Origin of the sequence: Streptomyces cavernicola (assembly GCF_029968035.1) — a bacterium.
In the GTDB taxonomy this organism is placed as follows: domain Bacteria; phylum Actinomycetota; class Actinomycetes; order Streptomycetales; family Streptomycetaceae; genus Streptomyces; species Streptomyces cavernicola.
On record NZ_JASCIQ010000004.1, the window covers coordinates 113,482 to 170,711 of the forward strand.

Genomic DNA, 57,230 nt, shown 5'->3' on the forward strand with positions numbered 1-57,230 from the left:
TTCTGGTGGACGTACCTCGGTGCGGGCTTCGGCGGTACGTGGATGATGCTGGTCGGCGCGGTCGCGGCGGGCCTCTTCCCGAAGCTGGGCCTGGTGGAGCAGATCATCCACGCCGGCGACACCGTGCTCCCCGGCCTGGGCGTGACGCTGCTCGTGATGTCCGTCGCCCCGCTCGTCACCATCGGCACCCTGAACTTCTACGGCGGCAGCCTGACCCTGCTGTCCTCCATCGACTCGGTGAAGCGCATCCCGCTCACCCTGACGTCGAGAGTCGCGACGCTGCTCGCGCTCGGGGTGGCCTCCACCGCCCTGGCGTTCAGCTCCAGCGACGACTTCCTCACCACGTTCGGGCACTTCCTGATCGTGCTCGGCATGCTGTTCACCCCGTGGACCGCGGTGAACCTGGTCGACTTCTACGTGGTGCGGCGCGGCCACTACTCGATCCGCGAGATCTTCAACCCCCAGGGGATCTACGGCCGTTGGAACTGGCGCGGACTGACCGCGTACGGCGTCGGCTTCGTCGCCATGCTGCCGTTCGCGGTCATCGGCGACCTGCACGGGCCGCTCGCGCACTGGGTGCGCGGCGCGGACGTGACGATGCTCGTCGGCCTCGCCGTGTCGGCCGTCCTGTATCTCGTCCTGTGCCGCTCCCTCGACACGGACGCCGAACGCGCGGCGGTGACGGCCGCCGACGAGGGCCTGGAGCCGGCTCTCCAGGACCACCACAACTGACCGTCCCCGACCGACCGTTCACGACGGTGGTCACTCCCGCCCTTCTCCCGTCACGGGCCCCATCTCCTCGGCCCAACGTCGACTCCAGTCAGCCAGCGGGTTCAGCGCCTCGACAAGATCCTGGCCGAGCTGGGTGAGGTGGTAGCCATCGTCGTGCAGGGCGAGCAGGCGGGCGCCGGACAGCTCCTCGATCCGGGTGCTGAGCACGCTGGAGGACATGCGCTCGCAGCGGCGCTGCAATTCACGGAAACCGGCCGGAGCTTGGCTCAGTTCCCACAGGATCCGCATCGTCCAACGCCGCCCGAGCAGGTCGAGTGCGGCCATCACCGGACGACCCGATTCGGACCCCCGCACCGGCACACCCGGACGTGGCGCTCCGGCTTCCATACCGACTCCTTGCGCTTCGATTATCGAAGCATCATAGTGATTCGAAAAGCGACACTGGAGGTTCCATGCCGAAGGGCTACTGGGTCAGCGCCTACCGCACCATTTCCGACCCCGAGAAGCTGGCCGCCTACGACAAGCTGGCCGGTCCGGCCGTCGAGGCCGGGGGCGGCCGGCTCCTCGCTGCCCTCGGCAATCGAGTCGTGGCGCATGACGCCGGAATCGCCGAGCGCACCATCCTGATCGAGTTCGACAGCTTCGAGCAGGCCGTCGCAGCACACGAGAGCGCCGCCTACCAGGAGGCGCTGGCCGCCCTCTCCGACGGCGTCGAGCGCGACTTCCGCATCGTCGAAGGCACCGACTGACCGAGGTCCGGTCGTGCTGGCGGTGCGTCAGAGGGCGGCGCGCTTCAGCAGGCCCTCGTACGCCTCGGGGTCGTCGTCCGTGATGACGGGCCAGCCGATGCCGTACGCGCCCTCCCCAGCTCACCTCGATGCCGGGGTTGGCGTGGTCGGTGCCGTCGGCCCGGTGACGTGCCGGCTGCCGCGCCGGCGCCCCGACAGCGCGCGGACGCGGCACGCAATCACGAGCAGATCCTGGCCGCGGCCCAGCGACTGTTCTCCGAGCAGGACCCGCGCACCGTGACCATGGGCCAGATCGCGAAGGCAGCCGGCGTCGGGCGGGCCACGCTCTACCGGAGCTTCCCCGATCCGTCAGCCGTCGCCGTGGCCCTGCTCGACGAGCACGAGCGGCGCTTGCAGGCGCAGTTGGTCCACGGGCCGCCCCCGCTCGGGCCGGGCGCACCCCCCGCCGAGCGCCTGGCCGCGTTCTGTCTCGCGACCACCGACCTGCTGGAGCACCACCTCCCGCTGGCCCTCGGCGCGGAGTCGGGACCGGCCCGGTTCACCACCGGCGCGTACGGGTTCTGGCGCGTCCATGTGCTCGCACTGCTGAAGGAAGCGGGCATCGCCGACCCCGACGCGGTCGTGGACCTCCTGCTCGGCCCGCTCGCGCCGGAGGTCTACCAGTTCCAGCGGCACACCCGCGGCCTGAGCCGCGAGCGCATCGCACAAGCCCTGAGCTGGACGGCACGCAGGGTTCTCGACCCGCGGACCTCGGGGTGACCCACGGCGGCCGCTTTGCGTACCGGCAGGGCCAGTTGAGGGTCACGTCGGGGGTGCAGCCGGGTCGACGTCCGTGCCAGCGGGGCCGGTTGAGGGAAGAGCGCGGCCACATCGACCGGCCTCGGTGGGCAGGAGTCGGGGGGGGACCACCCCGTGGCCTGAGGGTGTGTCGGCGCAGATGGCTACTCTGTGAGCGAGTTGGCAGCTGTGCACGCAGGAGGGGGCAGCGCCTCACCAGGCCTGAACAGGCCGGGACGCCGCCACGGGACGTCGCGTCGCCCACGCCGGACACGGCTGCTCACCGAAACCAGCAATCGTGGTGCAGGTCACACCTCTTGGGCGATGAACCGGCCCGCTCAGCGTGGTCCATCCGTACGCAACGGCAGATCGGCAAGCGTGAAGGGCACCATGCGGAAGATCATCCACTTCGTCCACACCTCGCTGGACGGCAACGTCGAAGGACCCAACGGTGAGTTCGACTGGCCGGTCATGGGGCCGGAGCTGTCCGCGTACTCCTTCAGCCTGATGGAGCGGGCCGACACCTTCCTGTACGGCCGCCCGGTTTGGGAGATGATGGCCGGCTACTGGCCGAACGTCGAGTCCATCTCCGACGACCCGCACGACCTCAAGTTCGCCCCGATCTGGCGCGACAGCCCCAAGGTCGTGTTCTCCCGCACGCTGACTGAGCCCGGCCACGGCGCACGCGTCATCAACGGTGAGAACCTGGTCGAGCAGGTCAACGCTCTCAAGGCAGAGCCGGGCAAGGACCTGCTGCTGATGGGAGGCGCCTCCCTGGCCGCCGAGCTGACTGCACACGGCTTGATCGACGAACACCATGTCGTCGTGCATCCGGTCGTTCTCGGCGGCGGCAAGGCGCTCTTCCCTGCGACTGCGAAGCGACGGGACCTCCGGCTCGTCGAATCCCGGACCTTCGACTCCCGGACCGTGCTCCTGCGCCATCAGCCCGCGCCACAGTGATGTGGTCCCAGGCGCATCCGGGCAAGGGGCCATTGGCCGCTTCCCTGTTACGCCTGAGCGGGACGGCCGTCAGGGGAGGTCGGCAAATCGGCGAGCCAGTCCTGTAGTTCGCGGTGGCGGAACTGGTAGGCGGTGCCTGCGACTCGGAGCAAGCCGGCTTCGGTCGCCCAATGCAGGAACCTGCGCAGCCTCCAGGGCAGGGCCTGCGGACCGCGACGGGTGCACAGCAGAAGAGCGAGGTAGCGCACGCCCGTCCCGCCGAGCCCGCACAGCAGCCCCACACCGACCCCGGCAAGCACCCCGAACAAGGGTCCCATCATGCCCCCGAACAGGACGCCGATCGGGACTCCGAACAGGAGGGCGGCGGTGAGTTCGGCGACGACGACGCTGCGCGGCGAGTCCATGATGTCGACCGCGTCCACCCTGCCCCCGGGCCGGATCATGAGCCACACCAGCAACCCGAACATCAGCAGGAACGACAGGCCCACGACGTCGTCGGGCTGGATCTGCAACACGAGCACGTATCCGAGTCCTGTCAGTAGCACAGCTACGACCAGCGACGCTGTTCTCCATCGAGCCCGCGGAGCGCGCAACTGCCTTGGGCCGACCCGTGGACGGTCCGGCCACGGCTGGATCCACACGTGGCCGTTCACCCGCAACAACGCGATGAACAAGGGCAGGACGAACAAGATGAGCACAGGGATGGCGTCAAACCCCCATACGGACCACCGCATCCCCAGGGCGCACACGCCCGAGACCGTCATGGCGACGAGTACGGCCTCGACGATGCGAGGGCGGCGTGCGCCGATCAGGGGCCACAGGTCGTGCGGGACCAGGTCGGTGCCGGAGAGGGGCCGACCGCCGACCGTGCGGCCGGTGGCCGTGTTACTGCTGAGGTAGGTGGCCAATACCCCGAGCCAGGCCCGGACTTGCTCAGGAGCGTAGGTTCTGCCCGACGGGGTGCGGCGACGAGCCGTGGTGGCCAGAACGAACAGCCCGAGCAGGTGATCGCGGACCGCCCGATCGGTGCCCAGGGCGGGGTCGAGCAGATCCTGCGGCTCACACAGATAGGCACCCGTGACCTCGTCACGCTGCTCGTAGACGGTCACGGCCAGGGTCAGTCTCCAAGGAGTGCAGAAGGCCCGCGCCAACGCCGAGGACGGAGCCCGCTCAAGGGCGTACAGGAGCGGCTCCCAGCGCGTCGTGTTCTCCACACGCTCGTGCACGAACCGACGCACCTGGGCCGGGCTGACCTGCGTGATCTCGATCCGGGCCGCATCCTGAGCCCACACCTGGACGGCTTCCAACGCCTCGTACTGCTCGCTGCGGCAGGTCAGCACCACGTTCGCCTTCGCCCGACCCTGCTGAAAACCATTGAGCACGGACAACGCCTGCCGTGCCGGGGACCCGTACCCGGGCGTCTCCTCGGCGGCCAACTCATCCAGCCCGTCGAGGACGGGGAGGATGAGCCCGGCGTCCATCAACGCGGTCGCGGTGGTGCTGGAAATCCCTGAGTAGGTGTCGACCAGGTGCCGGCACACCCACGCCCGTACGGCTTGGGCCGCCGCGTCCGGATCGCGGTTCCCTGTTACGGCTCGGCTCCCGGCCCCGGCGGCAGGAGCAGGCAAGGTGGCCCAAGAGGCCAGCGGCAGCCGTACGGGAACGGGGTCATCGGGCTTGCGGTCCTGCAGCAGGGCGAGGATGAGCTCGACGGCGAGGACGGTCTTGCCCGCCCCTGGCGCTCCGGTGATCACCAGACGCCCCGGCTGCAGCCGCCGGTAGTAGCTCGCCACCTCACTCAGCCGCCCCACCGCGGCAGCGCCCGCGGCGTTGCGTGACATCGCGGGTCTGGATTCGAAGCGCACGTCGATCGTCTTGCTGTCCCCACCGAGCAGCCGTGCCCACGCGTTGCTCTCTGCCTGGCGCACCGCCACAGCGAACTGGCCCGCCATGGCCACCACATCACGCTCCTGATGGCGCAGCGTCCGCCAGGACATCCACCCCGACAGGCAGGCGGACACAAGACTCGGCAAGCCGACTCCTGCCCCGAACGGATCCGCATCGCCCCACTTCACCGGGAGGACCGACATCACCGCCACACCCGTCGCCACCACGCACACCAGCCCCCAGACCCATGCGTGCGCCCGTTGCTTGCCCATGACGAAGAGCATGCAACGGGCGGAGAGCGAAAGCGACGAATTCCGGAGAACGAACACCGAGCAAGGGCAAGGACCTTCACCGACGCGGCACTCAGGAACTGAGCAAACGGATCGGCCGGAAGGGGATCAGCCCCAGCCGGTCGTTCAACCCGGTTCGGCCGTGGTGAGGTGGGTGAGGGCACAGCGCCACTCGCCCCCGCGCCGCACGAACACGTCCGTCGTCCACTCGTCGGCGTCGAACCGCTGGCCGCGGAAGTGAGCCGTGTTCGTCGTACGTCCGGTCACGACGGCCGTGTCCCCGGCATCGCCGTAGACGCGGACGCGAGGCGCTTCGGCGGTCTGCATCGCGGAGTGGGTCAGGTCCCCGGACCGGATGTGGCCGAGGAACTCCTCCCGTGTCCCGACGCCCCGACCGGCGACGATCACCCAGTCGTCCGTCATGAACGCGCCGATCCGGTCAGGGTCGTTGGAGACGATGGCCGCCGCCCACTCCCGCTCCAGCGCGATCAACCGGTCAGGCACATGCTCGCTTTCGCTCATCCCTGCACGCTAGGACGCGCGGCAGACCCGGCTACGGCACCGGGGCGGCATGTCGGTGCGCCCGTCGTGGCTGTCCCGCGCAGGGTGACGCGCAGGGTGTGACGCGCAGGGTGTGACGCGCGCCGGGCCGGTGGCGCAGTCGAAGGTGAGCCGACTGGTCATCGGCGAGTGCATCCGTAGGGCACCCCCCTCCGAACTACGGATGAGCGCCCCCGGCGCGGACGCGGCCGACAGCCCGTCCGCGCCGGTGCGGGTCCCCGAGTGCGGCGCCGATCCGGAGCGCTGCACGGTCGGCGGTGCTCGGAACGTGGCAGTCGCGAGCGCCGACCTTGAGTACGCGTACGGACCCGGCAGTGCGGGAGGCGGGAGAACTGCCGGGGTGAGGCAATGAGCCGACGGACGCGATCGGTAGGCCGTTTGTCAGTGGCGTCCGGCAGCATCTCCCCTGTGAAAACGCCCCGTACGACCCCGCCGCGGCCGCTCGACGTCACCGCGCTCTTTCCCCAACTGGCCCCGCTGGCACGCACGGTGACCCGGCTGCACCCCCGCCCCGCGTCACCGACACCGACGCCGCGCGACAGTTCGGTCGGCGGGCCGCTGCTCTGGCCCGCCGACGAGCCGTGGCCGTACTGCGACCGCCTGCACACCTGGGACGGGATGAACCCGATCCTCTCCCCCGACGACGTGCGGTCGCAGCGTCGCATACGGGCGGCCGTGGACAGCCGCCTGCGCGTCGACCCCAACCTCCCTCCCTCCGCGTACTGCACCCCTGAGGAGCGGGCGGAGCTGGACCGGATCAAGGCCGGCCGTCCGTGGCCCGAGGGTCCCGTCCCGCTGCTGCCCGTGGCCCAGTTGTACGTACGGGACGTTCCTGGCCTGCCCGCGCCCGCAGGGGCGGATCTGCTGCAGGTCCTGTGGTGCCCCTTCGACCACCCGCCGGAGAACTTCATGCCCAGGACCGTGCTGTTCTGGCGGTCCGAAGCCACGATCACCGACGTCCTCGCCGCCCCGCCGGAGCCGCCCGCGGTGCAGTTCGACGACTACGTGCCCGAGCCGTGCCTGCTCGCGCCGGAGCAAGTCACCGAGTACCCCCACTCCTTGGAGCTGAGCATGGAGCTGCGCGGGCAGATCGAGGACTGGAGCAGCTGGCAGGCGGCCGAGCCCGCGGTGGACGACGCCTACGCCTCCTACCCGCAGGAGTTCTACGACACCGCGCTGTCCGTCGCCCCCGGCTGGAAGGTCGGCGGCTGGGCCCCCTGGGGCCTCACCGACCCCGTCCCCCGGTCCTGCCCCGCCTGCGCCACCGAGATGGTCCCGCTGCTGACCATCGCCACCTTCGAATGGGACGACAGCACGCGTAGTTGGATCCCGGACGAAGCCGCGCCCGCCCCGACCCGACCGACCGCGGTCCAGATCGGCCGAGGCTACAAACAGCAGCTCTACGTCTGCCCGGCAGCACCGGAGCACCCCCACACCGAGCTGATGCAGTAGCCGGGCACGTGTCGGCCCCTGGCCGGCGTTTTCGTCCGGGTACGCGTCAGCCGACCCGACGGCCGAGCGCCAGCGTCAGTTCGAGGACCCGTTGGGGCGATGCGAGGTCCGGGAACAGTTCCCGCAGCTGCGACATCCGGTACCGGACGGTCTGGGGGTGGACGAACAGCGCCGCCGCCACGTCGTCCCGCCTGCCCTGGTGCAGCAGCCACTCCCGCAGCGTCTCCTCAAGGCGTCGCGCGGTCGCGGGAGGCAGGGTCCGCAAGGGTGCGAGGGCTCGGGCGCGCAGGTCCGCGTACGCGTCCGCGTCGGCGCTCAGCACCAGCTCGGGCAGGTGGTCCTCGGTGTCGCGGATGTCGGCGGAGAGGGAGCGGGCGCGTACGGCTCGTGCGTACGAGGCGGACGCGCGCGTCCATGGCCGGGCGGGGCCGACCACGGCGGTGCGGTCGGTCAGTTGCCGCAGGAGACGCGGTCGGTCGGCGTCGGGGACGAGGAGGACACCGGTGGCGTCCGGGAGATCGTCGAGGACGAGGGTGCTGGGGTCGAGCGCGCGGTAGGCGGGCCAGGCCTGGGCGGCGGGCAGCAGGACCGCGGTCAGCGTGTCCGGGGGCTGCCACCCGACCCGTTGAGCAGAGGCCTGCACCACGTCCGGGCTCGCGCCGGCGAGGAGGTCGCGGGCCAGGTGTTCCAGGTGGCGTTCGTGGGCTCGGCCCCGGGCGGCGAGTTCGTCGGCGTGGCCCGCGGCGCTGGCGGCGGAGAGCTCGTCGATGTAGGCGAAGGTCAGCTCGGCGAACTTGGCGACCTCGGCGGCGGGCAGACCTGCGGGTACGGCGCCTTCCGCCAGGCATCGCCAGGCCACGCGGGCGCCGACGCGGTAGGCGCTGAGCAGGGCGTCCATCGACCGGCCGTCGCGGACCTCGCCGCGGCCCAGTTCGTAGGCCGCGTCGCCGGCGTCGCCGCCGGTGGCGTTGCCGCTCGCGAGGTCGAGGTAGTGGCCCAGGGCGGTGCGGACGGCTCGGCGGATGGTGCCGCCCATGCGGCCCGAGAGGGCGTTGGCGTAGGGCGGGACCTCGTCGATGATCGCCTGGACGACCTCGTCGGCGGTGGTCCGCAGCGTGGCCCGTAGTGCTGTGACCGTCGTCTCATCCAGGGCCAGTTCGCTGGCCCTCCGGATCGCTTGGCTCACGTTTTTGTCCCCTGTGAACAATTCTGCCGACCAAATTTACGTCCTACGGTCAGGACTTTACGCCTTGAAGCGCAGCAAGCTGGGGCCATGACGAGTACAGCCCTCCGCAGCAGGGCGTGGAAACTGCTGGAGATGGTCACGACGCCGCTGCTGCCGTCGGACTATCTCGACCTGGTCAGCCCGCTGCGTGCGGGCGCCGACCTGCGTGGCCGCATCGAGGCCGTGCGCCCCGAGACGGCCGACGCCGCGACCGTCGTGATCAGGCCGGGCCGGGGCTGGCGCGGCCACACGGCCGGTCAGTACGTACGGATCGGGGTCGATGTCGACGGGGTGCGCCTGTGGCGTGCCTACTCCCTCACCTCGCCCACCGACCGCGAGGACGGCCGCGTCACGATCACCGTGAAGGCGATCCCGGACGGCAAGGTCAGCAACCACCTGGTCCGCAGGGCCGCACCGGGCACGCTGATCCACCTCGACCAGGCGACCGGTGACTTCGTACTGCCGCAGGCCAAGCCCGCCAAGGTGCTCTACCTGACGGCCGGCAGCGGCATCACGCCCGTGATGGGCATGCTGCGCGACAGCGAGTCCGATGCCATCGACGACATCGCCATGGTCCACTGCGCGCCGCAGCCGCAGGACGTGATCTTCCGCGACGAACTGCACGGGCTGGTCGCGGAGGAGAAGCTGCGGCTCACCGAGGTGCACACCGACACGGACGGCATGCTCGACATCGCCCGTCTCGACGCACTCGTGCCCGACTGGGCCGAGCGCGAGACCTGGGCGTGCGGGCCCGCGGGCCTGCTCGACGCCGCCGAGGAGCACTGGACCGCCCACGGGGTGCGGGAGCGTCTGCACACCGAGCGCTTCCGCCCCAGCGTCGTCGCCGCGGGCGACGGCGGCGAGGTCACGTTCAGCACGACCGGCAGGACCGTCGACGCGGACGGCGCCACGCCGCTCCTCGACGTCGGCGAGGAGGCCGGCGTGCTCATGCCCTCCGGGTGCCGCATGGGCATCTGCTTCGGCTGCGTCACGCCCCTGAAGGCGGGCGCCGTCCGCGACCTGCGCACCGGCGAGATCACCGAGGGCGAGCCGGGCGTCCTCATCCAGACCTGTGTGTCCGCCGCGGCGGGCCCCTGCGACATCGAACGGTAGGAACACCTTGACCGCCATCGACCCCACCGCCCACCTGACCGCGGAGCAGATCGAGGAGCTCGGCCGCGAGCTGGACGCGATCCGCGACGAGGTGATCGCCGACCGCGGCGAGAAGGACGCCGCGTACATCCGCAAGGTCATCTCGGCGCAGCGCAAGCTCGAACTGGCCAGCCGGGGCGTGCTGTTGTTCTCGTTCTTCCCGCCCGCGTGGATCCTCGGCACCGCAGGGCTTTCCGTGGCGAAGATCATGGACAACATGGAGATCGGCCACAACGTCCTGCACGGCCAGTGGGACTGGATGCGGGACCCGAAGATCCACTCCACCACCTGGGAGTGGGACCACGCCTCGCCGTCCGACCAGTGGAAGCACTCGCACAACGAGCTGCACCACACGTACACGAACGTGATCGGCAAGGACAACGACCTCGGCTACGGCATCATGCGCGTCGACGAGGACCAGAAGTGGCACCCGTTCCACCTCGGCCAGCCGCTGTGGAACTTCGTCAACGCGTGCTTCTTCGAGTACGGCATCGCGGCGTACGACCTGGAGCTCGGCAGGAACCTGAGCAAGCGCCGCCGCAAGAACCCGGAGTTCCGCGCACGGGCGAAGGCCGTGGGCCGCAAGATCCGCAAGCAGGTGCTCAAGGACTACGTGATCCACCCGCTGCTGTCCGGCCCCTCCTTCATCACCACGCTCGCCGCCACGTTCACCGCGAACGTGGTCCGCAACCTCTGGACCCACTCCGTGATCATGTGCGGGCACTTCCCCGAGGGCGTGCAGGTCTTCGAGCGCCGGTCGATCAAGGGCGAGACGCGCGGCCAGTGGTACCTGCGCCAGATGATGGGCTCGGCGAACATCAGCGGCAGCAAGGCCATGCACTTCATGACCGGCAACCTGTCGCACCAGATCGAGCACCACCTGTTCCCGGACCTGCCGAGCAACCGGTACGCCGAGGTCTCGGTGAAGGTGCGCGCACTGTTCGAGAAGTACGAGCTGGAGTACGTCAGCGGGCCGCTGCCCAAGCAGGTGTTCTCCGCCTGGCGCAAGGTCTTCCGGCTCTCGCTGCCGAACAAGAACCCCAAGGTCAAGACGCCGGACCGCGAGAAGGAACTCGTCGCGGCCTGAGTCCTGGCACTCGGTTCCTTCCGCCGGACCGGGCGGCGCCCGGCTGCGGCGTCGGCCGCTCCGGCTCCAACTGCTGTTCGGCTTCGGCGAGTTCGGTGATCTGGTGGCTGCGCAGGTGTTTCGTGGGCCGCGCCGGAGTGCCAGGATGCCTTGCCTGAGAGTGTTCTCGGCGCGGCCCCGCAAGGTGGGGCCGCATGTGCTGTGGCGCGCTGCGTTACGGCACTGCCGAGGGCGTGGTGACGGTGGGGAGCGTGGGGCGTGTTCGTCGGGCGGGATCGGGAACTGGCCGAATTGCGGAGCGCGTTGAAGGTGCAGCGGCTGATCACACTGACCGGCACCGCCGGGGTCGGCAAGAGCCGACTGGCCCGGCAGGCGGTCGAGCGCGAACAGGCCGCCGGCGGTGACGAGAGCTGCTGGGCCGACCTGTGGCAGCTGGCCGACGAGCGGATGCTCGCGGCCCTGGTCTCGGATGCGTGCGGGTTGTCCGACCACACGCCCCGGATGCCGTTGGACGTCATCGTCCAGTGGATCGGCGAGCGCGAACTGCTGATCGTCCTCGACTCCTGTGAGCATGTGCTGCCCGCCTGCCGGCAGTTGGTGGAGACGCTGCTCGCGAAGTGCCCGCAGCTGACGATCCTGGCCACCAGCCGGGAGGTGTTCCACCTCGAGGACGAGCACGTGATGGTGGTCGAGCCGCTGCCGTGTGCGACGGACGCCGCGGAACTCTTCCTGCAGCGCGCGGAGCAGATGGGCGTGGTGCCGCAGCCCGGTGAGCTGAACCATGTGACCGAGCTGTGCACGTATCTCGACGGGCTGCCGCTGGCCCTGGAGTTGGCGGCCGGGGCGCTGCGGCACAGCAGTATCGAGGATCTTCTGCGCCGTCCGCGGCACGATCTGCAGCGTGAGGAGAGCGATCCGGTACGCGTCCCGTCGCCACGCCGGCACGAGGTGCTGCGTACCGCCCTGGGGTGGAGTCACGAACTGTGCACGCCCAAGGAGCGGCTGCTGTGGGCCCGCCTTTCGATCGTGCTCGGACACGTCGACGCGCCGACGGCGGCCGCGCTGTGCGCCGGCGGCCCGCTGACCGCGGGTGATGTCGAGATCGCGCTGGCGGGCCTGGTGGACAAGTCGGTGGTCACCCGCCGCGGCGAGCGCTATCTGCTGCTCGACACGGTGCGCGAGTACGGGCGCATGTGGCTCACCGAGCTCGGGGAGCTGGACAGCATGGCCACCGCCCACGCCGCCCATTTCCTCGCCCTGGCGCGGCAGGCCGACTCCACGTGGACGAGCGCCGAGCAGACCGGCTGGTACCGCACGATCAAGGACGCCCATCCCGATCTGTGCGCGGCGCTCGACTACTTGCTGGAGCACCGCGTCGACGATGCCCTGGAGCTGGCCACGCTGACCGGCTTCTACTGGACCTGCTGCGGCCATGCCCACACCGCCCAGCAGTATCTGGGCCGCGTGCTGCAGGCCGGGGACAGCGGACATCAGACGCTGATGAGGCAACGGGCCATCTGGGCACTGGGGTTGACGCATCTGCTGCAGGGCAACCACGCCACCGGAAACCATCTGGCCCGTCAGTGTCTGGCCCTGGCGCAGGGCGAACAGGATCCGTCCGGGCTGCTGCGCGCCGCCTATCTGCAGGCCATGAGCGACCTGTTGCGGGGCAACGCCCGTGAGGCCCTCGACATGCTGGACGGCACCCTGCAGACCGCGCACGAGGAGGGCGGCGACACGGAGCCGGCCGGGCACGCGGTGAGGATGTGCCGGATGCTGCGGCTGTTCGCGCTGACCGGTGTGGGTCTGCTGGAGGAGAGCCAGGAAGCGGCCACCGCTCTGCGCGCCCAGTGCGTGGCCATGGGCGAGCACTGGGTCCGCTCGTACACCGACTACCAACTGTGTGATCGCGCTGCGGGACCAGGACGGTGCAGCGGCCCTGGACCACGCCCGCTCGATGCTCACCTCCAAGCAGCAGATCGGCGACACCTTCGGGATCGCCCTGGGCCTCGACATGCTGGCCGCGTCGTACTCGGCCAGCGGCGACGGGCGCTCCGCGGCACTGGCCTCGGGAGCGGGGCAACGGCTGTGGGAGGCGGTCGGCCACCCCCAGCGCGGGGCGCCGGACGTTCAGCCGCTGCGCGAGTTCGGCGAGAGCACCGCACGCCAACTGGTCGGCGCCGGCGCCTACGAGACGTACCACCGCCAAGCCGCCCACGCCGATCCGGGCGCGATGCTGGCCTGGGCTGCGGGTGGTGAGGCTCCGCTGTAGGCGGGCAGGCGGGCGTGCGCGCATAGGTGGGCGGGCTTGTACGCATAGGCGGGCGGGCTTGCGCGCGCTGGCCCGTACCGGCCCCAAAGGAGCCTAAAACCGATAAGCAGATCACTTGTCGTGCGCCCGCCCTCCCTCCCAAAACCCCCTTGGGGGGCGGGACTTGAGGGGGGCGCACGGTAGTGAAACTCCGCGCATGAATTCGACCGGGCGCGCCTCTTGCCGTAAAGGGCTTTCCAAGATCCACCACTGGTAACTTCCGGCATCGTGATCAATTCGTTCAGGAATGCTCCGGGGTACGGGCCCTGCAACGCACCCGGCCCTGGGCACCAGGCCGCCGTCCGCCCCGCCCTGTTGCGCCCCTGCGAACCCGACGGCCGGGCCGCACTGAAAGCGCTGCTCGCCTCCGGATCCGTACGGGAGGTGCATGACCGCATCGACGAGCAACTCGTAGAACTGGCGCGCTGTCTGCGCCCGGGTGACGACCTGTCAGGGGCGCGCCTCGAGGCCGCTGTTGAGGAGCTGACGGACGGCGTCGAACCCGGCCGCCACGGCACGTGGGCCTGGTATCCGTGGTCCGGGCGGCTGGTGCACCTGCTGCCGTGCGAGCAGTTCCGGCGGGTGCGCACGGACCGCAACCGCGACAAGATCACTGCCGTTCAGCAGCAGAGTCTGCTGGAGCGGCGGATCGGGGTGGTCGGCCTGTCCGTGGGCAACAGCGCCGCGCTCACCTGCGCGATGGAAGGCATCGGCGGATCGTTCCGCCTGGCCGACTTCGACACCCTCTCCCTGAGCAACCTCAACCGGCTGCGCGCCGGAGTCCACGATCTGGGCCTGCCCAAGACCGTGCTGTGCGCCCGGCAGATGTACGAGATCGACCCCTACCTCGACATCGAGCTGTGGCACGACGGGCTCACCGACGACACCATCGAGGCGTTCTTCGGCGACCCGGAGCACCCCCTCGACCTGCTCGTCGAGGAGTGCGACACCCCGTGGGTGAAGACCGCCGCCCGCGAGCACGCCCGCCGGCGCCGCGTCCCCGTCCTCATGGACGCCAACGACCGTGGCCTGCTCGACGTCGAGCGCTTCGACCTCGAGCCGGACCGGCCGCTGTTCCACGGCCGTGCGGGAGACCTGAGCGCCCGCGAGGTGCGCGCGTTCCCGCCCTCGGACGCCCTCGCCCACCTGCTGCGCATCTGCGACGAGAGCCGCCTCAGCCCGGCCAGGACCGACGCCCTCCCCCGGATCGGCAGCACCTTGTCCAGCTGGCCCCAACTCGCCAGCGGGGTCATGCTGGGCGGCGCCCTGGTCACGGACACCGCACGCCGGATCCTGCTCGGAGAGCTGGTCGCGTCCGGCCGCTACTACGTGGACCTCGAAGCCCTCATCGCTCCGCGCGACAACCCCGACACCGCCGACACCCCCGACACCCCCGACACCGCCGCCGACGCGGACCGCCCGGCGGATCGCCCCGCGGCTGTCGGCCGCCCCATGGCAGGAGCCACCCGGTGAACCGGCTGCCCGAACTGCACGGCGAACACCTGTGGTTGCGCGAGCTGCGCGTCACCGACCTGGTGCCCTTCGAGCGCATCCAGACCCACCGGCTGCTCACCCGCTACCTCGGCGTCGACCGTATGGACGCCCGTCAGGCCCAGGACGCCTTCGCCCAACACCTCGCCCAGCTCTACACGCATCCGCGACGCAAACACACCATGGCCGTGTGCCCGCCCGGCCAGGACACCATGGTCGGCACCATGGGCCTGCTCATCGAGGAGTACGGCCGCAACGCCATGCTCACCAGCCTGGTGCTGCTGCCCGACGCCCCGGTCCGCGGTCACGGCCACGAAGCAGGACGCCTGTTGATGGCGTACGGGTTCGGCCCGCTGGGGCTGCACCGCATCTGGGCCGGGCATCGCGCCGACCACACCCGCATGGAAGACGTCATGCTCGCCGCCGGCCTCCGACCCGAGGCCACCCTGCGCCAGCTGTTCCACACCCAGGGCCACTGGCACGACGTCACCACCTACGCGGCGCTGGCCCCCGAGTGGACCGCGCAGGCCACCCCCGCCGAACGCGCCATCCTCCACGGCGCCCCGCCGGACTCCGGCACCGGCACCGGCACGACGCCGGCTCCCACGCTCGGCGAGCGCGCCGGCGCCAGGTGAAGGCCTTCGGGACTGCGGCCCGGTGACGACGCGACACCCCAGTGTGGATCCGGGCCTTCGGCAGTGCCCTTGCGAGGGCGCCTCGCCCTTCCGGCAGCGCGCCGCCGCCGCTCAACGCCGCCGCTCAACTGCCCGGCGAGAAAGCCGACTTGGGCCTGCTTCGTAAGGCCACGAGGGTGGCGCAGACCACAGTGGCACCAGCGATCGTCGCGATTACACTCGCAGGCAGCGTCGCGTGCCGGTGGCGGACGGATCGTCAGGCATGGAGGCGTCGTATCGGAAGGTGGCTACGGCCATTCCCACCCCCATTTCACAGAAGATCACCCTTTACCCCGCCGAGGACCGGTTCTCCGGCCCCCGACCTGCCGTCCTCGTCCTGCCCGGCGGCGGCTTCCGGGAACTTCCACCACACGAGGGCGAAGGCTACGCACGCTGGCTGTCCGGCCTCGGCATCCACGCCTTCGTTCTCTCCTACCGGCTGCTGCCGGACCGGTTCCCGGCCCCGCTCGAAGACGCCCGAGCCGCGTTGGCCCACATCCGCGACGGCGACCACGGCCTCGACATCGGCCGGGTCGGCGTCATCGGATCAAGCGCCGGCGGCCAACTCGCCGGCCTGCTCATGACCGGCCAGGTCCTGTCCATCGAGGAAGGCGTCGCCGACCCGCCCCGACCGGACTTCGCGATCCTCGCCTACGCGTTGGCCGACCTCGACCTGCTGCCACCTCCGGTGGTCGAGAACCTGCTCGGCGACCTGCTGCCCATCAAGGACGAGCTGTCCCCGGCCAAGCATGTCGACGCGTCGGTGTGCCCGACCTTCGTATGGGCCACCGCTCAGGACCCGCCGGGCCTGCCCAACGCCCTGGAGTGGACCCGGGCGTTGGCGGCTGCCGCGGTACCGGTGGAGTTGCATGTCTACCCGGCCGGCAGCCACGGCATCGGCCTGGCCGACGGCGTGGAATACGGCGGCGAGCCGCACAAGTTCATCGCGCGCGAGCCGCACACCGCGTCCTGGACGACCGCATGCGCGGCCTGGCTACGGCTGGAGGGCGTTCTCGCCGACTGACCGCGTCACCGCCGGAGGCGGGGCGGTGCTGCGGCCGGCCGGCACCCAGACGTCGGCCGGCCGGGCGCCGGCCCGTCCGGCGCGTGCACGCACGATCGCGAGCCGCCCGTGCTGCAGGCTTCGACACGTGGCACCTCGTTGTTCACCTCCAACGAGAGCGACGCTAGGGGGCGTCTCTCCGATCTTTGCGGATCAGGCCGCGGCGTCTGGTGCGTGCTCTCGGCGTGCGCCCGGATCTCCCTCGTACTGGACGTACTTGGGTGATTCGGGCGTGCGGCGATGGGGGTACCTCCCTGCTTGAGCGCAGCCGAGAGCTTGGGGGAGCGTGCCAGGCGTCGCGGACCCGCAAAGATCGGGGAGACGCCCCCTAGAGCCGAATGTCTCGCAGTCGAGGAAGGTCTGCCCAAACCGCCGCCGTATGACTCGGGTCGAATATCGCGTGGTACCCGCCGGTGTGCCAGAAAAGCACCGGGCCCTCGATCGTTTCCTTGCGCGCCATATCGATGAATGCGGCGACCGCTTTCGCCGTGTACACCGGGTCGACCACGATTCCCTCGAGCCGCGCCATGAGGTCGATGGCCTCCGTGACGCCTACGGCGGGCTTTCCGTAGCCCTCCCCCAAGTAGTCCTCGGTCAGCTCGATGTCTGAGGCAGCAATGCGAACGGTGGGCGCGATAATTTCGGCCGCCTCGTTCGCGAGCCGAAGGTAATTCCCCGGTACGTCGTCATACACCTCCCCCGCGACAACGACGCCGATGATGCGGGTCGACCTCTGGCGGAGCGTTCGCCCCAGTGCGAGTCCCGCATGCGTGCTGCCCGCCGAGCTGGCGTGCACGATCGTACGGAACGCCGCGCCCTGCTCCGCCATCTGCTCTTCCGCTTCGATGTAGGCGCGCGCGAAGCTCGCCGCACCACGGCCGGTCGCCGAACCGATGGGCAGTCGGTGGACCCGCTCGCCGGCCGCCTCCAGCTCGCGGACGACTTCCTCGGTCAGCCGAGCGAGTTCCCCCCAGGAAACGTCGCCGACAAGACGGAGATCGGCCCCGAAAAGGGCATCGAGAAGAAGATTTCCCACGGGCTCTTTCGGCTCGTCGTGGCAGAGCACGAGAGTGCACTTCATTCCGATCGAAGCTGCCGCGGCGGCAGCCGCACGAGTGGCGTTGGAATGGCGCGAGCCTTCGGTCACGATATGCGTGGCGCCCAGCGCGCGTGCGTGCGCGAGCTCCGTCTCCAGCTTGCGCACCTTGTTCCCTGCGAGGCCCACCGAGCCCAGGTCGTCGCGCTTGGACCAGACCTCCACGCCGAGCTCATCGCTCAGCCGAGGCAGGAACTGCACGGGCGAGGTGAAACCCCGCAGGTCGATACACGGCAATTCGATGTGGTGCTGCGCTGTATTCATGCTCGCAGAATCTAGATATCCCACTTCATATGCACAACCACATCAAATTCAACCAAGCAAATGCACAGACAAAGACCTACTCTGCGGTGTAGCGTCCGCCATATGCACAGCCTTGATGCGGTTGACGCCCGGATCCTGCTCGCCCGGGACAGCTCGCCCGAAGCCTCACTGATCGAGATCGGCGCGCGACTGGGGGTTTCGCGGAACACGGTGCACGCACGCCTGAAGAGGCTCCGCGACAGTGGAGCGCTGGACACGCCCAGCGCCTCCCTCTCCCCGGCAGCCGTCGGCCGCCCTCTGCTGGCCTTCGTGTCCCTGTCCGTGTCGCAGCAGCAGATCGACTCGGTCCATACGGCGATCGGCGCCATTCCAGAGGTCGTCGAAGCGCACACCATGACAGGAGACGCGGATCTCATGCTCCGAGTGGTCGCGCGCGACACCGTTGATCTGCACCGGATCACGCAGGCGATTCAATTGGCGCCCGGCGTGCAGCGCAGCAGCACCTCGATCGCGACGACCGAGGTCATCCCCCACCGAATGTCTCTTCTCCTGCATCGACTGGCGACAGACGATGCGTGACAAGCACGGGATGACGTTCCGGTAGCCGCAGGCCGGCGGGAAGTGTCGCGGCTAGCGCTTCAGGCTGCCCCTGCGAGGTCGAGGAGGCACTCCTGAGCCACCCGGCGATCGCGGAAGCAGCCGTCATCGGCCTCCCGCATCCCACACGGCGAGGAGGTCTGTGCCCAGCAACAAGGTCCTCAAGCGTGCACTGCGCCGCCTGTACGACGGTGAGGCGGCGTGCACGGACTGAAGCGTCCGGTGTGCCGGTTCGACCACGGACTGAAGCGTCCGGTGTGCCGGTTCGACCGCCATCGGCCGGCACGCACCGTCGCCGCAACCGCTCAACTCGCCGCAGCTGCACGTCAGTTCAGGCCACACCTGCACCCATGCTCAGCTGATCCGATCGCGCGGCCGTGGGAGGTCGTCCGGCCCCCGCCGGAGGAGAGCCGGGACGTCACGCCTGAGCGCGGACGATGGCCCCCCCATCCACGGCGGTGACCTCGACTCCGGTCAACTCGACGCCGTCGCCCTTGAGGTGAACGGCGTCCGACCCTCGGCCTTCAGCGTGGATGCCGCCGTCGGCGCGCAGGTCACCGAGTTCGCCGTCGATGTCGACCGTGACCAGGTGGTCGCCTCGGGTGGCGATGCGTCCGCCCACTGCGGCCTGTCCGACGCGCCCGCCCGGCTTGATGCTCAGGGCGATCGCCTGCAGTTGGACCTGGACGCCGCGGACCAGGCTGGTTCCGGTGCCGCCGGAGGTGGTCAGGTCGCCGTGGACCTCCAACCGCGGCAGCTCCTTGGTGATCTGGATCCCGATCGCGCCGTCGCCCGTGGTGGCGATGGAGTCGAACGAGGCGTGCCGCAGCGAGCCGTCGTAGAGGTTGAAGCCGCGCGCTCCGGTGCCGTGGGTGGTGATCGGTGCCCGCACGTCCAGTCGGCCGAGGTCGCTGAAGTTGACGAACCCGATGCCGCTGGGCCCGTGCGAAGTCACCGGCGCGGTGGCGGTCCAGGTCTCCACCCGGCCCCAGTTGTCCAGCACCATGTCGTTCTGGCCGTGGGTGGTGACCGGACCCGCGTTGATCACCTCGTCCACCACTGCGCCACAGATGACGAACACTCCTCCGCTGATCAGGTCCGGCGTGCCGGCCGGGATACCGCCGTCGGTGTGGATCTCTCCGGTGCGCAGCATCGACACCCGCACGGTGCCGCCGTCCGCTGCCCCGTTCCAGTCGCCATGTCCCCCGACGAAGACGCCGCTGCCCCGTACCGGGCGGTCGGCGCTGCCCGCGGCCACATCGAGCAATTCCGCGGTGATCTCGACGGCGCTGTCCGGCTGCTGGTTCCACAGCGTGAAGGCGCCTTGCAGGGCGTCCACGCCGAAGCCGTGCGGACGCTCCATGCGCCCGCGTACGTCGGCTGCCTCCACCGCCAGGCCGGCGACCTGGACATGCCCGGAGCGCACCGCGTCGCGGGCCAGGAGCAGCACCTGTCCGCTGGTGCGTACGGCGCGCAGCACCAGGGTGCCGAGATCGGCCACCGAGACGTCGTTGAGGATGGCCGTCTCATGTTCGGGGCTGCGGATCGTGACGTCCTCCAGGACGTTGTCCCGGGTCAGCCGGACCCCCTTGGCGCCGAATTCCAGGGTGCCGCCGCGCAGCCGCACCCCCGGCGCCAGCGTGATCATCGGCATCCCGCGCAGCACGCCGTCGACCTCGATGGCCGGCTCCTGCCGGTCGACCGCCGCCACCAGCTCGGTAGCCGTTGACACCCGAGTCCAGTCGCCCACCACGGCCTCCTCATAAGGCGCTATACGCAGGAATTTGTCCTCTCTCACGAAACATCAGCCACCGAGGCCTCGCGAGCCCGATGTCACCGTCGAGATGCGACGTCGTGACCGACCGCACTTCTGGCGCAGGCCCGAAGCGAAGGGGAGGGCGAAGAAGTCGACCGCACGGGTGTATGCCCCGGAGGGCCGGACGTCCGCCCGCGAGCGCGACCTCACAGCGGGTGCCAGAAGGCCTTACCGCTTCAGGTGATCAGAGCATCGCGGCTCCGGACAGGCCCGGTCCGTACTTTCGCCAGCGGCACCCCCAGGTCGCCGAGCTCCAGCGGGTCGGGGTGGGCTCCCTGGTTCAGCCAGCGTTTGCCGGCCATGGCTTCGCGCGGAGAGGCGATGGCTTCGACGGAGGTCAGGCGGCCTGCGCTGTCGAGATGGAAGACGGCGAAGGATCCGGTGGCTGTGGTGCCGCGCACCACGCCGGCATCGTCCTCACCGCTCATTCCCACGATCTGAATCTTCGTGTCGTACTGGTCGGACCAGAACGAGGGCGCGGACTGCTGCGGGACTGGGCGTCCGCAGACGGCTGCGGCTACCTGGTCAGCCTGCTCGTTGGCGTTGGCCACGCTCTCCACACGGCGCCGTCCGGGCTGTCCCGGGACCGGCCGTACGGTGACATCGCCGATGGCGTGCACGGCGGGGTCCGCGGTACGGCCTGCGGCGTCGACCAGGATGCCGCCCTCGCAGGCGAGGCCCGCGGCCCGGCCCAGGGCGTCGTTGGGAACCGCGCCGATGGCCACGAGCACGGTGTCGCAGGCGAGTACGCGGCCGTCGCCCAGCTCCACGCCGGTGACCCGCCCTGCGGTCCCGCGAAGCCGCTTCACCTGCGCGCCGGTGTACAGCACGACGCCCCTCTCCCGGTGCAGTCGTGCCACGGCTTCCGAGACGAGGGCCGAGGCGGCTCGGGAGAGCAACCGCTCGCTCCCCTCGACGACCTCGACGTCCACTCCGAGGATTCGCGCGGTCGCCGCCGCTTCCAGGCCCAAGTAGCCGCCGCCGATGACCACGAGTCGTTCGCTGCGGGCGAGGTCCTGCCGCAGGGCAGCGGCATCACGCCGGTCCCGCAGGTGGTGCACGCCGCACAGATCCGCGCCGGGCAGGGGCAGTCGTCGGGCGCCCGCTCCGGTGGCCAGGACAAGGTGCTCGAACGGGAGAGCTGTGCCGTCCGCCAGGAGGATCCTGCGGTCGCCGAGCTCCAGGGCGTTGACGCGCGTGCCCGTGAGCAGGGTGATGCCCTGGTCGTCGTAGAACGTCTCGGCGCGCAGGGGCAGTTCGTCGTCGGCACCGCCGGCCAGCCACTTCTTCGTCAGGGGTGGGCGGTGGTACGGGGCGGTGTCCTCCTCCCCGACGAGGGTGACGGGGCGGTCGTATCCGTAGCGGCGGAGCAAGGCGGCGCAGGTGGCACCGGCCTGTCCGGCTCCGACGATCACGACGCCGGCGTGCGTGGGCGTCTTCATCAGTGGTTCACCTCTGTTCGATGCGGTCATCAGCAGGAGTCCGCCTCAGCGGTGGGGAGCAGGACCGGGAAGCGGCGGCCCGTCCGGGAAGCAGGCCCGGCCCCGCCGGGCCGCGCCCGGATCGCCGCAGGGTCACACGGTGACGGCTGTGGGTGCGGCTCGTTCCGGTGCCTCTTCGACGAGCGCCACGACTTGTTCCGTGGTCCGGATGTCCCCGAAGTACGCCGCCACGTTGTTCACCGCGGCGTTGTGCTCGGCGTCGCTCAGAGCGGCGTTGGCGTCGCTGATGAGGATGACGCGGAAGCCGAGTTGCTGTGCGTCGCGTGCGGTGGCGGCGCTGCAGCAGTCGGTCAGGGTTCCGGAGACGAGCACGGTGTCGATGCCCCGTTCGCGCAGGACTTGCAGGGCGTCCGACGACGAAGGGGTGAAGGGGCTGAAGCGGGTCTTGTCCATGACGGTGTCCTCGGCCGTGACGTCGAGGCCACGGTGCAGGGCATGGCCGTGGGAGCCGGGCTGGAACGTGGTGACTTCCCCGTCTCCGAACTCGGCTGCCTGGAATTGCTCGAAGTAGACGGACCAGTCACGGCTCGATCGGGTGGTGAAGCGGAAGTAGACGTTGGTCCCGCCATGGGAACGGACCGCCCGGCTGACGGCGTTGATGTGGGGCACGATGCTTCGGGCTACGGGGACCTCCAGCGGCATGCCCTCCTCCATGAACCCGTTCTGCATGTCGACGACGAGGTGGGCGGTGCTGCAGGGGTCAACCGTGGTGAACGCGTACTCCTGTCCGCCCTTGAGGGCCCTGTAGCGCGCACGGATCGCCGGGTCGATGACGGTGGTGTGCATCCTTGGTTCCTTCCTCAACCCGCAGCTCGGGCCTGGTTCACGGCCAGACGCGCGTCCAGGGGGTCGGCGAAGTAGGTCCGCCCCTTGGTGACGACGGCCATCGTGACGTGCACGGCGAATGCGACGACGAATCCGATGTAGGCCGACAGTCCCCTCAGGACGGGGTCCGTGGCGAAGAGCCAGACCAGCGACGCGACGGTGGTGCCCGTCAGGAGGGCGGTGACGCCGACGGCGTTGTAGCGGCGCAGATGGCTGCTGCGGTACTCGACGGGGCCGGTGACGATCTTCAGGCGGCCGCGGACGACGGTGATGTCGGCGACGACGCAGGCGACCCAGGCCAGCAGGAAGATGCCCGTCCATTCGAGGAACACGCTCAGGTTGCCCAGCACGTCGAACCACATGAGGGCGATCGATGCGGCTGTCACGAAGAGGAGCCAGAGCCGGCGGCCCAGGCGGTGGGCGCCCAGGGCTTCGGATCCCGAGGTGAAGGTGACCGAGCTGATGTGCAGGTTCGTCAGGTTCACGCGGATCTGCGAGACCCAGGCAAGTGCCACTCCGGGGAGCAGTCCGAGCAGACCCACGAAGTAGATGGACGGTGTGAAGCTGCCGGTGATCAGCGTGAAGTACATGCCGAGGGGAATCGCGACGAAGAAGAGCAGCACGTAGGGCAGTACGACGGTGACGGCGGCCTTGCGCCGGAACTGTCCGGCGTGGATGAAGCGGTTGTAGTCGGCGGCCTCGAAGGGGTTGATGCCCACGGTGCCGGCCAGTCCCGCGATGACGGCGACCGTGCCGGCGACCCCGCCGACCGCGCCTTCCGGCATGGCGGTGAACATCCCGGACGGCATGCCGTCGTTCCGGTTCCAGGCGATGCAGATGGCGACGACCAGCAGGAGGAAGTAGACGGGGACCGTCCAGGTGAGGATCTTCGTCATCGCGCTGATGCCGTTCCACGCCATGGGCAGGAAGACGAGACCCACGACGACGTACCAGATCTGGTCCGGCAGGTCCCAGATCAGGTCGATCGAGCTGGCGAGGATCTGCCCCTCTGTGCCGGCGTAGACGACGAAGGTTCCGGCGTAGATCACGGTGGTCAGTACCGAGCCGACCGAGCCCAGGCCGGATCCGCGGGTCAGCAGCTCCGAGGTCAGTCCTTCGCGTGCGGCGGTGCGGGAGACGATCAGCGCGAGCACGATCAGGACGGAGAAGGAGATGATCAGCCCGAGCCAGGTGGCCGCGGCGCCGTTCTGGGTCAGGTAGAGGCCGCCGATCAGCGGAAAGAAGAACGCCGTCACAAAGCCGACCAGGACGCTGAGGATGGCGCCCGCACCGCGCTTCGCCGAATCCGGCACCCGTGAGCGGGCGTAGTCGTTCTCGTCGTGGACGGGGAGTTGGCCGGGGGTGGCCGCCAGGCCTGCCGCGTCGGCCGACGCGCTCGTCGGCGCCCGGCCCTTGCTCGATGTCGTCATCAGCGGTTCACCTCGGAAGCCGGGAGCCGGAGCACCAGAGCGCCACCGGCCAGGAGGAACACGGCACACAGCATCAGGCCGTGCATGGGTGAGGCGGTCAGGTCGCGGAGCCAGCCGAGGAGGTAGGTCGCGAGGAAGCCGCCGAGGTTGGCCATCGAGGTGATCAGAGCGATGCCCGCGGCGGCCGCACGGCCGGTGAGAAAGGCCGGGGGCAGACACCAGAAGACCGGGTAGCAGGCGACGATGCCGACGTTGGCGACGGTGAACATCAGGACGGTGAGGCCGATGTCGTCGCTGACCAGGGTGCTGCCGGCGAGGCCTGCGGCCCCGACGAGCATGGGGACGACCAGGTGCCAGCGGCGTTCGCGGAAGCGGTCGGAGCTCGCTCCCGCGATGAGCATGGCGACCAGCGCGGCGGCGTGCGGGACGGCGGTGAGCCAGCCGATGGTGCCGGTGTCCTTCTCCCCGGCTTCCTTGACGAGGGTGGGGAGCCAGAAGCCGATCGCGTACGTGCCGAGCATGAAGCTCATGTCGATGACGCCGAGCCACCACACGCGGGCGTCGCGCAGGGCGCCGCGAATGTTGTGCTCGCGGTCGGCGCCTTCGGCGTCCCGGTCGAGGTCGTTCCGCACCGACTCCTGCTCGGCTGTGCTCAGCCAGCCCGCCGTGGCGATCCGGTCGGGCAGCAGCAGGAGCACCAGGCCGCCGAGAACGATCGTCGGTACGGCCTCGACGAGGAACAGCCACTGCCAGCCGGACCAGCCGGCCGCCTGGTCCAGCGAGGACAGGATCCAGCCGGACAGCGGGCCGCCGAACATGGCCGCGGCAGGGATACCCATCATGAACAGGCTGATGACGCGGGCCCGCCGGGGACCGGGGAACCAGTGGGTCAGGTACAGAAGTACGCCGGGAACGAAGCCCGCTTCGGCGACGCCGAGCAGGAACCGCACGACGTAGAACTGCACCGGGGTGGTGACGAACATCGTCAGCGCCGAGAGCACACCCCAGCTGATCATGATGCGGGCGATCCACACCCTGGCTCCGACGCGTTCCAGAAGCAGGTTGCTGGGGATCTCGAAGCATATGTACGCGATGAAGAAGGCTCCGGCGCCGAAGCCGAAGACCGCGTTGCTGAAGCCGAGTTCGTCGGCCATCTGCAGTTGGGCGAAGCCGACGTTGATGCGGTCGAGGTAGGCGGCGACGTAGCAGAGGAAGATCAGCGGGACGATCCGCAGGGTGATCTTGGCGTATGCGGACCTGGAGTGTGCGGACTGTACTCCAGGCTTCTCTGCAAGGGACATGAGGGTTCCTCACGGGGGGCGAGTGGGCCGCCGCACGGCCAGGCCGACCTTGGCCAGGGCCTGGCGGTGCCGAGAAGGGACGCAGGCGCGGTGTGAGCCGCACACGGGTCGAGGCAGCCTGGGCCGGGCACGAGGCCATGGCGCGGCGCAGGCAGCCGGGGCGGGGCCCCTGGCCAGGGGGCCCGCGCTCGGGGGGGCGGGCGCTTGGGGCGCGCTAGCTCTGAGACTCCGGGAGGTGGACGACGAGGCCGTCGAGCTCGTCGGTCACGGTGATCTGGCAGCCCAGGCGGGAGGTGGCGACCCGCGCCTCGGCGAACTCGAGCGTCATCTCCTCCTCTTCACCGGCCGGCCCGACGGTCTGCGACCACTCGGCGTCGACGTGGAGGTGGCAGGTGGAGCAGATGCAGTTGCCGCCGCACTCCCCGATGATCGACGGGAGTCCGTTGCGCACGGCGAGCTGCATGAGGCTGGTGCCGGGCTCGGCGTCGAGGGTGTGGGCGGTGCCGTCCTGCTCGACGAAGGTGATCTTGGGCATGTCGGGTACCTCTCGCGGATCGGGTTGCGTGCCGGACAGGGGCACTGAGGGTGCGTCAGGCATTGACCTTGTCCAGGACGCGGGGCGCCTGCTGCGGCGGCACATCCTTGTCGATCCACTGCTTCACCATGCGACGCATCCGGATCGGGGCCCGGTCGATGGCGATGCGGGCCTTGCGCCGGTCGGGGTGGGCCAGTTCGTTGATCTGGATGGCTTCGAGGATGGCCTTGTCCTCCGCGAAGGCGATGCGGAATTCGTCGGAGAGGGCTTTGTTGGTGGCCTCGTCGGCGGGGAAGTTCTTGACGTGCAACCAGTGGTCGATGGAGGTGTGTGCGTCGACCGGGGTGATGAAGTGGCAGGCGAAGATGCGCATGCCCTCGTCGCGGTGGTCCTCGGGGTTCACGTTGCCGGTGTCGAGGGAGCCGAAGTCGATGACGGCGATGCTGGGCGCCAGGTAGTGGTAGTAGTGCCAGCGGTCGACGTTCCCGGTGAAGTTCCCGTATTTGGCGAACAGCGGGATAGCCGGGGCGTCGTTGATCCAGCGCCAGGTCACCAGGTCGTCGCCGCGCAGCTCGGTGCTGACGGGGACGTCCTCGCCGGCCTCGTTGCCGAGCGTGGACAGGTGGACGAAGTTGACGTGGGCCGGGTCGCAGAGGTTGTCGGCGAGGCTGAGGTAGTCGGCCTCGATGCGCAGGGCATCGCCCTCGGCCACGTTCCAGGCTGCCGAGTGGTACTCGGGCAGGTCGAAGACCAGGTCGGGATCGGCGAGTTCGCGGTCCCCCGTCCAGATCCAGACCAGGCCCATGTTCTCGTGCGTCGGATAGGTCGTGACACGGATGTCCGGGACAGGACCGGACTGGCCGGGGACGCGGACGCAACGGCCACCGGATTCGAAGGTCATGCCGTGGTAGCCGCACTCGACGGCGTCGCCCTTGAGCCGTCCCATGGACAGCGGCAACAGACGGTGCGGGCACAGGTCCTCCATGGCCGCGACCTTTCCGCCGGCCGTGCGGTAGAGGACGACGTCACGTTCGAGGATGCGGTGCCGGGAGAGCTCGCCGGTCACGTCGCGCGACCAGGCCAGCGGGTACCAGGTGTTCTTCACGTACTCGGCCATACGAGGGCTCCTGGAAAAGGCGGGGGCGTGGGATCGGCGCCGCCCGCGTCCGGGTGACGGCGCGGGGGCATCGGGGCGGGGCACACAGAGCCCGAAGCCCGGCCCGGGTGTGCTCGGGCCGACGGAAATAATCCGAGCACGTACTAGTGATGGGCGCAAGGGTCTCGACACGCTCGGACTTCCGGAAAGCCTCCCCCTCTTCCAACCACTCCTGAAAATCAAGCAATCCAGACCCTCTCCGACCAGGCATCGGTCACGGAGAAGCAACCCTTGCCGCCGCCGGGCCCCTTGCATTCCCCAATCGTACGTGCTCGGATTATCTCGGCAGGCGGGTTCGGCCGGGCGCCGCCCTCGACGCCACGGCCTGCGCTGCCCGAGCCGCTCCGGCCTGTCCGGCAACTTCTGCACGTGCCCCGTATGACACGCGCCCCGCACCGTCCGACTCCTGGACTCGAAGGCCGGCGGCGCCCCACCCCGAAGGGACACTCATGTTCGACCTTTCGTCCGTCGACCTCCTCGACGCCTTCACCCGCGAACTGCAGCTGTGCAAGGTCCGCGAAGGGGAGCACGTCGTCGTGCTGTCCGAGCCGGACAGCCGGGGCGACTACGTCGCGGCGGCGTTCGGAGCGGCGAAGACCCTCGGCGCCCACGTCGTCTCCGCCACCGTGCCCGGTGGCAGCCCGGCCCCGCTGCCCAGCACCCACACCGGTGCGGGCCCCGGCCTGACCTCCGTCCTCAACGACACCACCGCACAGGACCTTCTGAAGTCGGCCGACCTGGTCCTCGACCTGACCCGCGAAGGGTTCATCCACGCACCCGTGCAGCAGGAGATCCTGAAGACCGGTACCCGCATTCTCTTCGTCTGCGACGCCCCCGACGTCCTCATCCGCAACCTGCCCACGCCAGAGGACAAGGTCCGCGTCCAGGAGGGCGCGGACAAGGTCAGGAACGCCTCGGTCATGCGCGTGACCTCCACCGCCGGCACCGACCTGACCGTGCAACTCGCCGACAGCCACCCGGAGTTCCAGACCGGCTTCGCCGACGACCCGGGCCGCTGGGACCACTGGCCCAGCACCATGGTGCTCTGCTGGCCCGAGATCTCCGACGGGCAGATCGTGCTCGCCGAGGGCGACATCCTGCTCCCGTTCAAGGAGTACGTGCAGCGCCCGGTCACCCTGGAGGTCGCGGGCGGCCACATCCAGAAGGTCACCGGCGGCGCCGAGGCCGAGCTGCTCAACACCTTCTTCGACGACTCCCGGGACCAGTGGGCCCGCAGCCTGTCCCACATGGGCTGGGGCCTGATGCAGACCGCCGACTGGTTCGCCACCGCGATGTACGGCAAGAGCGACCTGATGGGCATGGACGCCCGTGCCTTCGCCGGCAACTTCCTGTGGTCCACGGGCCCGCACCCCCACCTCCAGCGCGACTCCTACGCCCACCTCGACATCGCGATGCGCGGCTGCACCGTCAGCCTCGACGGCACCGACGTCGTCACCGACGGCCGCCTCACCGAGCGCTGACCCGCCTGCACGCCGCATCTCAGGAGGAACCGTGGCTCTCAGCCAGTCCTACGAAGTCACCGTCGTCGGCGGCGGACTGGGCGGCATCACCGCCGCCCTGGCCCTGCGCCACAAAGGCCTGCGCGTCACCGTCCTCGAGCAGGCCCCCGAACTCGGCGAGGTCGGCGCCGGCATCCAGACCGCGCCGAACGCCAGCCGCATCCTGATCCGCCTGGGCCTGCGCCGACAGCTGGAGGCCATCCGCACCGAGCCGCAGGACCAGGTGCGCCGCCGCTGGCAGGACGGCAGCATCATCGGCCTGACCCCGCTCGGCCGCAGGGTCCAGGAGGAGTTCAACGCCCCCTACTGGCACTACCACCGTGCCGACCTGCACCGAACCATCCTGGATGCGTGCACCGACCCGCTCGGCCCCGGCCCGGCCGTCCGCATCCTCACCGACAGCCGTGTCGTCGACCTCGACCGTACGAACCCGGACCGTCCCACGGCCGTCACCCAGGACGGCGCCCGCCACGAGGCCGACGTCCTCATCGGCGCCGACGGCATCCACTCCCAAGTGCGCGACCTCATAGGCGCCGAGGACACCCTCGTCTTCTCCGGCGACATGGCCTTCCGCACCCTCATCCCCGGCGACCTGGTCCGCGCCGACCCGGCCACCCGCTTCCTGTTCGACCGCTTCCAGAGCACCATCTGGTACGGACCCGGACGGCATCTGGTGCACTACCTGATCCGTGGCGGCGAATCGCTGAACATCGTCGGCTGCGTTCCGTGGAGAGATGAGTACGGCGAGAAGACGGCGTTCGCCGGAACCACCGAGATGCTCGTGGACGCCTACGCGGACTGGGACGACCGCGCCCCGGCCATGCTGTCCAAGGCCAAGGGCGAGATCACCTGCTTCCCGCTCTTCCACCGCCGCCGCGACCCGAACTGGATCGACGGACGCGTGGCCCTGCTCGGCGACGCCTGCCACGCCATGCTCCCGTACCAGGCCCAGGGCGCCTCGCAGGCCATGGAGGACGGTGCCGTGCTGGCCGAAGAGCTGGGCGCGGTGACCCGAGGCGGCATCGACGGGGCCCTTCAGCGGTACGTCAACCGCCGCGCCCAGCACGCCGGCATGGTCCAGCAGGCCTCCTTCCGTAACCAGACCTTCTATCGCCACCTCGACGGCCCCGCGCAGCAGGACCGCGACGCCAGGCTCGGCGAGCTCTACGACGGCGAGTCGGACGTCTCCTACGACTGGCTGTGGCGCGGTACACCGCTCGACACCGCCGACGACGAGTCGTTCACCTACCGCCACCACCACTGACCGGCGCCCTGGAGGTCCCGTGCCCACCCCCTACGATTCCGACACCGACCGCGCCTACGAGCGCGCCGGTTTCGGCGCCGCGGTCCGCAGGGGCAGCCACCCCGCCCTGGTCGTGGTGGACCTGACCCGCGGCTTCACCGAGCCGGAGTTCCCCACCGGCGGCGACCTCACCCAGGCCGTCGAGGCGACAGCGGAACTGGTGGACGCCGCCCGCACCGGCGGCGTGCCAGTGGTGTGGACCGCCATCGCCTACACCCCGGCCGAAGCCGCCGGCGAGGCGGTCACCTGGCTCGCCAAAGCCCCCGGCCTGCGTGCCCTGCGCGAGGGCAGCGAGGCCGTCGCGCTCGACCCGCGCCTACCGTACGAAGGGCGGGACCACCGAATCGTGAAGAAGGGCGCCTCCGCGTTCTTCGGCACCCAGCTGGCCCCGCTGCTCACGGGCATCGGCTGCGACACGGCGGTCATCTGCGGCGCGACCACGAGCGGCTGCGTACGCGCCACCGCAGTGGACGCCGTGCAGTACGGATGGCCCGTACTGGTCGCCGCTGACGCCTGCGGCGACCGCGCCTCAGGTCCGCACGAGGCCGCCCTGTTCGACATCCAGGCCAAGTACGGGGATGTCGTCGGCCACGAGGACATGGTGAAGTACCTGACGACGAAGGGAGTCTGAAACCATGTCAGCGCCTTCCGGAGCCATGCCGGCTTCCGCGCGACAGGCCGAGAGGCCGACGCGGTCGCTGTGGCCGCAGCAGCGGTCCCTGACCCAGCCCGCCCTGGCCGAACTGGCCGAGGTTCCGGCGCACAGCCGGTGGGTCCGCAGCGGCGCCGTCCGCCTGCATGTCCTCGACTACGGCGGCCGTGGCATCCCTCTGCTGATCCTGCCGGGCATCACCAGCCCGGCGGTGACCATGGACTTCGTGGCCCGCGAACTGACCGACGTGGTACGCCCGGTCGTCCTTGACATCCGCGGCCGCGGGCTGAGCGACGACGCCGAGGACCACTCCCTCGAGGCACTCGCCGCCGACGCCGAGGCGGTGATCGAGCAGCTTGAACTGGCCGACCCCGTGCTGCTCGGCCACTCCATGGGTGCCCGTATCGCCGCTGCCACCGCGGTGCGCGGCCGGGTCCCGCTGGGCGGCACCCTGCTGGTCGACCCGCCGATGAGCGGTCCCGGCCGCGGACCGTATCCGACCACCCTCGCGGCCTTCACCCGGCAGCTGTTCCAGGCACGACGCGGCACGGACGCCGACGAGGTCGCCGGCTTCTGGCCGACCTGGCCGCACCGCGAGCTCGAGCTACGCGCCCGCTGGCTGGCCAGTTGCAGCCTCGAGGCGATCGAAGGAGCCCACCGCGGTTTCGAGAGCGAGGACTTCTTCGACTGGTGGCCGCGGGTGCCCGCCCCCACGACACTGCTGTACGGGGCGGACAGCCCGGTCGTCACCGCCACAGGCGCCGCCGAGGCGGCCGCCCGGAACCCCGGAGCGCGGACGGTGCGTATCCCGGACGCCGGGCACATGGTTTTCTGGGACAACCCGCGGTCGGCCCTGCAGCTGCTGCGCGAAGCCCTGACCCGAACCATCGACCCGACACCCGGGAACAGCCCGGACTCCTCACACGACAGCGGTGCCATGACCTCCTCCAGCCCCCATCACACTCCCGACATCGCCGCGCCCCAGGAGCTCACGCACGCGCCCGGCTATCTGGCCCGGCGGATGTACCAGGCCTACCTCGCCGCCTGGCTCCGCAACGTCGACGCGACGCTGACCGGCCCTCAGTTCGCCGTACTGCAGATCACCGGCGAGAACCCGGGCTCCGACCAGCGATCCATCGCCGCCCTGGCCGCCCTGGACTCCTCCACCATGGCCGACGTCGCCCGCCGTCTGGAGAACCGCGGCCTGCTCGCCCGCACGCCGTCGCCCGCCGACGCCCGGCGCAAGCTCCTGCACCTCACTGAAGAGGGCCGCGCAACCGTGCACGACGCCAACCGGCGGGCCCGCAAGCTCGACGAGGAGCTGCTGCGACCGATCCCGCCGGAGCAGCGTGCGCAGGTCCTCGAGCACCTGTCGGCGCTGGCCGACCACTGGGAACAGCTCAGCCAGGAGGGCTGACCGCCGCGGGCCCGCCCGCTTCCCCACTCTTTCCCATGCCCGGAAACGCTCCGGCGCCGCGCCCTGCCGATGTGGCGGCTCGCGGCACCGGGCGTCCATCAAGCATGCCCAGAGCCATGGAGGAAAACCGTGAGAGACCACCACATCGGCCTGATCGTTCCCAGCTCGAACCTCACCATGGAGACCGAACTGCCGCGCCTGCTGCGGGCTCGGGAGGCCGCCGAGCCCGCGGACCGCTTCGTCTTCCACAGCAGCCGGATGCGCATGAAGCACGTCACGCCGGAGGAGCTGCGGGCGATGAACGCGCAGACCGAGCGCGCCGCCCTGGAACTGGCCGACGCCCGGCCCGACATCGTGGCCACCGCCTGCCTGGTCGCCATCATGGCGCAGGGCCCCGGCCACCACTGCACCGCCGAGGAGGAGATCACCGCCGTGCTGCACGAGCAGGCGGTGCACGCTCCAGTGGTCTCCAGCGCGGGAGCCCTGCTCGACGGCATCGCGGCGCTGGGCGCGAAGAAGGTGGCCATCGTCACGCCGTACATGAAGCCGCTCACGCGTCTCGTCGCCGAGTACATCGAGGACGCCGGCGTGGAGGTCGTGGACGCGCTCAGCCTGGAGGTGCCCGACAACCTGGCGGTGGCCAGGCTCGACCCTCAGGACCTGCGCGAGCACTACAAGCGGCTGAAGCTCGGCGACGCGGACGCTCTGGTCCTTTCGGCATGCGTGCAGATGCCGTCGTTGCCGGCGATCCAACCGGTCGAGGACGAGCTGGGGCTCCCGGTGCTGTCGGCGGCGACCGCCACGGCCTTCCGCGTACTCACCGAGCTGGGCCTGCCGCCGCTGGTGCCGGGTGCGGGCCGCCTGCTGTCCGGCACGCAGGTCGGCGCGCCAGGCAAATGAGCCGCGCCGACCACGCGGCACCTGGACACCGGGCCGGGCCTCCGGCCCTCATCTCAGCGAAGCCCCCCATCTCAGCGAGAGGACCCCAGACATGGCACAGGAAGTACGCGGCGTCGTCGCACTCGGCGTCGACAAGCCGGTCGCCGTCGAGACGATCGTCATTCCTGAACCCGGCCTGGGCGAGGCCGTGGTGAAGGTGCAGGCCTGCGGCGTATGCCACACCGACCTGCACTACAAGCAGGGCGGGATTTCCGACGCATTCCCCTTCCTGCTCGGCCATGAGGCCGCGGGCATCGTGGAGTCCATCGGAGAGGGCGTCACCGAGGTCGCCCCCGGCGACTTCGTCATCCTCAACTGGCGCGCGGTGTGCGGACGCTGCCGGGCCTGCAGGCGCGGCCGCCCCTGGTACTGCTTCAGCACCCACAACGCCGCCCAGCCGATGACGCTCACCGACGGCACCAAGCTCTCCCCCGCCCTGGGCATCGGCGCGTTCGCCGAGAAGACCCTGGTGGCGGCCGGGCAGTGCACCAAGGTCGACCCAGCCGCTGCCCCGGCCGCCGCCGGCCTGCTGGGCTGCGGCGTGATGGCGGGCCTGGGCTCGGCGATCAACACCGGCAATGTCACCCGCGGCGACTCCGTCGCGGTCATCGGCTGCGGCGGAGTCGGCAACGCGGCGATCGCCGGGGCTCGGCTCGCCGGCGCGGCGAAGGTCATCGCGGTGGACCTGGACGACCGGAAGCTGGAGCAGGCCCGCGCCCTCGGCGCCACGCACACCGTCAACGGCCGCGATACCGACGTGGTCAAGAGCATCCAGGAGCTGACCGGCGGACCCGGCGCGGACGTCGTCATCGATGCAGTCGGCCGCCCCGAGACCTACGAACAGGCCTTCTACGCCCGCGACTTGGCGGGCACGGTCGTTCTGGTCGGCGTGCCCACCCCGGAAATGAAGCTTCAGCTCCCCCTTCTCGATGTGTTCGGCCGCGGCGGCGCGCTCAAGTCCTCCTGGTACGGCGACTGCCTGCCCGAGCGGGACTTCCCTGTGCTCATCGACCTCTACCTGCAGGGACGGCTCGACCTCGACGCGTTCGTCTCCGAGACCATCAGCCTTGACCACGTGGAGGAGGCCTTCGCCAAGATGCACCACGGCCAGGTGCTGCGCTCCGTAGTGATCCTGTGACGGCACCCGGGCATCGGGCCCTGGGGGTGGGCCGGCTCATTCGCTTCCGCGCTCGACGTCCGAACGGGGTCCGCACCCAACTCGTCCGCCGACACAACGCCGCCTGCGAGCCGGTACCGGGTGCGGACACGGCGTGGTTGTGCCCCCTACGGGTGCCGGATCCTCGCGGTCGATGTCAGCCAGTGGCTGCGCCCGGACGCGCACACCAACACGGAGCGGCTGTTCTGTCACCACAGCGGCGAACTCCCCGTCATCCACGGCATGTTGATCCGCCTTCAGGTCCACCTCCCTGCTGTGATCGTCGGCCACCGGCCTGACCGGCGAGGAAGTCACCACGCGCCGGCCGGAGTTCCTGAGGAGGTGCGACCGGGAGCACCCGCTCCGGCTGATGCGGCATCGGCACCCGCGAGGAGAAGCGCCCCGCCCGCTGCCACGCCGGACATCACCCTCACCCCCGTGAGCACCCTCCTCCCGCTCATGGAACGGTCGGCAAGACGCGGCCCAGCAACTGTTCGGTGGCGAGGGGTGGTTGGGGGATTCCGGCCGCTGCAGCGATGCGAGCCACGGCGGGAGGGAGGACGAACGTGGTGGAGAGCGTGCCGGGTTGGGCGAAGACCTCGGAGGGCGTGCCGTCGAGGAGGACGGTGCCCTGGGCGAGTACGACGATGCGGGTGGCGTGGAGGCGGGCGAACTCCACGTCGTGGGTGATGGCGATCACCAGCTTGCCCTCGGCGGTGAGCTCGTCGACGAGCCGGCCGAGGAGTGCGTTGCCGGGTGCGTCCTGGGCGCCGGTCGGTTCGTCGAGCACGAGCACCGGGGTGTCCATGGCGACGACCGAGGCGACCGCGACCCGCTTGCGGGCGGCGAGGCTCAGCTCGGAGGGGTTGCGGTGGCGCAGCTGCTGCAGGTCCAGGCGGGTGAGCGCGTCATCCACCAGCCGTCGAACCCGATCTGCGGGGTGGCCCAGGTTCTTCGCGCCGAAGGCGACCTCCTCTTCGACGGTGCGTTTGAAAAGCTGGTCGTCGGGGTTCTGGAAAGCCAGGCCCACCTGCTGGGCGAGCTGGGCGACCCGGTGTGCGCGGGTGTCCAGATCATCGATCAGGACCTGACCCTCGGTGGGCTTCAGCAGGCCGTTGAGATGCTTGGCCAGGGTGGATTTGCCGGAGCCGTTCTGGCCGAGCAGGCAGACGCATCCCCTGTCCAGCGTGACCTCCAGTCCGTCCAGAGCCCGTACCCCGCCGTCGTAGACGTGGGCGATGCGCTCGGCGCGCACGGTCACGGTGCCCGCAGCGCCGCTCGCGACCGGTTCGTCCTCCTTCGCCGGGGCAGGCGTCAAGTCGCCGATCAGCGGCGACAGTTCGACCGCTGCCTCCACCACGCTCAGGGGTACGGGGACGGTGTCCGCGACCGCGCCGCGGCGGCGCAGTTCCAGGCCGATGCGGACCGGTTCGGGGATGGCGACCGGGGCCTCGCGCTCGGCGGCGTGGCGCAGGACGGACCTGGGGTCGCCGTCGGCGGTGATCCGGCCCTCTTCCATGAGGAGGAGCCGGTCCGCGTGCGGGGCGTAGGAAGCGATGTCCTGCGAACACAGCACGACGGTGAACCCGCGGTCGTGCATACGGGCTATCACCTGGACCACCTCCTCGGCGCCGAGCGGGTCGAGCTGCGAGGTCGGTTCGTCCAGGACCAGGATTTTCGGGCGCATGGCGAGTACGGAGGCGAGCGCGAGGCGCTGGCACTGTCCCCCGGACAGGGCCTGCGGATGCCGGTCGGCGAGGTGCCCGATGCCGACGGTCTCCAGGCACTCGCGGACGCGGCCGCGGATCTCCTCGGCGGGGATGCCCAGGTTCTCCAGGGCGTAGGCGGCTTCGTCGAAGACGGTGGTGTTGGCGCCGGTCAGTTGGTCGTGCGGGGATTCGAAGACGTAGCCGACCGAGGCGGCGAGGTCGCCGATGGTGGCGGTCGACAGGTCATGGCCGTCGATGGCGGCGGTGCCGGCGAAGGGGCCGTCGAAGTGGTGCGGGACGAAGCCGGCGAGAAGGCGGCACAGGGTCGTCTTTCCGGCACCGCTCGGCCCGATCAGGCCGGTGAAGCTGCCTTCTTCGAGGGTGAGTGAGACGTCGCGCAGCACGATCTGGTCCGGCTCGGAGGGGTAGGCGAAGAAGGCGCTGTCGATGCGGACGAGGGCGTCGTTGGTCATGGGTCAGAGCACCTTCAGTCCGAGTGCGGCGAGGAAGAGCAGTCCTGCGGTCCACACGGCCGTCCGGTCGACGGTGCCGTAGCGTTCCAGGGCGAGATGGGTGCGCTCGCCCCGGGCCGAGAAGCCTCGGGCCTCCAGGGCCATGGCGCGGGTGTCGGAGGCGATCAAGGCTCCGGTGATCAGTGGGCCGAGCAGCGAGGCGAACGCCTTGACCCGCTGCCCGAGGCTGCCCTTGACGTCCAGGCCGCGGGCCTGCTGCGAGGCGAGGACGGCCTGCGATCGTCGCTGCATGTCGGGCACGAACTCGATGGCGGCGAGGATCGCGTAGCCGAACCGGGGCGAGACGCCGCGAGCGGCGAGCCCGGCCGTGAGCTGCTTGGGGGTGGTGGTGAGCAGCAGGAGGAAGAAGGTCAGCAACACGGTGGCGAGCCGACCCAGGATGAGGACACCGTGCACGATGCCCTCCAGGCCGAAGGCGACAGGCCCGAGGGAGAGCACGGTGGTGGTGTTGTCCGGGTTGAACAGGCCCTGGAGGACGGCGAGGCTGATGCCGAAGGGCAGCAGGATCGTCCAGGTGGGGCGGATCAGTCGCCGGGCGAGACCGCCGGCGGCGGTCGTCAGCGCGACCAGGGCGACGACGGTCCAGACCATCCAGGCCTCGGGCATCAGGAAGACGGTCGCGGAGAGCGAAGCGGCCCAGCTGAGTTTGGTGACCGCGTTGCGACGGTGCAGGAAGCCGTCGCCGGGGGCGTAGCCAATCACGAAGAGGTCCTGTCAAGAGGAGGCGGGGCTCAGCGCGGCAGGGAGAGGCGGCCGAACGGCGGGCGGAAGCGCATCGGGATCGACTTCGCGGCGTAGAAGGCCAGCAGCGTGGAGGCGGTCTTGTCGAACGGTTCGACCAGGAAACTCGACTGGAAGACACTGGCGACCAGGCTGGAGCCGAAGGCGGCGAAGGCGCCGCGGACCGCGTCCACTCCGGTCCCGGCGACCCCGCCGAACAGGAAGATGCTGATCGGCGCGGTGACCAGCGTGGCGATGAGCATGATCACCAGGCCCGAGACGATCACGCGGGGCACGGACCTGAACATGCCCCAGCGGGCCAGGCAGCCCGCTCCCAGTCCGATGAAGGCGCTGGTGACCGCGTACGGAAGGAGGGTCGGGTTGGCGGTCACTCCGAGCACCAGATTGGTCAGCAGGCCGGTGACCGCGCCGACCAGGGGTCCTGCGATGACGCCGGTGAGCACGGTGCCGATCGTGTCGAGGTAGAGCGGCAGGCGCAGGGTGGTGACCAGGACGCCGCCGACGACGTTGATGCCGACTCCGATGGGGATCAAGGCCCATGCGCGAGTGGTGAGTTGAGCCTTCAGTGCGGGGAAGCGGTGGGCCTGGACACCGAAGCCGGGCGGGGGGTTGTAGTCCGCGGCGTCTTGGCCCGTAGGGCGCACGGTGAGCACGAGCGGTACCTCCGAGGTGGGCGTGAGACGTCAGGCGCTGGGGCGGAGCAGCACGGTTTCGATGAAGTGGGCGCTGAAGTCGCGGGGACCGGCGCCCAGCGCGACCCGGCCGGTGTGCTTCGTACGGGCCGAGATGGCCGGTGGGTAGTCGTAGCTCCGGTCCGACTCCCCGGGTATGAACACGGTTTGGCCGCGGGTCAGGTGGCTCGCGGTTTCCACGATGACGGTGCCGGTCTCCGCGGTGACGAAGGACTCGTCGGACGCGACACCGACCGCGAGCGGGTCGTGCAGTGCAGCGGTGTCCTGGCCGGTGTGGTCCTCGTAGGACTTCAGATACGCGCGCATCAGGCGGGCTGTCAGTCTCTGGCCGGGGCCGGCGGCGTCGAGCCTGCTCAGGTCGTCGCGGTGGAATCGCCAGCGGTTCGTGGCGTCCAGGCCGACCATGGTGTACGGGATACCGCTGGAGACGACGATGTCGGCGGCGTCGGGGTCGGCCCAGACATTGAACTCGGCGACCGGGTTGGTATTGCCCGGCACCCGGGCGGCACCGCCCATGAACACCAAGTGACGTACCCGGTACGCGACTTGGGGGTCCAGCAGCAGCGCCGCGGCCACATTGGTCAGCGGGCCGATGGCCACGACGGTCAGCTCGCCCTCGTACTCCTTCGACAGTCGCACCAGCGCGGCGGCGGCACATTCTGTCTGCTCCGGTGCGGTGGAGTCAGGCAGCACCTCGGTGCCCAGTCCGGTCGGGCCGTGGAAGTCGGCGGAGAACTCGACCCGGCTGATGGGACGACCGGCACCGCGGTGGACGGGGACATCGGCAGCGATGCCGAAGGCGCGGGCCAGGCCGCGGGCGTTGCGGAACGCCTGCTCCGCCGGGACGTTGCCGCCGACCGCCAGGTAGGCCTTCAGGTCCCACAGCCCGGTGCCGAGCAGGTATTGCAGGGCCACGGCGTCGTCGAGGCCGGGGTCGCTGTCGAGGACGATCGGTGCACGAACCATGGTGTGTCTTCTCCTCTGCTGGAGTCCACATGGACGAGGCGCGGGGGCGCAGGCAGGTCAATCGGGGCACGTGCTCAAGAGCACGCACGCCTCCGGCGCGTGCCGTCTCTCGGCGTCGGTGGTGCCTCACTCGTCACCGGGCACCCCGTACGACGGGGCCGCCGTCGGGTCGAGTGCCCGGGTGACGTAGTCGGCGGCCTGGGGAGCCCAGATCTTCCACGCACGTTCGAGGTCGCCCATCGGGCTGTCCGACCAGTCGACGCGCAGGTCGGTGACGGGCCACGGCGCCTTGTCGACGATCACCATCCCGCAGGAGTGCACGGGGCCCTCCTCGCCACCGGCCTCCTCCCCGGCGCTGAGCGCGGCGAGCAGCCGGTCCCCGAGATCCGCGGCCGGGTCGGCGACGAACGCGCGGACCATCTCCTCGGGAACCTCCGGGGTCGTCAGCAGGTTTCCGGCGGCGAGGCAGTCGGTTGCCTCGACTGTGTGGTGGGTGCCGAGGGTGTGTACGCCCGAGTGCGAGGCGACGGCACCCGCCTGGTCGATCACCGTCAGCTGCCGGTACTCCGCGTACGACGCACCTGCGACGACCTCGGCGAGTGCCTCGGTCGCGGTGGCGCCGGCGCTGAGGGCGTCGAGGAGCCGGGGCCCGAGGGCCGGGTCGGTGACGTTCTGGGTGCACGCCGCTCCGACCCCGGCGCGTGCCCAGGCGCATCTCGCGGCCACCGCCGGGCTCGACGAGGTGACCACGGCCCCGAACCGGCCCGTCCGTGCGCATCGTCCGACCAGGGAGAACGTCACGGGATCACCGCCACCACGGTGACTTCCACAACCCATTCCGGGCGGGCGAGGGAGTCCACGACCAGGCCGGTGGAGCACGGGAACACGCCCTTGAGGCGCCTGCCGAGCACCCCGTACACAGCTTCCCGGTGGCGGATGTCGGTCAGATAGACGTGGCAGGTGACGATGTGTTCGAGCGCTGCACCTGCCTCCCGGAGCAGCAGCTCGATGTTGTCCATCGTCTTCTCGGCCTGACCGGCGGGGTCGCCGACGGCGACGCACTCGCGGGTCTCCAGGTCCTGCGCGACCTGGCCGCGCAGATAGACGGTGTCGCCCGCGACGACGGCCTGGCACAGGTCGTTGGAGAGGTTCTGTTCGGGGTAGGTGTCGGCGGTGTTGAACGGCCGGATGCGGACGTGTCCTCCGGCGGTGATCCGGTCGGTTGTCACGGGGTGCTCCCGTCGATGTCGGTGATGTCGGCCGCCGCACACATGAGTTCGGTGGCAGGGGCGAAGTCGTAGTTGTTGTAGACCGCGAGCAGGTGCGAGAACGGCGGGGACTGCGCGAACAGTTGGAAGGTCAACCGGTGGTTGGCGTAGTCGGAGTTGAGAAGGTCACGGCCGAAGGCGAGCAGCTTGCGACGCTCCTCCGCGTCGACATCGCCGATGCGGAAGTACTTGTCGAGATACGGCTTGACTTCCGGGTTCGCGAAGGTGGCGGAGCTGGGGGCCAGGCTGATCTGGCAGCCGGTGAGGTCGCGCAGCGTGTGCATCATCGCGGACAGGTGAGTGCAGGCGAAGACGCGGCCGGTGTACATCGTGGCCTGATGCGGCATCAGAAGTCCGCCGGGGCTGGTCTCTGCCTGCTCCACGGCGGCGACCAGATGAGCGTTGATCGTCTCCCGGTAGCAGGCGAGTTCGGCGATCTTCTCCCGCACGCCCTGGTGCTTCTTCACCCCGGTCTGCCGGGCCCCGGCGTGCGCGAACCCGAGCATCAGATCGGCCAGGCGCAGGTGCCGCAGTACGAACGGGAAGATGCTGTAGCGGTGCAGGGTGGCCCGGATGAACGACGCCGCGCGGGTGTGCCGGTAGAAGAACACGTCCTCCCAGGGGATCAGCACGTCATCGAAGACGATCATCGTGTCGACCTCGTCCACCCGGTTGCTGAGTGGGTAGTCGGCGTCGCTGTGCCGGCCGGCGAAACCGGAGCGGCAGATGTGCTTGACGCCCGGCGCGCTCATGTCGGCCCGGAATCCCACGGCGTACTCGGAGTGGGTCTGGTTGTTCCACTCCGCGATGGTCGGTTTCACGAACGCCTGGTGCGAGTAGGCGGCCGCCGTCTCGAACTTCGCGCCGCGTACGACGATGCCGTTGTCGTTCTCGCCGACGACGCGCAACAGCACGTCGGGGTCCTGCTCCTGGGGCCACTTGGAGCGGTCGCCCTTGGGATCGGTGTTGGCGGAGACGTGGAACGGGTCTTCGAGGGTGGCCTTCCGGACGTAGCGGCGGATGTTCTCGGAGAAGGCGGGGTCGATCTCGTTGAGCACGTCCTGGCCGTCGAAGAGCGCCCACATCTCGCCGACGGTCTCGTCGCCGACCCGGGTGACCACGCCGCGTATGTCGTCCAGGACGGTTTCGACGCTGCGGCGCTTGTGGTGCCAGTCCTCTTTGGTGACCGGGGGTTTGGAGCCGATGGCGCAGCGCTCACCGGTCTCGTCGTCGACGTAGGTCATGGCCTCCTGGGTGCCGGGCTGGTGTGCGAGGTCGTAGATGCGGGCGCGGGCGTCGACGATCGGCTTGAACATCGGGTGGCTGGTGACGTCGTCGACCTTCTCGCCGTCGATCCAGACCTGACGGCCGTCCCGCAGTGATTCCTTGTAGTCCTTGGCGGTTCTGATCACGCGTACCTCCGTACCAAGTGGGGGTGGAGTGTCTTCGGCCCGCGACCGGGCTGGACCACGAGCGGCCGCCTCAGCCCTGGTCGGCGACGACCGGGCCCTTGCGCAGGCGAACCCAGTAGCAGCCGAGAATGGCCAGCAGGCTGACGAGGCTCAGGGTGAGTTGCGAACGGGTGTCGGGGATCCAGGCCATCAGGCCGAGCACAACGAGCATCCATGCGAGGGAGGCGTACGACAGCCAAGGGAAGCCCCACATCTTGAGCTTCAGCGCACCCGGGTCCGTCTGCTCGAGCCTGCGGCGCAGCTTGATCTGCGCGGCGACCAGGATCAGGTAGTAGATGAGCTGGATCGCGCCGGACGAGTTGAGCAGGAAGAGGAAGACCCTGTCCGGGAAGAAGTAGTTGGCGATGACGGCGATGTACCCGACGGAGGTGCCCGCCAGGATCGCCCGCACCGGGATGCCCCGGCGGTTCACCTTGACCAGGGACCGGGGTGCGTCGCCTTGCTCGCTGAGTGCGAAGAGCATCCGCGAGGTGATGTAGAGGCAGGAGTTGAGGGAGCTGAGTACCGCGGTGAGGACGATGGCCTCCATCACCACTCCCGTCGCGGGAATCCCGATGTGGTCCAGGGCGACCGCGAAGGGGCTGGAGATGTGCTTGCCCGCGAAGCTGGTGTCCCAGGGCAGGATCGCGACGATGAGGAGGACCGACACCACGTAGAAGAGGAACACTCGGTGCATGACCTGCTTGGTGGCCTTCTCGGCGTACTTCGCGGGCTTCTTGGACTCGGCGGCCGCGATGGTGGCGATCTCGGCGCCGCCCATGGAGAACAGCACGGTGACGCTGCCGACCACGGCGGCCATCACGCCCATCGGGAAGAAGCCGCCGGACGTGGTCAGGTTGTCCACTCCCGGACTGCGGCCACCGACACCGAGCAGGAAGAGCGCACCGACGCAGATGAAGAAGACGATGGCGAGGATCTTGATCGAGGCGAACCAGAACTCGGTCTCGCCGTAGGCCTTCACGGACAGCAGGTTGATGCCCGTCATGAGCAGGACCAGGCCGAGGCAGAGCAACCAGCCGGGCACAGGCACGTACTTGCTGAGAATGCCGGCCCCCGCGACCGCCTCGATCGCGGCGACGATGACCCAGAAGTACCAGTAGAGCCAACCGACCGAGAATCCCGCCCAGTTGCCGAGGCCCAGGCGTGCGAAGTTGGCGACCGACCCGGACGAGGGCCGGGCGACGGCCATCTCACCGATCGCACGGATCACGAAGATCAGCAGCACCCCCGAGAGGGCGTAACTGAGCACGGCGGCAGGTCCCGTGCTGTTGATGACCGCCCCGCTGCCGACGAAGAGTCCGGCGCCGATGATGCCCCCGAGGGCGATCATCACGATGTGCCGGTTGCCGAGTGAGCGTTTGAGCGCACCCGAGTCGGCACGGGGTTCGACGGGCTCGGGGCCCGGGTGCGGGTCGGGGCTCACCAGAGGTGTGTCCAGGGCGCCGGGGCTGCTGCCGGGCTTGGGGCTGTCCATCGATGAGCACCTGCCTTGTTCTGGGGCCGGTTCATGGGGACTGACATGAGCATCGTGGACACGACAGGAATGTGTAAAATAGAACTATCCGAAGGGAAGGATCAGTTGACCTGATGGCGACGTCTCTGACCCTGCGGCAGCTGGAGTACGTGGTGGCTGTGGCCGAGGCGGGCAGCGTGACCCGGGCAGCCGCCCGGCTGCATGTCTCGCAGTCTGCGGTGTCGATGGCGATCGCCGACCTGGAACACACGCTGGGAGTCCAGCTCCTGGTGCGTCAGCCCCGGGGTGTCACTCCGACCTCTGTCGGCCGACGCGTCCTCTCCGATGCGAGGCGGCTGTTGTCCGGCGTGGGCGACCTGCGGAACGCGGCCCGTGAGGAACACGAGTCCATGTCCGGCCAGTTGGCGGTCGGTTGCTACAGCACGCTGGCCCCCATCGTGCTGCCGCCGGTGATCGCGGCGTTCGCGGAGCGGCACCCAGACGTCGACCTGCGGTTCATCGAGGGCTCGCACGACATGTTGCAGGAGCAGTTGCGCCATGGCGTGCTCGATCTGGCCCTGATGTATCACTACGGGCCGGAGCCGCTCGCACCCGGCAACGACCTGGTGCGCACCCGCGTTCTGCACACCCCGCCCTACGTGCTGCTGCCCGACGGACACCCGCTCGCGGAGCGGGACAAGGTCGCGCTCCGCGAGCTGCAGGACGAGCCGCTGATCCTCTTCGACCTGCCGCCCGGAGGCGCGTACTTCCGCAGCCTCTTCGCCGCCGAAGGCCTCGCGCCCACCGTACGGTTCAGGACGACCAGCTTCGAGATGGTCCGCGCCCTGGTCGCTCGCGGGCTCGGCTACTCGCTGCTCAGCCAGCGCACGCAGATCCAACTCAGTTACGAGGGCCGCCCCTTCCTCACCCGGCCGCTCGCCGGCTCCCACGACGGCCTCGACATCGACGTGGTCCAACTCGCGCACGCCCGAGCCACGTTGCGCGCGGAGGAGTTCATAAAGGAGTGCCATCGCGCACTCACCGGGGATGCCGACGGCCCCGCCGGCTGACGTCGCCCGGCGTCCGTCCCCGCTACGGCGCTTCGCCGTGCAGCAGTTCCACTTCGCTGCCCTCCGGCAGGGTTTCCCGGTAGCCGGTGTACATATGCTTCGTGGCCAGGCGGATGAGGAGGTCCTCGTCGCCTGTGCGGGCCGCCTCGAAGATCGCCCGGTGTTCGGTGACCATGAGTGGGACGTTGCCCGCGTCGTCGACGTACGAGCGGGTGATCCGGCGGTTGACCGGGTGGTCCCAGAGGGTGTCGATCATGCGGAGCAGAAGCGTGTTGCCGCACGGCTCGATGAGGGCCATGTGGAAGCTGCGGTTGAGTTCGAACTGGGCGACCGCGTCGAGCGGGTCGGACGCCGCCATGTCCTCGATCAGGGCGACGAGCCGCGAGAGTTGGGCGCGATTGTGTCTGCCGCAGGCCAGCCGGAGGGCCAGCGTCTCCAGGGACTGGCGTACCTGGTAGACCTCGGCGATGTCGTCCGGTTTCAGGGCGTTGACGATGTATCCGCTGCCCGGCATCCACGTGACCAGGTCCTCGTGGGCGAGGCGGTTCAGGGCGTCGCGGAGCGGGGTGCGTGAGACGCCGAGACGTTCGGCCAACTGCTCCTGGACCAGCGGCGCGTCGGCCGCCAGCGCGCCCGAGACGATCTCGTCGCGGAGGTGTTCGTAGACCCGCACCCCCAGGGGGCGCGCGTCCCTCGGGTCACTCCGCAATGGCTTCACGTTCCTCTCCGTCCCTGCTGTCCATCCGGGGAAGAAAACCATCCCGGCAGACCCATTGTCTCACTTGGATGCACTGTATACAGTGCATTCACTGCATCCGAGGAGGCTTCGATCGTGTTTGTCCTGAACACCTGGTACGTCGCCGCATGGTCCACCGAAGTGACCGGCAAGCCCGTACGCCGCGTCATCTGCAAGCAGCCCCTCGTCCTCTACCGCACCCCCGACGGCACCCCCGTCGCGCTGGCCGACCGCTGCGCCCACCGCGCCTATCCGCTCTCCGCCGGCCGCACCGTCGGCGACTCCATCGAGTGCGGCTACCACGGCTTCGCGTACGGGCCCGACGGCGTCTGCACCCGCGTGCCCGCACAGTCCGCCGTTCCGAGCCGCGCCCGCGTGCGCAGCTACCCGGTCGTCGAGAAGGACGGCTGGATCTGGGTCTGGACCGGCGACGCCGACCTCGCCGACCGGAGCCTCGTCCCGGACACGCACTGGATGAGCGACCCCGCTTGGGCCACCGTCACCCACACCATGCTCTTCGAGTGTCGGCACGACCTCATCCACGACAATCTGCTCGACCTCACCCATGAGTCGTTCCTGCACAAGTCGACCGTCGGCGACGACTACATCTACGAACACGGCGTGACCGTCGAGGTGGACGGCCGGGTCGTCACCGTCGACCGGCTCATGCCCGGCGTCGAGGCGCCGCCGCTGTACGCGCGCACGATGAGCACCGAGGGGCTCTACGACCGTTTCCACGCCACCGAGTTCCACATCCCGAGCTACCACGTACTGCACTCCGGGATCACCGGTCAGGGGCGCCCGCGCGAGGAGGGCTACCTCATCAAGGTCCTCAACGGGATCACCCCGGTCGACGAGAACACCACCTGGTACTACTACGCGTTCAGCCGGAACTTCGCCGTCGACGCCGACTGGGCCACCAAGGAGCTGGAGACGGGCCTGGAGACCGTGCTGCGCGAGGACGCCGACGCGCTGCGCGAGCAGGAGATCGGCATGCGGGAGCGGCCGGCCGGCGAGCACGACGTGCTCATCGGCCAGGACGCCGGAGTCGCCAAGGCCCGCCGCATTCTTGCCCGGTTGGTCGCCGAGGAGCAGGCCGGCACCGCACGGACGGACAGCCGGACCGTCAACACCACGCGGGCCGCGACCGACACGGCGGGACGGTGACCGCGGTGGCGGCCGAGAGCGCCGGCGGCGGACCTAGGGCCTGTCGTTTGGATCAGGCCGGATCTGGTCGACGGTGCCGATCGGTCGAGTCGAGCGGGGTGTGGTGCGTGCAGCTGCAAGGCGGAGGAGGGCGACATGGCGGAGCCATGGCAACCGACGACAACGCCGCAGATGCGCGTGCCACACCCCGTGGCCCCGGCAAGATCCGAACGACAGGCCCTGGCACCCCGGCGGCAGAAGAGCGTGGGCGCCGTGCCGCACTGCAGGGCATCGACCTCGACGCCCTGGGCCGTCAGATCGGCGCCCTCCACCTCACGCACTCCGACAACCGTCACGACGCGGGAGTCATCCCCGTGCCGGTCGGCGTGCTCTCCGGCGGGCCCGGCCCCACGGCACTGCTCGTCGCGGGCACGCACGGCGACGAGTACGAGGGCCAGGTGGTCCTCCACCGACTGCTGCGGGAGGTGGATCCCGCGCAGGTGCACGGCCGGATCGTCGTCCTGCCCGCTCTGAACCTTCCGGCCGTACGGGCGGCCGGCCGGGTCTCGCCGCTCGACGGGCAGAACCTCAACCGCGTCTACCCGGGCACCGCGCGCGGCGGCCCCACCGCCCAGATCGCCCACGCCGTCGTCACCGAACTCCTCCCCCACGCCGACCTGGCGCTCGACCTCCACTCGGGCGGGTCCAGCACGCACTACGTGCCGTCGGCGTTCGTCTACGCGGGGCCCGACTCCCGGGCGTGGGACGCCAAGCGGCGGATGGCCGAGGCCCTGGGTCTCGCCTGGTCGGTCGTCGTCCCCGCGCGCTTCGAGCCCGGTTCCTTCTCGACCGCGGCCGACGACGCCGGGGTCCCGATGATCTCCACCGAGCTGGCCGGCGGCGGCGAGGTGAATCCCGAGGTCGTCGGCGACGCCGTGCACGGGCTGCGCCGGGTGCTGGCCGCCGCCGGCATTCTCGACGCGCCTGCCGGCACACCGGCCACCGCGCCCACCCGCTGGATCGACCTGCTCGTGGACGGCGCCGTGCACACCCCGCTGCGCGGCCTGTTCGAGCCCGTCGCGCGCCTCGGCGAGGAAGTCAAGGCGGGCGAACTGATCGGTCGTGTGCACCCCGTCGAGGAACTCGACCGCTCCCCCGCGCCCGTACTCGCACACCGCGACGGCATCGTCGCCATCGCCCGCAGGCCACCCCTCGTGGACCTGGGCGACACCCTGTACCACCTCGCGGCCGACACCACGCCCGGCACGTCCGGCGCCTCCGCGCCCGGCCGCTGACGCGGCGCCGACCCCGCACAAGTCGGGCCGCTCCAGGGCCTGTTGTGGCCGCCCCCCTTCAGCCGCTCCCCCTTCAGCCGCTCCCCGGCACGTCCTCTCCCACCGCACCGGAAAGGCACATCCATGCGCCATTCGATCCGGCTCCCCGCTCTGGCCGTCGGGCTGACACTCGTCGCCCTCCTGACCACCGCCGGCTGTACCGACGCTTCGGCGGAAGGGGACGGCGCCGCCGCCCCGAAGGCCGAGAGCCCGACAGCCGCCATGCCCGAGGTCGCCGTCGACGAGGCGGCCGCCGCCCTGCTCCCCACGGACGTGAAGACCAAGGGCACACTCTCGGTGGCGAGCGACGCCTCCTACCGCCCCTTCGAGTACTTCGACACCGACAACAAGACGATCACCGGCTTCGACATCGACCTCACCGACGCCGTAGGAGCCAAGCTCGGCCTGAAGGTCCGGCACGTCAACGCCGGCTTCGACAGCATCCTGCCGGGCCTCGCCGCCAAGAAGTACGACATCGGGGCCTCCGCGTTCTCCATCACCCCGGAGCGCGCGAAGACCGTCGACTTCGTGACGTATCTGCGGGGCGGCACCGGGATCGCGGTCAAGACCGGCAATCCGCTCGGGCTGAAGATGGAGCCGAAGTCCCTGTGCGGGCACGCCGTTTCAGCGCAGAAGGGGTCGGTGCAGGGGCTCAGCCAGCTCCCCGAGATCTCCAAGTCCTGCACGGAGGCGGGCAGGAAGCCTGTCGCGATCGAGCTGTTCCCGTCCCAGGACGGCGCGAACCTCGCGGTCGTCAGCGGCCGTGTCGACGCCGTCATGGCCGACACCATCTCCCTCGGCATCCAGGCAGAGGCGTCGGGCGGCAAGTTCGAACTCGTCGACGGGCCGCTCTACGCACCCGACCGCTACGGCCTCGCCGTCCCCAAGAACTCACCCCTCAAGCCGGCTCTGGAGGCCGCGGTCAAGGCGATCCTGTCCGACGGCACCGTGGACGCGCTCATGAAGAAGTGGGAGATATCCGAGGCCTCACGCATCAAGGGCGGGAGCTGACATGACCGGCTTCACCGCTCGCCCGGAGGGCAGACCGGCACACGACGCCGAGCCGTCGGGGACCCCGCGCGGCACCGGTGGCACGGCCGGTCGGCCCGGCCCCGCCGACAGCGGGCCGGCCGATGAACTCACCGTCGTGCCCAAGCGGCACCCCGGCCGCTGGGTGACCGCGATCGCCCTGCTCATCGTCGCCGCGGCCACGTTGCACTCGGTGTTCACCAATCCCCGGTTCGGCTGGGACGTCGTGAACACCTACCTGCGCGATGTGTCGATCGGCAGAGGTCTGCTCGTCACCCTCGAACTCACCGCTGTCTGCATGGCCATCGGCATCGTCCTCGGCGTCGTGCTCGCTGTGATGCGGCTGTCGGCCAACCCTGTCGTACGGTCCGCGGCCTTCCTGTACGTCTCCTTCTTCCGCGGCACACCCGTGCTCGTCCAACTGCTGTTCTGGTACAACCTGGCAGCGCTGTACCCGCAGTTGACGTTCGGACTGCCAGGTGTCTCGCTGGACGCCAACCGGCTGATCACGCCGATGCTGGCGGCCCTCCTGGGACTCGGGCTCAACGAAGCCGCGTACATGTCGGAGATCGTGCGGGCCGGCGTCCAGTCCGTCGATCACGGCCAGGGCGAGGCAGCCGGAGCGCTCGGGCTGACGAAGATGCAGACCATGCGGCGGGTGATCCTGCCGCAGGCCATGCGCGTCATCATCCCTCCCACGGGCAACGAGACCATCGGCATGCTCAAGACCACGGCCCTGGTGAGCGTGCTCGCCGTGCCGGATCTGCTCTACTCCGCGCAGATCCTGTACGCGCGCAACTTCCAGACGATCCCGCTCCTGATCGTCGCCAGCATCTGGTACCTCACCGTCACCACCGTCCTCACGATCGGCCAGTTCTACGTCGAGCGGCGGTTCTCCCGCGGCAACCGCACGGTCGCGCCCACCCCGCTCCAGCAGTTCCGCCAACTCCTGCGTACGCACACGCCGTCGGCCACCGGGAGGACCCCAGAATGAAGAAACCCGACACGGTCCGGCCAGGAGCCGCAGCGCACCTCCCCGCGGACCGGCAACCCCCGATGGTGCGAGCCGAGAACGTCCGCAAACGCTTCGGGCCGCTCGAAGTCCTCAAGGGTGTGGATCTGGAGGTCCGGCGCGGCGAGGTGGTGTGCCTCATCGGTCCGTCAGGCTCGGGCAAGAGCACCTTTCTGCGCTGCATCAACCATCTGGAGACCCTCGACGGCGGCCGCATCTGGGTCGGCGGACAGGTCGTGGGCTACCAACGACGCGGCAGCAAGCTGCACGAACTCGGCGACCGGGAGATCTGCCGGCAGCGCACCGAGATCGGCATGGTCTTCCAGCACTTCAACCTCTTCCCCCACATGACGGTCCTCCAGAACCTCATCGAGGCACCGCTGCGGGCACTCAAGGAGCCCAAGGCAGAGGCCACCGAGCGGGCCCTGGCCCTGCTCGAACAGGTGGGACTCGGTGACAAGGCGAGCGCCTACCCCCGCCATCTGTCCGGCGGCCAGCAGCAGCGGGTCGCGATCGCCCGCGCCCTGTGCATGCGCCCCAAGCTGATGCTCTTCGACGAACCGACGTCGGCGCTCGACCCCGAACTCGTCGGTGACGTCCTCACCGTGATGCGCGACCTCGCCGCATCCGGCATGACGATGATCGTCGTCACCCATGAGATGGGCTTCGCCCGCGACATCGCCGACCGGGTCGTCTTCTTCGAAGCGGGACAGGCCGTCGAGGTGGGACCGGCGAAGCAGGTCATCACCGAGCCCCGGCACGCACGGACGAAGGCCTTCCTGGCGGCCGTGCGATGACGACCCTCACCAGCCGATCGACGGCCCCACCGGACAGCTCGACGGCCCGCACCGGACAGAAGGAGGTACGACGATGAGGCTCGTGCTGCGCGCCAACGCTCATCGGCGGGTGGCCGCCGGCTGCCGGGAGGTCGCCGCGTCCCCGGACACCCCGCGACGTGAACGGTGGCAGTGGCAGATACGGCTGCTGACCGACGCCGAGGAGCGTCCGGAACCATCGCCCGCGGTGCGCCGGATCACCGAGGAACTACCGGGCGGCGCGACCCTGGAGGTCTCCGCCGACGCCGAGTCCGTCGTCCCTGCCGTGGAGTTCGTCGACCCTAGCGGTGCGCCGGCGGTGCCCCGCGCAGAGAACGAGCTGGTGGTCCTGATCGCCTCGGGCGGCCGCGTCCTGGTCGAGGACCGGCACCTGCTGGCCGACTCCGACGCGATGGTCCTCGAGGGCGACGATCCCCTGCAGGTGAACCTGCGCCGGCCGGACGGTGCGCACGCACAGGTCGCGGTCGTCCGGCTCTGCGCGGCGGCCGGACACGGCGTCCTGGGCTGGGTGCCGTGATGCGGGCGACGGGCGACGAGCAGTCGTTGCGCCTGCGTGTGACCGCACTCGTGTGGGAAGCCGAGGGCGTGCTCTCCGTCCACCTGTCCCGGGCCGACGGCGCACACCTGCCGCCCTGGACCCCGGGGGCGCATCTGGACCTGCACCTGCCGAGCGGCCTCACCCGCCAGTACTCGCTCAGCGGTTCCCCCGCCGACCGGTCCACCTGGCGCCTCTCGGTCCTGCGGGAACCCGCGTCGCGCGGCGGCTCACGCGAGGTGCACGAAGTCCTGCGCCCCGGTGACCACATCGAGGTCACCGGCCCCCGCAACAACTTCGCACTCCCCGAGGACGACGCCCTCCGGTACCGGTTCATCGCCGGAGGCATCGGGATCACCCCGCTGCTCCCGATGATCGAGAGGGTCGCTTCCTCCGGTGCCGACTGGTCCCTGCTGTACGGCGGCCGGTCCCGGTCGAGCATGGCCTTCCTCGCGGACCTCGCCCGCCACGGCGAGCGCGTCCTGGTGCGGCCGCAGGACGAGTTCGGCCTGCTCGACCTGGATGCCTACCTGGGGCCGCCCAGTTCGGGCACCTCGGTTTTCTGCTGCGGCCCTGAACCGCTCCTGGCCGCCACGGAGCAGGTGTGCGGGAGCTGGCCGCCCGGCACACTCCACGTCGAGCGCTTCACAGCGCAGCCGTACGACGTGGGCGCCGAGGACGACGCAGCGTTCGAGGTGGTCCTGCACCGGACCGGTCGCAGCGTCACCGTGCCGGCCGGCCGATCGGTCCTGGACGCGCTGGAGGAACACGGGATCGACGTGCCGAACTCCTGCCGGGAGGGCATCTGCGGCACCTGCGAGACGAAGGTGGTCGCCGGGGTTCCCGATCACCGGGACAGCCTGCTGTCACCGGAGGAACGGGCCGCGAACGACACGATGATGATCTGCGTCGGCCGGGCCCGCGGTCCGCGCCTCACCCTGGACCTCTGAGCTCGGCCCGAGAGCGTCGGCGTATCGACGGCACCGCTGCCGGATCGCGGTGTGCCTCCGCCACCCGCCGAACGCACCGAACGCACCGGACACGGAAAGGACCCTCATGACCCCGCGCAGACCCTCACGCGCATACGACGTGCTCGTCATCGGCGGCGGCGCCGCCGGATCGGCCACTGCCTGGCAGCTCGCTTCGCGCGGCCACCGCGTCTGCCTTCTGGAGCGCTTCGAACCCGGCCACCGGCACGGGAGTTCGCACGGCCGGTCGCGGCTGCTGCGGCTCGCCTACCCGGACCCGTTGTACGTGGGGATGGCGGCGGAAGCGCTGCGCCTGTGGGGCCGGCTCGAAGCGGAGACGGGCGCCGACCTGATCACCACGGTCGGCGCGGTCGACGGCGGCCGCACCGACCGGCTCGATCGCGCGGCCGCCGCGCTCACCGCCGAGGGAGCCGCGTTCGAGCGGCTCACGGAGGCGGAGGCCGCCGGGCGCTGGCCACAGCTTCGTCTTCCGGGGGACGTGCTGTTCCAACCGGACGCGTCGCGCGTCGACCCCGACGCGACGCTGCCGGCCCTGCAGCGTCAGGCGGAGCGGTTCGGCTGCGACATCAGGCACTCCACTCCCGTGACGGCACTGGAGATCGACGCGGACCGGGCACGCGCCCACACCCCGTCCGGCACGTTCACCGCGCCGGTCGCCGTCGTCACGGTGGGCCCATGGACGAACCGGCTCCTCGAACACCTGGTGAAGCTCCCCGAGCTGACGGTCACTCAGGAGCAGGTCTTCCATCTGCCTCCCCGAGCCCCCTCGGCCGTAGGGCCCGCCTTCAGCTTCCAGGGGGAGGACGGCGGCATCGTGTACGGCATGCCGACCGCTGACGAAGGCGTGAAGGTGGCCGAACACCTCGGCGGGCGCGAGGTGACCCCAGACGGCCGTGACGGTGTCGTCGACGCGGACGCGCGTCGCCGCGTCGTGGAGTTCGCGGCGGAGCACCTTCCCGGCGTCGAGCCGACGGTCAGCAGCGAGACGACCTGCCTCTACACCAACACCGCCGACGAGGACTTCCTGCTCGACCGGATCGGCCCCCTGGTCATCGGCACGGCCTGCTCGGGGCACGGCTTCAAGTTCACGCCGCTCCTCGGCCACATGCTGGCCGATCTCGCCGTGGGCGAGGCGGAACCCCACCCCCGGTTCAGGCTCGGCACCACAGCGGTGTGAGCCCGATCGGTTCGGAGCGCCTCGACCCCGGCGGCCGGTCGCCCCGAAGCGACTGAAGCGACCGAAGCGACCGAAGGCCGCACATTCCTCGGACGAGGCGCACACGTCGAGTAGGCCGATCCGGACCCGGCCCGTCGTCGCCTCGGGGAAGCCGGCTCACAGGCGGCGGCCGATGCCCACCTCGTCGAGGTCGTGTCCGATCACGAGTCGTCCGGAGAATCCGTGCCGGGCCTCGCGCCACACCGAGTCAGGCCTGTCGCCCGGCACCAGGTGGGACAGGACGAGGGTGCGCACCCCGGCGCGTTCGGCGACCGGGCCCACGTCCTCGACCGTCGTGTGCGCGTTGAGCAGGTGGTGGAGCGACGCGTCCTGTGCGGGAGTCCGGGGCTCCGGGAACATCGCCTCCGGCCAGGTGCGGTCGATGACCTCGTGCACCAGTACGTCCGCGTTGTCGGCCAGGCGGACGAGGTTGTCGCACGGCGCGGTGTCGCCCGAGAAGACGACGGAGCCGTCCTCTGTGTCGAACCGGTATGCCAGGGCGGGGAAGACAGGGGCGTGGTCGACGAGCGTGGCGGTGACACGGACACGGTCGTCCTCGTACACCGGGACAGGGGCCATGTCAGGGGCGGGGTCGCCGTTCGGGTCATCGGTCGCCCACGAGGGCAGGACGACGTCCCGGGCGTCGACGAACTCGTCGGGGACGGGCTTACGGCTGTCGCGGGCCCGGTCGTTGAAGTCCATGGCGTAGGCCCGCACCATCGCCTCCCACATCTCCCGCGTCCCCGGCGTCGGGTTGTCCGGCGCGACGACCGGAGGAGCCGGATCGGGGCCGAACAGCGGGGGCAGTGCGCCGCGGTTCCCCGGGCCGATCAGCGGGATGGGCAGGTCGGCGCGGGGTATGCCGTTGGACAGTCCTTCGGTCAGCAGGTTGTTGAGGTCGACGACGTGGTCGGAGTGCAGGTGGGTCAGGAAGACCCCGGCGAGTTTGTCCAGGGGGCCGCCCAGGTCGCTCTGCCAGTTGCCCAGGTGAGCCTTGCGGAGCTGCCTGCCGACGCCGTCCCCGGCGTCGATCACGTAGTAGCGGTCGCCGACGGCCAGTGCGGAGGAGATGCCCTCACGGTTGCTGTTCGGCCACCACGGCGGGCCGCCGGCCGTACCCAGCAGGATCAGCCGAGTCGCGTAGCCGTCAGCCTGCAGCGGAGCCCGGGGCGCCTCCGGTTCCGGCGCGTTCCCGCGGGCCTGCGCGGGAGTCGCGCCTACGGCTGCGACCCCGGCGCCCGCGGTGAGGGAGGCGATGAGGGATCGCCGCGACAAGCTGCTGGTCGTCAGAGTTCGACGGATGACATCACACATGAAGCTTGCCTCTCGTTCATATTTCGCACAGACGAGAGCGTTATTAGCACGCAGGACTCCGTGGCGCAATGCATGGCGCCGCTACGGCAGTTGATCGGGCTCGAACCCTGGAACGTCCTCCAGGTGCGTACGGATCGGAGTTACGGGTCACGGGCCGCCGTCTGACCATGAAGAACCGTCCCGCCCGCGACCCAAGACCCGCGAGGCGTCGCGACTGCCTTCCCTCAGCATCGACCAGCAGATAGCATACTGTATGCAATCTGTGGGAATGCAGCAGACTCCGCACCCGGCCTGGACCTCAGGGAGCCGCTCCATGTCGTACCGATCCGCCCTCTCCTACGTCCTGAGCAGGACCATCGAGCCCTTCGCCGAACAGACCGCCGCGTACGAGAGGTTTCCGCGCGCCGCGGTGGCCGCCCTCGGGGAAGCCGGTCTGCTCGGCCTCACCGTCTCCGCCCGCTTCGGCGGCGGCGGCCTCGGGCTCGCCCAAGCCGCCGAGGTGGTGACCGCGGTGTCGCGCGCCTGCCCGGCCACCGGCGCGGTCCTCCGGTCGCACTACGCCGCCGTCGCCTGCATCGAGGCGTACGGGACCCCATGGGTCCGGCAGAAGATCGCCACCGGCTGCCACCTCAGCACCCTCGCCGTGGCCGACGCCCGGGACGACGGCCACCCGGGAGACGCGGCGCCGCCCGCGGGTTCCACCGCTGTGTGCGCCAGTGACGTGGTGACGCTCCGCGCCCGGAAGCGCGATGTCGTCGCGGCGGGCGAGGCCGACAGCTACGTCTGGCCCTCCCGCCCGGTCGACGGCGGCGGCGGGCCCGACCTCTGGCTGATTCCCGCTGACGCCCCGGGCCTGTTCGTGCCGGCCCGGCCCAACGGCGCGGGCCCGCGCGGCAGTAGCACGTCCACGGTCTGCGCCGACCCGGTGCGGGTTCCGGTGAGCGCGAGGCTCGGGCAGGAGAGCGGCGGGCAGGACGACGTACTGGGCGCCGCGCTCCGGTGGCTGGCGACACTTCCGTCCGCACCGCCGGTCGCACCGCCGGTCGCACCGCCGGTCGCGGGCTCGGTCGACGCCGGGCAGGTCGGCGTCGGAGTTCTCACCTGAGACTCGCGCATGACTGTGGACGCACACCCGAACATTGCATACAGTATTCGATGAGCTGGGAAGGCGACCGTAGGGGCGTACGAGCACGTCGGCCAGGGGCGAGCTCGTCGTTCGGCGCCCCGTGGATCCGTCCGGTCACGCCAGGAATTCACACATGCGCGACGGTGAGGGAGAGGAACATGACGACGAGCGTCGATGACGTCACCACTCAGGCCGCGGTCAGCGCGATCGTGGCCGCCCATCGCGGGCAACGCGGCCCGCTGCTGCCGATAGTGCACGCCATCCAGGCCGAGTGGGGACACGTACCGCAGGAGGTCGTTCCGCTTCTCGCCCAGGAGTTGAACCTGTCCCGGGCGGACGTCCACGGAGTGATCTCGTTCTACGACGACTTCCGCCGCGAGCCCGCCGGACGTACGACCGTGCGGATCTGCCGGGGCGAGGCCTGCCAGGCTGTCGGGGCGGGCGCCCTGGTGACCTGTGCCCGCGACCGGACGGGCCTCTCACCGGGCGAGACACGCGCCGACGGGTCAGTCACCGTGGACCAGGTGTTCTGCCTCGGCAACTGTGCGTTGGGGCCGGCCGTCGAGGTGAACGGCGAGATGCTCGGACGTATGGACACCGATCGCCTGCGCTCGATCCTGGACGAGGCGGTCGCATCATGACTCCTTCCCCGAACTCCCCGAACTCCCCGAACTCCCCGAACTCCCCGGTGACGGTGTACGTTCCCCGCGACTCGGCGGCACGATCGGTCGGCGCGGACGCGGTCGCGGAGACGATCCGGACGGCGGCGGCCGAGCTCGGCCGGCCGGTCGACGTCGTCCGCAACGGGTCGCGCGGCATGCTCTGGCTGGAACCGCTGGTCGAGGTGGTCACGCCCGAGGGGCGGGTCGGCTACGGACCGGTCGCACCCTCGGACGTGGCGGGCCTCCTGGACGCCGGCTTCCTGGACGGGGCGGACCACCCGCTGCGGCTCGGCGTCGTCGACGAACTCCCCTGGATCTCCCAGCAGTTGCGCGTCACGTTCGCCAGAATCGGGATCACGGACCCGCTCTCCCCCGAGGACTACGAGCGGCACGGCGGCCTCGTCGGACTGCGACGGGCGCTGGAGACCCCACCGGCCGATGTGGTCGCCGAGGTCACGGAGTCCGGGCTGCGCGGACGGGGCGGAGCGGGGTTCCCGGCCGGCATCAAATGGAAGACCGTGCTCGACTGCGCCGACGAGCTCAAGTTCGTGTGCTGCAACGCCGACGAGGGCGACAGCGGCACCTTCGCGGACCGCATGGTGATGGAGGGCGACCCCTTCATGCTCATCGAGGGCATGACCATCGCCGCCCACGCGGTCGGCGCCCGCGAGGGCTACTTCTACATCCGCTCGGAATATCCGGACGCGGTCGCGACCATGCGCGCGGCGATCGAGATCGCGCGGGAGAACAACTGGCTCGGCGACCGCATCCTCGGCTCCGACCTCAGCTTCGACCTGCACGTGCGCGTCGGCGCCGGCGCGTACATCTGCGGCGAGGAGACCTCCATGCTGGAGAGCCTGGAGAGCAAGCGGGGCCTCGTCCGGGCCAAGCCGCCCATCCCCGCGATCCAGGGCCTGTTCGGCAAGCCGACCGTCGTCAACAACGTCCTCACCCTGGCCACGGTGCCGGTGATCCTCGCGAACGGCGCGAAGGCCTACCAGGAGTTGGGCGTGGAGCGCTCGCGCGGCACGCAGGTCTTCCAGCTCGGCGGCAACATCGCCCGCGGCGGCATCGTCGAGACCCCGTTCGGCGTCACCCTGCGCCAACTCATCGAGGAGTACGGCGGCGGCACCCGGTCCGGGCGCCCGGTGCGCACCGTACAGGTGGGAGGCCCGCTCGGCGCATACCTGCCGACCTCCATGCTCGATCTGCCCATGGACTACGAGGCGTTCGCGGCGGCGGGCGCGATGCTCGGCCACGGCGGTGTGGTGGTCTTCGACGACACCGTGGACATGGCCGCCCAGGCGCGCTTCGCGATGGAGTTCTGCGCGGCGGAGTCGTGCGGCAAGTGCACGCCGTGCCGCATCGGTTCGGTGCGCGGCGTCGAGGTGATCGACCGGATCGTGGCGGACGAGGAGCGCGAGGAGAACCTCGCCCTGCTCGAGGACCTCTGCGACCTGATGACCGACGG

The 57,230-nt window shown here is 70.1% G+C and carries 53 protein-coding genes (2 of these 53 only partly in view); 31 read left to right on the forward strand and 22 right to left on the reverse strand.

Annotated elements, in window-relative coordinates; genetic code table 11:
• Positions 1-732, forward strand: the final stretch of a protein-coding gene (locus QIS96_RS05435; protein WP_282541214.1) for a purine-cytosine permease family protein. Its footprint begins 753 nt before the window's first position; the window shows 732 of its 1,485 coding nt (coding positions 754-1,485); the start codon falls outside the window, past its left edge; it ends in the stop codon at positions 730-732.
• Between the two features lie 30 nt (positions 733-762).
• Here QIS96_RS05435 and QIS96_RS05440 read toward each other — a convergent pair whose 3' ends face one another.
• Positions 763-1,119, reverse strand: a complete 357-nt coding sequence (locus QIS96_RS05440; RefSeq protein ID WP_282541215.1) for a winged helix-turn-helix transcriptional regulator — start codon at positions 1,117-1,119, stop codon at positions 763-765.
• 65 nt (positions 1,120-1,184) lie between these two features.
• Here QIS96_RS05440 and QIS96_RS05445 point away from each other — a divergent pair, with 65 nt between their 5' ends.
• The 3 genes from QIS96_RS05445 (at position 1,185) to QIS96_RS05455 (ending at position 3,218) form a co-directional block, all read left to right on the forward strand.
• Entirely contained in the window at positions 1,185-1,481 is a 297-nt protein-coding gene (locus QIS96_RS05445; protein ID WP_282541216.1) for a DUF1330 domain-containing protein, read from the forward strand.
• A 168-nt stretch (positions 1,482-1,649) separates the two neighbouring features.
• Entirely contained in the window at positions 1,650-2,240 is a 591-nt protein-coding gene (locus tag QIS96_RS05450; RefSeq protein WP_282541217.1) for a TetR/AcrR family transcriptional regulator, read from the forward strand.
• Positions 2,241-2,648: 408 nt separating this feature from the next.
• Positions 2,649-3,218 (forward strand): dihydrofolate reductase family protein, encoded by a 570-nt coding sequence (locus tag QIS96_RS05455; protein WP_282541218.1) that lies wholly within the window; start codon positions 2,649-2,651, stop codon positions 3,216-3,218.
• A 47-nt stretch (positions 3,219-3,265) separates the two neighbouring features.
• Here the strand turns inward: QIS96_RS05455 and QIS96_RS05460 are convergent, their stop codons facing one another.
• Complete coding sequence (locus QIS96_RS05460) at positions 3,266-5,389, reverse strand: NACHT domain-containing protein (protein ID WP_282541219.1); 2,124 nt, start codon at positions 5,387-5,389, stop codon at positions 3,266-3,268.
• Between the two features lie 132 nt (positions 5,390-5,521).
• The gene (locus QIS96_RS05465; RefSeq protein ID WP_282541220.1) at positions 5,522-5,917 is read right to left on the reverse strand and encodes a nuclear transport factor 2 family protein; all 396 of its coding nucleotides are present in this window, start codon (positions 5,915-5,917) and stop codon (positions 5,522-5,524) included.
• Positions 5,918-6,364: 447 nt separating this feature from the next.
• On the opposite strand from QIS96_RS05465, the gene QIS96_RS05470 reads away from it, so the two are divergent.
• Positions 6,365-7,408 carry a hypothetical protein gene (locus QIS96_RS05470; protein WP_282541221.1) on the forward strand — a complete coding sequence of 348 codons (1,044 nt, stop codon included), beginning with the start codon at positions 6,365-6,367 and terminating at the stop codon, positions 7,406-7,408.
• A gap of 46 nt (positions 7,409-7,454) precedes the next feature.
• Here QIS96_RS05470 and QIS96_RS05475 read toward each other — a convergent pair whose 3' ends face one another.
• The gene (locus tag QIS96_RS05475) at positions 7,455-8,594 is read right to left on the reverse strand and encodes a PucR family transcriptional regulator (RefSeq protein ID WP_282541222.1); all 1,140 of its coding nucleotides are present in this window, start codon (positions 8,592-8,594) and stop codon (positions 7,455-7,457) included.
• 87 nt (positions 8,595-8,681) lie between these two features.
• On the opposite strand from QIS96_RS05475, the gene QIS96_RS05480 reads away from it, so the two are divergent.
• The 6 genes from QIS96_RS05480 (at position 8,682) to QIS96_RS05505 (ending at position 16,372) form a co-directional block, all read left to right on the forward strand.
• Positions 8,682-9,746 carry a ferredoxin reductase gene (locus QIS96_RS05480; protein ID WP_282541223.1) on the forward strand — a complete coding sequence of 355 codons (1,065 nt, stop codon included), beginning with the start codon at positions 8,682-8,684 and terminating at the stop codon, positions 9,744-9,746.
• Between the two features lie 7 nt (positions 9,747-9,753).
• Entirely contained in the window at positions 9,754-10,872 is a 1,119-nt protein-coding gene (locus QIS96_RS05485) for a fatty acid desaturase family protein (RefSeq protein ID WP_282541224.1), read from the forward strand.
• A 258-nt stretch (positions 10,873-11,130) separates the two neighbouring features.
• Positions 11,131-13,131 (forward strand): ATP-binding protein, encoded by a 2,001-nt coding sequence (locus QIS96_RS05490; RefSeq protein ID WP_282541225.1) that lies wholly within the window; start codon positions 11,131-11,133, stop codon positions 13,129-13,131.
• A gap of 280 nt (positions 13,132-13,411) precedes the next feature.
• Positions 13,412-14,656, forward strand: a complete 1,245-nt coding sequence (locus QIS96_RS05495) for a ThiF family adenylyltransferase (RefSeq protein ID WP_282541226.1) — start codon at positions 13,412-13,414, stop codon at positions 14,654-14,656.
• On the forward strand, positions 14,653-15,309 hold the full coding sequence (locus QIS96_RS05500) for a GNAT family N-acetyltransferase (RefSeq protein WP_282541227.1): 657 nt from the start codon (positions 14,653-14,655) through the stop codon (positions 15,307-15,309). The genes QIS96_RS05495 and QIS96_RS05500 overlap by 4 nt, the downstream gene beginning before the upstream one ends.
• Before the next feature lie 283 nt (positions 15,310-15,592).
• Positions 15,593-16,372, forward strand: a complete 780-nt coding sequence (locus QIS96_RS05505) for an alpha/beta hydrolase (RefSeq protein WP_282541228.1) — start codon at positions 15,593-15,595, stop codon at positions 16,370-16,372.
• A 367-nt stretch (positions 16,373-16,739) separates the two neighbouring features.
• Here QIS96_RS05505 and QIS96_RS05510 read toward each other — a convergent pair whose 3' ends face one another.
• Positions 16,740-17,771, reverse strand: a complete 1,032-nt coding sequence (locus QIS96_RS05510) for a 1-aminocyclopropane-1-carboxylate deaminase/D-cysteine desulfhydrase (protein WP_282541229.1) — start codon at positions 17,769-17,771, stop codon at positions 16,740-16,742.
• 102 nt (positions 17,772-17,873) lie between these two features.
• Between QIS96_RS05510 and QIS96_RS05515 the strand changes: the two genes are divergently transcribed.
• Together QIS96_RS05515 and QIS96_RS05520 are read left to right on the forward strand one after the other, a co-directional pair.
• Entirely contained in the window at positions 17,874-18,350 is a 477-nt protein-coding gene (locus QIS96_RS05515; RefSeq protein WP_282541230.1) for an Lrp/AsnC family transcriptional regulator, read from the forward strand.
• A 107-nt stretch (positions 18,351-18,457) separates the two neighbouring features.
• Entirely contained in the window at positions 18,458-18,730 is a 273-nt protein-coding gene (locus tag QIS96_RS05520) for a hypothetical protein (protein ID WP_282541363.1), read from the forward strand.
• Between the two features lie 56 nt (positions 18,731-18,786).
• On the opposite strand, the gene QIS96_RS05525 is transcribed toward QIS96_RS05520, so the two are convergent.
• The 7 genes from QIS96_RS05525 to QIS96_RS05555 form a co-directional block, all read right to left on the reverse strand.
• Entirely contained in the window at positions 18,787-20,118 is a 1,332-nt protein-coding gene (locus QIS96_RS05525) for a hypothetical protein (RefSeq protein WP_282541231.1), read from the reverse strand.
• A gap of 242 nt (positions 20,119-20,360) precedes the next feature.
• Positions 20,361-21,626, reverse strand: a complete 1,266-nt coding sequence (locus tag QIS96_RS05530; RefSeq protein WP_282541232.1) for an NAD(P)/FAD-dependent oxidoreductase — start codon at positions 21,624-21,626, stop codon at positions 20,361-20,363.
• A 132-nt stretch (positions 21,627-21,758) separates the two neighbouring features.
• Positions 21,759-22,472 (reverse strand): cysteine hydrolase family protein, encoded by a 714-nt coding sequence (locus QIS96_RS05535; protein WP_282541233.1) that lies wholly within the window; start codon positions 22,470-22,472, stop codon positions 21,759-21,761.
• 14 nt (positions 22,473-22,486) lie between these two features.
• On the reverse strand, positions 22,487-23,941 hold the full coding sequence (locus QIS96_RS05540) for a purine-cytosine permease family protein (protein ID WP_282541234.1): 1,455 nt from the start codon (positions 23,939-23,941) through the stop codon (positions 22,487-22,489).
• Positions 23,941-25,242, reverse strand: a complete 1,302-nt coding sequence (locus tag QIS96_RS05545; RefSeq protein ID WP_282541235.1) for an MFS transporter — start codon at positions 25,240-25,242, stop codon at positions 23,941-23,943. Before QIS96_RS05545 ends, QIS96_RS05540 begins: the two co-directional genes overlap by 1 nt.
• Before the next feature lie 214 nt (positions 25,243-25,456).
• Positions 25,457-25,777: a 2Fe-2S iron-sulfur cluster-binding protein gene (locus QIS96_RS05550; protein ID WP_282541236.1), complete on the reverse strand. Its 321-nt coding sequence runs from the start codon at positions 25,775-25,777 to the stop codon at positions 25,457-25,459.
• Positions 25,778-25,832: 55 nt separating this feature from the next.
• The gene (locus tag QIS96_RS05555) at positions 25,833-26,894 is read right to left on the reverse strand and encodes an aromatic ring-hydroxylating dioxygenase subunit alpha (protein WP_282541237.1); all 1,062 of its coding nucleotides are present in this window, start codon (positions 26,892-26,894) and stop codon (positions 25,833-25,835) included.
• Positions 26,895-27,382: 488 nt separating this feature from the next.
• Between QIS96_RS05555 and QIS96_RS05560 the strand changes: the two genes are divergently transcribed.
• The 6 genes from QIS96_RS05560 (at position 27,383) to QIS96_RS05590 (ending at position 33,902) form a co-directional block, all read left to right on the forward strand.
• Entirely contained in the window at positions 27,383-28,414 is a 1,032-nt protein-coding gene (locus tag QIS96_RS05560) for a hypothetical protein (protein ID WP_282541238.1), read from the forward strand.
• A 31-nt stretch (positions 28,415-28,445) separates the two neighbouring features.
• Entirely contained in the window at positions 28,446-29,717 is a 1,272-nt protein-coding gene (locus tag QIS96_RS05565; RefSeq protein ID WP_282541239.1) for an FAD-dependent monooxygenase, read from the forward strand.
• Between the two features lie 19 nt (positions 29,718-29,736).
• Positions 29,737-30,387: an isochorismatase family protein gene (locus tag QIS96_RS05570; protein ID WP_282541240.1), complete on the forward strand. Its 651-nt coding sequence runs from the start codon at positions 29,737-29,739 to the stop codon at positions 30,385-30,387.
• Positions 30,388-30,391: 4 nt separating this feature from the next.
• Positions 30,392-31,825 (forward strand): alpha/beta fold hydrolase, encoded by a 1,434-nt coding sequence (locus tag QIS96_RS37665; RefSeq protein WP_349017367.1) that lies wholly within the window; start codon positions 30,392-30,394, stop codon positions 31,823-31,825.
• Between the two features lie 129 nt (positions 31,826-31,954).
• Positions 31,955-32,725, forward strand: a complete 771-nt coding sequence (locus tag QIS96_RS05585; protein ID WP_282541241.1) for a maleate cis-trans isomerase family protein — start codon at positions 31,955-31,957, stop codon at positions 32,723-32,725.
• Between the two features lie 91 nt (positions 32,726-32,816).
• Positions 32,817-33,902 carry an S-(hydroxymethyl)mycothiol dehydrogenase gene (locus QIS96_RS05590; protein WP_282541242.1) on the forward strand — a complete coding sequence of 362 codons (1,086 nt, stop codon included), beginning with the start codon at positions 32,817-32,819 and terminating at the stop codon, positions 33,900-33,902.
• Positions 33,903-34,377: 475 nt separating this feature from the next.
• Here QIS96_RS05590 and QIS96_RS05595 read toward each other — a convergent pair whose 3' ends face one another.
• The 8 genes from QIS96_RS05595 to QIS96_RS05630 all read right to left on the reverse strand — a co-directional run bounded on the left by QIS96_RS05595 (position 34,378) and on the right by QIS96_RS05630 (position 42,775).
• On the reverse strand, positions 34,378-36,102 hold the full coding sequence (locus QIS96_RS05595) for an ABC transporter ATP-binding protein (protein WP_282541243.1): 1,725 nt from the start codon (positions 36,100-36,102) through the stop codon (positions 34,378-34,380).
• Positions 36,103-36,105: 3 nt separating this feature from the next.
• Positions 36,106-36,864, reverse strand: coding sequence for an energy-coupling factor transporter transmembrane component T family protein (locus QIS96_RS05600; protein ID WP_282541244.1), 759 nt, complete (start codon positions 36,862-36,864; stop codon positions 36,106-36,108).
• A 29-nt stretch (positions 36,865-36,893) separates the two neighbouring features.
• Complete coding sequence (locus tag QIS96_RS05605; protein ID WP_282541245.1) at positions 36,894-37,556, reverse strand: hypothetical protein; 663 nt, start codon at positions 37,554-37,556, stop codon at positions 36,894-36,896.
• 30 nt (positions 37,557-37,586) lie between these two features.
• Positions 37,587-38,561: a nucleoside hydrolase gene (locus QIS96_RS05610; protein WP_282541246.1), complete on the reverse strand. Its 975-nt coding sequence runs from the start codon at positions 38,559-38,561 to the stop codon at positions 37,587-37,589.
• 126 nt (positions 38,562-38,687) lie between these two features.
• The gene (locus tag QIS96_RS05615; protein ID WP_282541247.1) at positions 38,688-39,362 is read right to left on the reverse strand and encodes a DUF1028 domain-containing protein; all 675 of its coding nucleotides are present in this window, start codon (positions 39,360-39,362) and stop codon (positions 38,688-38,690) included.
• Positions 39,359-39,790: a RidA family protein gene (locus QIS96_RS05620; RefSeq protein WP_282541248.1), complete on the reverse strand. Its 432-nt coding sequence runs from the start codon at positions 39,788-39,790 to the stop codon at positions 39,359-39,361. The genes QIS96_RS05615 and QIS96_RS05620 overlap by 4 nt, the downstream gene beginning before the upstream one ends.
• Entirely contained in the window at positions 39,787-41,241 is a 1,455-nt protein-coding gene (locus tag QIS96_RS05625; protein ID WP_282541249.1) for a 4-hydroxyphenylacetate 3-hydroxylase family protein, read from the reverse strand. Before QIS96_RS05625 ends, QIS96_RS05620 begins: the two co-directional genes overlap by 4 nt.
• A gap of 70 nt (positions 41,242-41,311) precedes the next feature.
• Positions 41,312-42,775: an amino acid permease gene (locus QIS96_RS05630; protein WP_282541250.1), complete on the reverse strand. Its 1,464-nt coding sequence runs from the start codon at positions 42,773-42,775 to the stop codon at positions 41,312-41,314.
• Positions 42,776-42,888: 113 nt separating this feature from the next.
• Here QIS96_RS05630 and QIS96_RS05635 point away from each other — a divergent pair, with 113 nt between their 5' ends.
• Complete coding sequence (locus QIS96_RS05635; RefSeq protein ID WP_282541251.1) at positions 42,889-43,824, forward strand: LysR family transcriptional regulator; 936 nt, start codon at positions 42,889-42,891, stop codon at positions 43,822-43,824.
• A gap of 22 nt (positions 43,825-43,846) precedes the next feature.
• Here the strand turns inward: QIS96_RS05635 and QIS96_RS05640 are convergent, their stop codons facing one another.
• On the reverse strand, positions 43,847-44,542 hold the full coding sequence (locus QIS96_RS05640) for a GntR family transcriptional regulator (protein WP_282541252.1): 696 nt from the start codon (positions 44,540-44,542) through the stop codon (positions 43,847-43,849).
• A 114-nt stretch (positions 44,543-44,656) separates the two neighbouring features.
• Between QIS96_RS05640 and QIS96_RS05645 the strand changes: the two genes are divergently transcribed.
• From QIS96_RS05645 to QIS96_RS05680, 8 genes are all read left to right on the forward strand, one after another.
• Positions 44,657-45,727 carry an aromatic ring-hydroxylating dioxygenase subunit alpha gene (locus QIS96_RS05645; protein ID WP_282541253.1) on the forward strand — a complete coding sequence of 357 codons (1,071 nt, stop codon included), beginning with the start codon at positions 44,657-44,659 and terminating at the stop codon, positions 45,725-45,727.
• Between the two features lie 146 nt (positions 45,728-45,873).
• Positions 45,874-47,001: a succinylglutamate desuccinylase/aspartoacylase family protein gene (locus QIS96_RS05650; protein ID WP_282541254.1), complete on the forward strand. Its 1,128-nt coding sequence runs from the start codon at positions 45,874-45,876 to the stop codon at positions 46,999-47,001.
• Between the two features lie 123 nt (positions 47,002-47,124).
• Positions 47,125-48,051: an ABC transporter substrate-binding protein gene (locus QIS96_RS05655; protein ID WP_282541255.1), complete on the forward strand. Its 927-nt coding sequence runs from the start codon at positions 47,125-47,127 to the stop codon at positions 48,049-48,051.
• A 1-nt stretch (position 48,052) separates the two neighbouring features.
• Positions 48,053-49,063, forward strand: coding sequence for an amino acid ABC transporter permease (locus tag QIS96_RS05660; RefSeq protein ID WP_282541256.1), 1,011 nt, complete (start codon positions 48,053-48,055; stop codon positions 49,061-49,063).
• Positions 49,064-49,125: 62 nt separating this feature from the next.
• Positions 49,126-49,878 (forward strand): amino acid ABC transporter ATP-binding protein, encoded by a 753-nt coding sequence (locus QIS96_RS05665; protein WP_282541365.1) that lies wholly within the window; start codon positions 49,126-49,128, stop codon positions 49,876-49,878.
• 73 nt (positions 49,879-49,951) lie between these two features.
• A complete protein-coding gene (locus QIS96_RS05670; protein WP_282541257.1) occupies positions 49,952-50,434 on the forward strand; it encodes a hypothetical protein in 483 nt (160 codons plus the stop codon).
• Positions 50,434-51,402, forward strand: coding sequence for a PDR/VanB family oxidoreductase (locus QIS96_RS05675; protein ID WP_282541258.1), 969 nt, complete (start codon positions 50,434-50,436; stop codon positions 51,400-51,402). Before QIS96_RS05670 ends, QIS96_RS05675 begins: the two co-directional genes overlap by 1 nt.
• 106 nt (positions 51,403-51,508) lie before the next feature.
• Positions 51,509-52,618 (forward strand): FAD-dependent oxidoreductase, encoded by a 1,110-nt coding sequence (locus tag QIS96_RS05680; protein ID WP_282541259.1) that lies wholly within the window; start codon positions 51,509-51,511, stop codon positions 52,616-52,618.
• Between the two features lie 156 nt (positions 52,619-52,774).
• Here QIS96_RS05680 and QIS96_RS05685 read toward each other — a convergent pair whose 3' ends face one another.
• Entirely contained in the window at positions 52,775-53,932 is a 1,158-nt protein-coding gene (locus QIS96_RS05685) for an MBL fold metallo-hydrolase (protein ID WP_282541260.1), read from the reverse strand.
• Positions 53,933-54,284: 352 nt separating this feature from the next.
• Between QIS96_RS05685 and QIS96_RS05690 the strand changes: the two genes are divergently transcribed.
• From QIS96_RS05690 to QIS96_RS05700, 3 genes are all read left to right on the forward strand, one after another.
• Positions 54,285-55,076, forward strand: a complete 792-nt coding sequence (locus QIS96_RS05690) for an acyl-CoA dehydrogenase family protein (protein WP_282541261.1) — start codon at positions 54,285-54,287, stop codon at positions 55,074-55,076.
• A gap of 179 nt (positions 55,077-55,255) precedes the next feature.
• On the forward strand, positions 55,256-55,738 hold the full coding sequence (locus QIS96_RS05695) for an NAD(P)H-dependent oxidoreductase subunit E (RefSeq protein ID WP_282541262.1): 483 nt from the start codon (positions 55,256-55,258) through the stop codon (positions 55,736-55,738).
• Positions 55,735-57,230 carry the 5' portion of a formate dehydrogenase beta subunit gene (locus QIS96_RS05700; protein WP_282541263.1) on the forward strand. Its footprint extends 97 nt past the window's final position, so 1,496 of the gene's 1,593 nt are visible here — the first part of the coding sequence; it begins with the start codon at positions 55,735-55,737; its stop codon lies beyond the right edge, outside the window. The genes QIS96_RS05695 and QIS96_RS05700 overlap by 4 nt, the downstream gene beginning before the upstream one ends.

What these genes read in the sequence shown, in the direction of transcription:
- QIS96_RS05440 (WP_282541215.1), bottom strand. Translation starts at nt 1,119, where the DNA reads ATGGAAGCCGGAGCGCCACGTCCGGGTGTGCCGGTGCGGGGGTCCGAA.
- QIS96_RS05445 (WP_282541216.1), top strand. Translation starts at nt 1,185, where the DNA reads ATGCCGAAGGGCTACTGGGTCAGCGCCTACCGCACCATTTCCGACCCC.
- QIS96_RS05455 (WP_282541218.1), top strand. Translation starts at nt 2,649, where the DNA reads ATGCGGAAGATCATCCACTTCGTCCACACCTCGCTGGACGGCAACGTC.
- QIS96_RS05460 (WP_282541219.1), bottom strand. Translation starts at nt 5,389, where the DNA reads ATGCTCTTCGTCATGGGCAAGCAACGGGCGCACGCATGGGTCTGGGGG.
- QIS96_RS05465 (WP_282541220.1), bottom strand. Translation starts at nt 5,917, where the DNA reads ATGAGCGAAAGCGAGCATGTGCCTGACCGGTTGATCGCGCTGGAGCGG.
- QIS96_RS05480 (WP_282541223.1), top strand. Translation starts at nt 8,682, where the DNA reads ATGACGAGTACAGCCCTCCGCAGCAGGGCGTGGAAACTGCTGGAGATG.
- QIS96_RS05510 (WP_282541229.1), bottom strand. Translation starts at nt 17,771, where the DNA reads ATGAATACAGCGCAGCACCACATCGAATTGCCGTGTATCGACCTGCGG.
- QIS96_RS05515 (WP_282541230.1), top strand. Translation starts at nt 17,874, where the DNA reads ATGCACAGCCTTGATGCGGTTGACGCCCGGATCCTGCTCGCCCGGGAC.
- QIS96_RS05530 (WP_282541232.1), bottom strand. Translation starts at nt 21,626, where the DNA reads ATGAAGACGCCCACGCACGCCGGCGTCGTGATCGTCGGAGCCGGACAG.
- QIS96_RS05535 (WP_282541233.1), bottom strand. Translation starts at nt 22,472, where the DNA reads ATGCACACCACCGTCATCGACCCGGCGATCCGTGCGCGCTACAGGGCC.
- QIS96_RS05540 (WP_282541234.1), bottom strand. Translation starts at nt 23,941, where the DNA reads ATGACGACATCGAGCAAGGGCCGGGCGCCGACGAGCGCGTCGGCCGAC.
- QIS96_RS05545 (WP_282541235.1), bottom strand. Translation starts at nt 25,242, where the DNA reads ATGTCCCTTGCAGAGAAGCCTGGAGTACAGTCCGCACACTCCAGGTCC.
- QIS96_RS05550 (WP_282541236.1), bottom strand. Translation starts at nt 25,777, where the DNA reads ATGCCCAAGATCACCTTCGTCGAGCAGGACGGCACCGCCCACACCCTC.
- QIS96_RS05555 (WP_282541237.1), bottom strand. Translation starts at nt 26,894, where the DNA reads ATGGCCGAGTACGTGAAGAACACCTGGTACCCGCTGGCCTGGTCGCGC.
- QIS96_RS05560 (WP_282541238.1), top strand. Translation starts at nt 27,383, where the DNA reads ATGTTCGACCTTTCGTCCGTCGACCTCCTCGACGCCTTCACCCGCGAA.
- QIS96_RS37665 (WP_349017367.1), top strand. Translation starts at nt 30,392, where the DNA reads ATGTCAGCGCCTTCCGGAGCCATGCCGGCTTCCGCGCGACAGGCCGAG.
- QIS96_RS05590 (WP_282541242.1), top strand. Translation starts at nt 32,817, where the DNA reads ATGGCACAGGAAGTACGCGGCGTCGTCGCACTCGGCGTCGACAAGCCG.
- QIS96_RS05595 (WP_282541243.1), bottom strand. Translation starts at nt 36,102, where the DNA reads ATGACCAACGACGCCCTCGTCCGCATCGACAGCGCCTTCTTCGCCTAC.
- QIS96_RS05610 (WP_282541246.1), bottom strand. Translation starts at nt 38,561, where the DNA reads ATGGTTCGTGCACCGATCGTCCTCGACAGCGACCCCGGCCTCGACGAC.
- QIS96_RS05630 (WP_282541250.1), bottom strand. Translation starts at nt 42,775, where the DNA reads ATGGACAGCCCCAAGCCCGGCAGCAGCCCCGGCGCCCTGGACACACCT.
- QIS96_RS05635 (WP_282541251.1), top strand. Translation starts at nt 42,889, where the DNA reads ATGGCGACGTCTCTGACCCTGCGGCAGCTGGAGTACGTGGTGGCTGTG.
- QIS96_RS05650 (WP_282541254.1), top strand. Translation starts at nt 45,874, where the DNA reads ATGGCAACCGACGACAACGCCGCAGATGCGCGTGCCACACCCCGTGGC.
- QIS96_RS05655 (WP_282541255.1), top strand. Translation starts at nt 47,125, where the DNA reads ATGCGCCATTCGATCCGGCTCCCCGCTCTGGCCGTCGGGCTGACACTC.
- QIS96_RS05660 (WP_282541256.1), top strand. Translation starts at nt 48,053, where the DNA reads ATGACCGGCTTCACCGCTCGCCCGGAGGGCAGACCGGCACACGACGCC.
- QIS96_RS05665 (WP_282541365.1), top strand. Translation starts at nt 49,126, where the DNA reads ATGGTGCGAGCCGAGAACGTCCGCAAACGCTTCGGGCCGCTCGAAGTC.
- QIS96_RS05670 (WP_282541257.1), top strand. Translation starts at nt 49,952, where the DNA reads ATGAGGCTCGTGCTGCGCGCCAACGCTCATCGGCGGGTGGCCGCCGGC.
- QIS96_RS05675 (WP_282541258.1), top strand. Translation starts at nt 50,434, where the DNA reads ATGCGGGCGACGGGCGACGAGCAGTCGTTGCGCCTGCGTGTGACCGCA.
- QIS96_RS05680 (WP_282541259.1), top strand. Translation starts at nt 51,509, where the DNA reads ATGACCCCGCGCAGACCCTCACGCGCATACGACGTGCTCGTCATCGGC.
- QIS96_RS05690 (WP_282541261.1), top strand. Translation starts at nt 54,285, where the DNA reads ATGTCGTACCGATCCGCCCTCTCCTACGTCCTGAGCAGGACCATCGAG.
- QIS96_RS05695 (WP_282541262.1), top strand. Translation starts at nt 55,256, where the DNA reads ATGACGACGAGCGTCGATGACGTCACCACTCAGGCCGCGGTCAGCGCG.